The 57,671-nt window shown below is 52.7% G+C and carries 51 protein-coding genes, 1 other RNA gene, 1 pseudogene and 1 riboswitch (1 of these 54 running past the window's edge); of the genes and pseudogenes, 41 read left to right on the top strand and 12 right to left on the bottom strand.

Features of this window, described 5'->3' with window-relative positions; all coding sequences use genetic code 11:
- The 3 genes from recF to dnaA form a co-directional block, all read right to left on the bottom strand.
- On the bottom strand, window positions 1-837 hold the 5' portion of the coding sequence (gene recF, locus EDD73_RS08780) for a DNA replication/repair protein RecF (protein WP_131919408.1). The gene continues 315 nt to the left of window position 1, outside the view; the window shows 837 of its 1,152 coding nt (coding positions 1-837); it begins with the start codon at window positions 835-837; its stop codon lies beyond the left edge, outside the window.
- Window positions 838-840: 3 nt separating this feature from the next.
- Window positions 841-1,956, bottom strand: coding sequence for a DNA polymerase III subunit beta (gene dnaN / locus EDD73_RS08775; protein WP_131919407.1), 1,116 nt, complete (start codon window positions 1,954-1,956; stop codon window positions 841-843).
- Between the two features lie 224 nt (window positions 1,957-2,180).
- Entirely contained in the window at window positions 2,181-3,533 is a 1,353-nt protein-coding gene (gene dnaA / locus EDD73_RS08770; RefSeq protein ID WP_131919429.1) for a chromosomal replication initiator protein DnaA, read from the bottom strand.
- 471 nt (window positions 3,534-4,004) lie between these two features.
- Here dnaA and rpmH point away from each other — a divergent pair, with 471 nt between their 5' ends.
- The 11 genes from rpmH to EDD73_RS08715 all read left to right on the top strand — a co-directional run bounded on the left by rpmH (window position 4,005) and on the right by EDD73_RS08715 (window position 14,528).
- Window positions 4,005-4,139: a 50S ribosomal protein L34 gene (rpmH, locus tag EDD73_RS08765; RefSeq protein ID WP_131919406.1), complete on the top strand. Its 135-nt coding sequence runs from the start codon at window positions 4,005-4,007 to the stop codon at window positions 4,137-4,139.
- A gap of 162 nt (window positions 4,140-4,301) precedes the next feature.
- Entirely contained in the window at window positions 4,302-4,703 is a 402-nt protein-coding gene (gene rnpA / locus EDD73_RS08760; RefSeq protein ID WP_165876420.1) for a ribonuclease P protein component, read from the top strand.
- Window positions 4,704-4,732: 29 nt separating this feature from the next.
- Window positions 4,733-4,921, top strand: a complete 189-nt coding sequence (gene yidD, locus EDD73_RS08755; protein ID WP_243116853.1) for a membrane protein insertion efficiency factor YidD — start codon at window positions 4,733-4,735, stop codon at window positions 4,919-4,921.
- Between the two features lie 81 nt (window positions 4,922-5,002).
- Window positions 5,003-5,683: a YidC/Oxa1 family membrane protein insertase gene (locus tag EDD73_RS08750; RefSeq protein ID WP_243116849.1), complete on the top strand. Its 681-nt coding sequence runs from the start codon at window positions 5,003-5,005 to the stop codon at window positions 5,681-5,683.
- Window positions 5,680-6,690, top strand: a complete 1,011-nt coding sequence (jag, locus tag EDD73_RS15540) for an RNA-binding cell elongation regulator Jag/EloR (RefSeq protein WP_131919403.1) — start codon at window positions 5,680-5,682, stop codon at window positions 6,688-6,690. Before EDD73_RS08750 ends, jag begins: the two co-directional genes overlap by 4 nt.
- Window positions 6,691-6,807: 117 nt before the next feature.
- Window positions 6,808-8,202: a tRNA uridine-5-carboxymethylaminomethyl(34) synthesis GTPase MnmE gene (mnmE, locus tag EDD73_RS08740; RefSeq protein ID WP_131919402.1), complete on the top strand. Its 1,395-nt coding sequence runs from the start codon at window positions 6,808-6,810 to the stop codon at window positions 8,200-8,202.
- Window positions 8,203-8,226: 24 nt separating this feature from the next.
- A complete protein-coding gene (gene mnmG / locus EDD73_RS08735; RefSeq protein WP_131919401.1) occupies window positions 8,227-10,134 on the top strand; it encodes a tRNA uridine-5-carboxymethylaminomethyl(34) synthesis enzyme MnmG in 1,908 nt (635 codons plus the stop codon).
- A 14-nt stretch (window positions 10,135-10,148) separates the two neighbouring features.
- Complete coding sequence (gene rsmG, locus EDD73_RS08730; RefSeq protein WP_131919400.1) at window positions 10,149-10,940, top strand: 16S rRNA (guanine(527)-N(7))-methyltransferase RsmG; 792 nt, start codon at window positions 10,149-10,151, stop codon at window positions 10,938-10,940.
- Window positions 10,941-11,455: 515 nt separating this feature from the next.
- Window positions 11,456-12,220, top strand: coding sequence for a ParA family protein (locus EDD73_RS08725; RefSeq protein WP_131919427.1), 765 nt, complete (start codon window positions 11,456-11,458; stop codon window positions 12,218-12,220).
- A gap of 25 nt (window positions 12,221-12,245) precedes the next feature.
- Window positions 12,246-13,265: a ParB/RepB/Spo0J family partition protein gene (locus tag EDD73_RS08720; RefSeq protein WP_165876419.1), complete on the top strand. Its 1,020-nt coding sequence runs from the start codon at window positions 12,246-12,248 to the stop codon at window positions 13,263-13,265.
- Window positions 13,266-13,319: 54 nt separating this feature from the next.
- Window positions 13,320-14,528, top strand: a complete 1,209-nt coding sequence (locus EDD73_RS08715; RefSeq protein ID WP_243116848.1) for an aminotransferase class V-fold PLP-dependent enzyme — start codon at window positions 13,320-13,322, stop codon at window positions 14,526-14,528.
- Window positions 14,529-14,688: 160 nt separating this feature from the next.
- On the opposite strand, the gene larC is transcribed toward EDD73_RS08715, so the two are convergent.
- Window positions 14,689-16,062, bottom strand: a complete 1,374-nt coding sequence (larC, locus tag EDD73_RS08710) for a nickel pincer cofactor biosynthesis protein LarC (protein ID WP_131919398.1) — start codon at window positions 16,060-16,062, stop codon at window positions 14,689-14,691.
- 34 nt (window positions 16,063-16,096) lie between these two features.
- Complete coding sequence (gene larB / locus EDD73_RS08705) at window positions 16,097-16,903, bottom strand: nickel pincer cofactor biosynthesis protein LarB (RefSeq protein ID WP_131919425.1); 807 nt, start codon at window positions 16,901-16,903, stop codon at window positions 16,097-16,099.
- 277 nt (window positions 16,904-17,180) lie between these two features.
- On the opposite strand from larB, the gene EDD73_RS08700 reads away from it, so the two are divergent.
- The 3 genes from EDD73_RS08700 to EDD73_RS08690 all read left to right on the top strand — a co-directional run bounded on the left by EDD73_RS08700 (window position 17,181) and on the right by EDD73_RS08690 (window position 19,210).
- Window positions 17,181-17,684: a DUF4446 family protein gene (locus tag EDD73_RS08700; protein WP_131919397.1), complete on the top strand. Its 504-nt coding sequence runs from the start codon at window positions 17,181-17,183 to the stop codon at window positions 17,682-17,684.
- Between the two features lie 63 nt (window positions 17,685-17,747).
- Entirely contained in the window at window positions 17,748-18,779 is a 1,032-nt protein-coding gene (locus EDD73_RS08695; protein ID WP_131919396.1) for a M23 family metallopeptidase, read from the top strand.
- Window positions 18,780-18,796: 17 nt separating this feature from the next.
- On the top strand, window positions 18,797-19,210 hold the full coding sequence (locus EDD73_RS08690) for a bactofilin family protein (protein WP_131919395.1): 414 nt from the start codon (window positions 18,797-18,799) through the stop codon (window positions 19,208-19,210).
- A gap of 35 nt (window positions 19,211-19,245) precedes the next feature.
- Here the strand turns inward: EDD73_RS08690 and yyaC are convergent, their stop codons facing one another.
- Window positions 19,246-19,896 (bottom strand): spore protease YyaC, encoded by a 651-nt coding sequence (gene yyaC / locus EDD73_RS08685; protein WP_131919394.1) that lies wholly within the window; start codon window positions 19,894-19,896, stop codon window positions 19,246-19,248.
- A gap of 61 nt (window positions 19,897-19,957) precedes the next feature.
- On the opposite strand from yyaC, the gene EDD73_RS08680 reads away from it, so the two are divergent.
- The 3 genes from EDD73_RS08680 to spoIIR all read left to right on the top strand — a co-directional run bounded on the left by EDD73_RS08680 (window position 19,958) and on the right by spoIIR (window position 23,062).
- Window positions 19,958-21,094: a YkvI family membrane protein gene (locus tag EDD73_RS08680; RefSeq protein ID WP_131919393.1), complete on the top strand. Its 1,137-nt coding sequence runs from the start codon at window positions 19,958-19,960 to the stop codon at window positions 21,092-21,094.
- Window positions 21,095-21,173: 79 nt separating this feature from the next.
- Complete coding sequence (locus EDD73_RS08675; RefSeq protein WP_165876418.1) at window positions 21,174-22,337, top strand: ABC transporter substrate-binding protein; 1,164 nt, start codon at window positions 21,174-21,176, stop codon at window positions 22,335-22,337.
- 92 nt (window positions 22,338-22,429) lie between these two features.
- Complete coding sequence (gene spoIIR, locus EDD73_RS08670) at window positions 22,430-23,062, top strand: stage II sporulation protein R (protein WP_243116852.1); 633 nt, start codon at window positions 22,430-22,432, stop codon at window positions 23,060-23,062.
- Between the two features lie 43 nt (window positions 23,063-23,105).
- On the opposite strand, the gene ssrS is transcribed toward spoIIR, so the two are convergent.
- Both ssrS and tlp read right to left on the bottom strand, forming a co-directional pair.
- Window positions 23,106-23,285: non-coding RNA, 6S RNA (gene ssrS / locus EDD73_RS08665), on the bottom strand.
- Window positions 23,286-23,434: 149 nt separating this feature from the next.
- Window positions 23,435-23,743 (bottom strand): small acid-soluble spore protein Tlp, encoded by a 309-nt coding sequence (gene tlp, locus EDD73_RS08660; protein WP_131919390.1) that lies wholly within the window; start codon window positions 23,741-23,743, stop codon window positions 23,435-23,437.
- 154 nt (window positions 23,744-23,897) lie between these two features.
- A riboswitch (cobalamin riboswitch) is annotated at window positions 23,898-24,093 on the top strand.
- Window positions 24,094-24,120: 27 nt separating this feature from the next.
- Between tlp and EDD73_RS14890 the strand changes: the two genes are divergently transcribed.
- The 6 genes from EDD73_RS14890 to EDD73_RS08635 all read left to right on the top strand — a co-directional run bounded on the left by EDD73_RS14890 (window position 24,121) and on the right by EDD73_RS08635 (window position 28,682).
- Window positions 24,121-24,258: a hypothetical protein gene (locus EDD73_RS14890; protein WP_165876417.1), complete on the top strand. Its 138-nt coding sequence runs from the start codon at window positions 24,121-24,123 to the stop codon at window positions 24,256-24,258.
- A 15-nt stretch (window positions 24,259-24,273) separates the two neighbouring features.
- Window positions 24,274-24,951: an energy-coupling factor ABC transporter permease gene (locus tag EDD73_RS08655; protein WP_131919389.1), complete on the top strand. Its 678-nt coding sequence runs from the start codon at window positions 24,274-24,276 to the stop codon at window positions 24,949-24,951.
- Window positions 24,951-25,286: an energy-coupling factor ABC transporter substrate-binding protein gene (locus EDD73_RS08650; protein WP_207668851.1), complete on the top strand. Its 336-nt coding sequence runs from the start codon at window positions 24,951-24,953 to the stop codon at window positions 25,284-25,286. The genes EDD73_RS08655 and EDD73_RS08650 overlap by 1 nt, the downstream gene beginning before the upstream one ends.
- Window positions 25,283-26,026 carry a cobalt ECF transporter T component CbiQ gene (cbiQ, locus tag EDD73_RS08645; protein WP_131919388.1) on the top strand — a complete coding sequence of 248 codons (744 nt, stop codon included), beginning with the start codon at window positions 25,283-25,285 and terminating at the stop codon, window positions 26,024-26,026. The genes EDD73_RS08650 and cbiQ overlap by 4 nt, the downstream gene beginning before the upstream one ends.
- Before the next feature lie 5 nt (window positions 26,027-26,031).
- Complete coding sequence (locus EDD73_RS08640; RefSeq protein ID WP_131919387.1) at window positions 26,032-26,865, top strand: energy-coupling factor ABC transporter ATP-binding protein; 834 nt, start codon at window positions 26,032-26,034, stop codon at window positions 26,863-26,865.
- A gap of 125 nt (window positions 26,866-26,990) precedes the next feature.
- Window positions 26,991-28,682 (top strand): hypothetical protein, encoded by a 1,692-nt coding sequence (locus EDD73_RS08635; RefSeq protein WP_131919386.1) that lies wholly within the window; start codon window positions 26,991-26,993, stop codon window positions 28,680-28,682.
- A gap of 38 nt (window positions 28,683-28,720) precedes the next feature.
- Here EDD73_RS08635 and EDD73_RS08630 read toward each other — a convergent pair whose 3' ends face one another.
- Together EDD73_RS08630 and EDD73_RS08625 are read right to left on the bottom strand one after the other, a co-directional pair.
- A complete protein-coding gene (locus EDD73_RS08630) occupies window positions 28,721-30,160 on the bottom strand; it encodes an FtsZ/tubulin family protein (RefSeq protein WP_131919385.1) in 1,440 nt (479 codons plus the stop codon).
- A gap of 330 nt (window positions 30,161-30,490) precedes the next feature.
- Entirely contained in the window at window positions 30,491-32,062 is a 1,572-nt protein-coding gene (locus tag EDD73_RS08625) for an FtsZ/tubulin family protein (protein WP_165876416.1), read from the bottom strand.
- 167 nt (window positions 32,063-32,229) lie between these two features.
- On the opposite strand from EDD73_RS08625, the gene EDD73_RS08620 reads away from it, so the two are divergent.
- The 3 genes from EDD73_RS08620 to EDD73_RS08610 all read left to right on the top strand — a co-directional run bounded on the left by EDD73_RS08620 (window position 32,230) and on the right by EDD73_RS08610 (window position 34,474).
- A complete protein-coding gene (locus EDD73_RS08620; protein ID WP_131919383.1) occupies window positions 32,230-32,904 on the top strand; it encodes a DUF2284 domain-containing protein in 675 nt (224 codons plus the stop codon).
- 165 nt (window positions 32,905-33,069) lie between these two features.
- Window positions 33,070-33,870 carry a phosphosulfolactate synthase gene (gene comA, locus EDD73_RS08615; RefSeq protein WP_131919423.1) on the top strand — a complete coding sequence of 267 codons (801 nt, stop codon included), beginning with the start codon at window positions 33,070-33,072 and terminating at the stop codon, window positions 33,868-33,870.
- Window positions 33,871-34,012: 142 nt separating this feature from the next.
- On the top strand, window positions 34,013-34,474 hold the full coding sequence (locus tag EDD73_RS08610) for a DUF441 domain-containing protein (RefSeq protein WP_131919382.1): 462 nt from the start codon (window positions 34,013-34,015) through the stop codon (window positions 34,472-34,474).
- Window positions 34,475-34,535: 61 nt separating this feature from the next.
- Here EDD73_RS08610 and EDD73_RS08605 read toward each other — a convergent pair.
- Window positions 34,536-35,705 (bottom strand): annotated as a pseudogene (locus EDD73_RS08605) (MFS transporter); the annotation flags it as partial.
- A 243-nt stretch (window positions 35,706-35,948) separates the two neighbouring features.
- A complete protein-coding gene (gene acsA / locus EDD73_RS08600; RefSeq protein WP_131919381.1) occupies window positions 35,949-37,667 on the bottom strand; it encodes an acetate--CoA ligase in 1,719 nt (572 codons plus the stop codon).
- Window positions 37,668-38,159: 492 nt separating this feature from the next.
- Here acsA and EDD73_RS08595 point away from each other — a divergent pair, with 492 nt between their 5' ends.
- The 15 genes from EDD73_RS08595 to dnaB all read left to right on the top strand — a co-directional run bounded on the left by EDD73_RS08595 (window position 38,160) and on the right by dnaB (window position 57,290).
- Window positions 38,160-40,757 carry a DEAD/DEAH box helicase gene (locus EDD73_RS08595; RefSeq protein WP_131919380.1) on the top strand — a complete coding sequence of 866 codons (2,598 nt, stop codon included), beginning with the start codon at window positions 38,160-38,162 and terminating at the stop codon, window positions 40,755-40,757.
- Between the two features lie 170 nt (window positions 40,758-40,927).
- Window positions 40,928-42,331: a DnaD domain-containing protein gene (locus tag EDD73_RS08590; RefSeq protein ID WP_165876415.1), complete on the top strand. Its 1,404-nt coding sequence runs from the start codon at window positions 40,928-40,930 to the stop codon at window positions 42,329-42,331.
- 17 nt (window positions 42,332-42,348) lie between these two features.
- Window positions 42,349-43,305: an ATP-binding protein gene (locus EDD73_RS08585; protein WP_165876414.1), complete on the top strand. Its 957-nt coding sequence runs from the start codon at window positions 42,349-42,351 to the stop codon at window positions 43,303-43,305.
- Window positions 43,306-43,436: 131 nt separating this feature from the next.
- Window positions 43,437-44,174, top strand: a complete 738-nt coding sequence (locus EDD73_RS08580) for a CvpA family protein (RefSeq protein ID WP_131919377.1) — start codon at window positions 43,437-43,439, stop codon at window positions 44,172-44,174.
- 84 nt (window positions 44,175-44,258) lie between these two features.
- Complete coding sequence (locus EDD73_RS08575) at window positions 44,259-45,785, top strand: aminopeptidase (protein WP_243116846.1); 1,527 nt, start codon at window positions 44,259-44,261, stop codon at window positions 45,783-45,785.
- Between the two features lie 91 nt (window positions 45,786-45,876).
- Window positions 45,877-46,866, top strand: coding sequence for a HEAT repeat domain-containing protein (locus EDD73_RS08570; RefSeq protein WP_165876412.1), 990 nt, complete (start codon window positions 45,877-45,879; stop codon window positions 46,864-46,866).
- Window positions 46,867-46,875: 9 nt separating this feature from the next.
- A complete protein-coding gene (locus tag EDD73_RS08565; RefSeq protein ID WP_131919375.1) occupies window positions 46,876-47,796 on the top strand; it encodes a mechanosensitive ion channel family protein in 921 nt (306 codons plus the stop codon).
- Window positions 47,796-48,002: a DUF951 domain-containing protein gene (locus EDD73_RS08560; RefSeq protein WP_131919374.1), complete on the top strand. Its 207-nt coding sequence runs from the start codon at window positions 47,796-47,798 to the stop codon at window positions 48,000-48,002. The genes EDD73_RS08565 and EDD73_RS08560 overlap by 1 nt, the downstream gene beginning before the upstream one ends.
- A 557-nt stretch (window positions 48,003-48,559) precedes the next feature.
- Entirely contained in the window at window positions 48,560-49,660 is a 1,101-nt protein-coding gene (gene ychF, locus EDD73_RS08555; RefSeq protein WP_131919373.1) for a redox-regulated ATPase YchF, read from the top strand.
- 108 nt (window positions 49,661-49,768) lie between these two features.
- A complete protein-coding gene (locus EDD73_RS08550) occupies window positions 49,769-50,278 on the top strand; it encodes a single-stranded DNA-binding protein (protein ID WP_131919372.1) in 510 nt (169 codons plus the stop codon).
- 182 nt (window positions 50,279-50,460) lie between these two features.
- Window positions 50,461-51,420 (top strand): YybS family protein, encoded by a 960-nt coding sequence (locus EDD73_RS08545; RefSeq protein ID WP_131919371.1) that lies wholly within the window; start codon window positions 50,461-50,463, stop codon window positions 51,418-51,420.
- A 22-nt stretch (window positions 51,421-51,442) separates the two neighbouring features.
- Entirely contained in the window at window positions 51,443-53,425 is a 1,983-nt protein-coding gene (locus EDD73_RS08540) for a DHH family phosphoesterase (protein ID WP_131919370.1), read from the top strand.
- A 34-nt stretch (window positions 53,426-53,459) separates the two neighbouring features.
- Complete coding sequence (rplI, locus tag EDD73_RS08535) at window positions 53,460-53,906, top strand: 50S ribosomal protein L9 (RefSeq protein ID WP_131919369.1); 447 nt, start codon at window positions 53,460-53,462, stop codon at window positions 53,904-53,906.
- 91 nt (window positions 53,907-53,997) lie between these two features.
- Complete coding sequence (gene lonC / locus EDD73_RS08530; RefSeq protein ID WP_131919368.1) at window positions 53,998-55,938, top strand: Lon family ATP-dependent protease; 1,941 nt, start codon at window positions 53,998-54,000, stop codon at window positions 55,936-55,938.
- A 17-nt stretch (window positions 55,939-55,955) separates the two neighbouring features.
- Window positions 55,956-57,290, top strand: a complete 1,335-nt coding sequence (dnaB, locus tag EDD73_RS08525; protein ID WP_131919367.1) for a replicative DNA helicase — start codon at window positions 55,956-55,958, stop codon at window positions 57,288-57,290.
- Window positions 57,291-57,671: the final 381 nt, after the last annotated feature.

Below are 57,671 nucleotides of genomic sequence, written 5' to 3'. Positions count from 1 at the left end.
AAGATTCAAGTCATCACGATGGGGACCGGTCAATGTGGTTTGGCGGAGAATTTCTTCTTCACGACTCATGGCCCAGTGACGCAAAATTGCCGTCGGCCAAGCCGCACGATCGGCAGGCAAGGGCAACGATGAACCGTAGGTGATCTCCAATTCTTCTTTACCGGCACTTAGGGAGCGATAAATTTGACGAGCCTTCGGAGCTAATCGCGCCACACCGTCTAAACGACGCGCCAATAAGGTGGCGCCGCACCGTGCCATTTGCTCATCCCAAAGTTCGATGTCATGGACCTTGGCCAATTGGTTACGAATTTGTTTCAGTAATGCATTGCGCTGCGATAGCATACGCTGGTAATGAACCAATACCTGATGATAGGCCGGACTGGCTTGACTTAGTTCCCGATCAAGAAAACGCCGCCGCTGGCCTGGTGAACCTTTCACCAACGATAAGTCTTCCGGTGAAAAAACAACCGTATTCACTGTCTGGGCCAGTTCATTCATCCGTTTGAGCTTACGCCCGTTGACGCGCGCCCATTTACGCTGCTGGCCAAAAGCTAATTCCACCGTCGTCGCCGGGAGATCCGGCGAGGTAGCAGCACCGTTACCCGCCGCTGGCCTTCCTTGGGCCACAATCCGATAAAAAGCCGCTTGCCACTTCACCATTTCGGCATCTTTGGCGTCACGGTGCGATCCGGCACCGCTTAATAAGGTAACGGCTTCCAATAAATTGGTTTTTCCTTGACCATTGGGACCGACAAAAATATTAACGCCTGGCTGCAAATCAACAGCCATTTCCGCATAATTACGAAACTGTGTCAGTTCCAATCGCTGGATTTTCATGGATTATACCGTGCGCACAGGCACAATCAAATAAAGATAGCGCTCATCTTGCAGCGGACGCAAAACCCCTGGCACCAGTGTACCTGACAAATCTAAATAGACTTGATCGCCGCCGATGACCCGCAATGCTTCTTGTAGATAACGATAATTAAAGGCAATGGGGATAGGTTCACCTTGCATATCGATCCACACTTCTTCATAGATGTGGCCCACTTCCGGTGAATTGGAGCGAATTTGCAGGGAATCTTTATCCATGGACAGCTTAACGATATTCGATCCTTCTTTACCGATCGAAGCCAAGGACGCACGATCCACGGCTTCCGAAAGCGCTTTGACCGAAATGGTTATCCTCGTTTTCCACTCCCTGGGGATTACTTGTTGATACTTGGGATATTGTCCATCAATGATGCGTAAAATGACACGTAAGCGATCAGCCTCGAGCAATACTTGCGACGAAGTCATGATCATGTGCAGTTCCTGATCATCGTCATCGAGCAGTTTGGCCACATCAGATAAGGTTTTCCCGTGCAAAATCAGTTGACGGGGCTCGGCGATTTGTTGGTGAACCACTTCACCGACGAGCATCGCTAACCGATGGGTATCCGTAGCTACCCATCGCAATCCATCAGGATGAAAATCCCAGAGAACACCGGTAAACCAAGGCCGTGCTTCATCGGTCGAAGCTGCAAAAGAAACTAATCGAGTCATTTCCTTGAAATTACTGGCTTTGAGGGTCACGCGATCACCATCAAGGATGGTCGGTAATAAGGGAAACTCTTGCGGATTCATCGTATTTAAGGTGACTTCGGAGCCATGATAACGTACTTTAAGCGCTGCATGGTCACCGGCTGTGGAAAACATCACCGGAGAATCAGGCAAACGGCGCACCATTTCATTGAAAACACGAGCGTTAACCACAGTGGCACCGGATTGATTGGTCTGTACAGGAATTTTATATTCAATACCAATTTCCATGTCTGTTGCCACCAAGCGTAATACATGATCATTGGTTTCCATGTAGATACCGCTTAACACGGGGATTTGTGGTTTCGATGATACAGCTCGAATCACTGCGTTAACACCTTCAAGTAATTCCGGACGGGAACAGGTAAATTCCATCAAAATACCTCCTTGCGGGTAGGTGGATAACCGGTAAATCGGCGCCCCAAAATAAAAAAGGAGACACTACAAAGCAAATGGTGCTCCTTCTCTCTCTCTCTTTTAAAAAGATCGTCGTAGTAGTAGGGAGCGTGAATATGTGGAAAAGTAGATAAAACCCTGATGGTGTATCTGTTTGTAATGTGGATAACTTTGTTGATAACTAGGGTTATCGGGGGATAACTTTAGGATTGTTCGATTTTTTCCTTTAACAATTGAATGGTCATAGCGAGTTGAGGATTTTCAGAGATATCTTTTGATACTTTTTCATAAGCATGCATGACCGTAGTATGGTCACGGCCGCCAAATTCTTCCCCAACCTTCGGCAAGGAGATATCCATCATTTCACGGGCCAGGTACATCGCGATTTGTCGAGGAAACGCAACTTCACGGGTGCGTTTTTTTGCTTTTAAGTCTTCAATTTGCAGACCGTAATGAAGGGATACGGCTTTTTGAATGTCGATGATCGTAATCGGTTTCGTCCGTTGTGACGGCATCAGGTTACGCAGCGTTTCTTCCGCCAGTTCTACCGTCATCGGTTTACCGGCCATCGAAGCAAAAGCCATGACGCGATTTAAGGCGCCTTCGAGCTCCCGAATGTTTGATTGAATTTTATTGGCGATAAAGGCCATGATTTCATTCGGAACATCTAATTGTTCCAAAATGGTTTTTTTGCGCAAAATAGCGATCCGCGTTTCTAAATCGGGCGGATGAATATCGGTGATCAATCCCCATTCAAAGCGGCTGCGCAACCGGTCTTCCAGCGTGGGAATTTCTTTTGGCGGGCGGTCGGAGGAGATGATGATCTGTTTGGTTGATTCGTGGAGTTCGTTAAAAGTGTGGAAAAATTCTTCTTGCGTACGTTCTTTATTCGCTAAAAATTGAATATCATCGATCAATAGTACATCGATGTTGCGATAGCGGTTGCGAAACTCAACGGTTTTATCGTCACGGATCGCGTTGATCAGTTCATTGGTGAATTTTTCGGACGATACATATAAAACCCGTGCTTGCGGTCGTTGGCCGATAACGTGATGACCGATTGCTTGCATGAGATGGGTTTTCCCTAATCCCACGCCGCCATAAATAAAAAGCGGGTTATAGGCGCGGGCCGGCGCTTCGGCGACGGCCAGGGAAGCAGCATGAGCAAAGCGGTTGGAATTGCCGACCACGAAGGTATCAAAGGTATATTTCGGATTTAACGGCGGCGGTATGTAATCATCGTTTTGGATCTGTCGTCGCAGCGGATCAGCCATGATCTTGGTATCTTGGCTGGGCGAAATAAAGCGGGCCTGCACGGTCTCCCCAAGTACCGTGTTTAAGGAGTTGCGAATCAACGTGGCATAGCTTTTTTCCAGCCAATCTCGCGCCAGGTCGTTGGGCACACGAATAAAAGCCTCGCCGTTGTGAATCGAAACGAGATGGGTGTTTTTGAGCCAAGTGTCGAAACTGGCTGGGTTTAATTCCTGTTTCAAGATCTCCAGGGTTTGTTGCCAAATCCCGGTTAAAGGCGTCTGTGTCACAGGACGTACCTCCATATCCGGTTGTTTTATCATTTGTCCACTTACTATCCCCGATTTTATACAACCAAGCATCCCTGGTGCAGTCAGCATTTTTTGTACTTGATGATGAGATTTTCCCCAATCCATGGCGATTGTGATCAACAATTTCTGTGTATAACTAGAGAATGGCCATTATTGACCTGTGGTCCTTGTCGAAGGTCTGGGGATTACGTCATCAAATCATGCACGTTTCGTCCACAGCTTGTGGATGACTAACGTAAAAATCGTGGAAAAATGCGATGTCTGCTGTTGTGGATAAGGCTTATCCACAATTGTACCTTCTTGTCGAGTTATCCACAAGTACGTTTCTGTCAAAAAATTAATCGATACACCCGGATGCGTTGCTTGACTTTTGATTGCTTTTCCACCTATAATATTTCTGATTGCGACTTCATGGTCACGATGGCCTTGTGGATAGCAGAAGCAGCAATGAAGGGGGTGTTCGTTTTGAAACGTACCTATCAACCGAAAAACCGTAAGCATAAACGGGTGCACGGCTTTCTCAGCCGCATGAGTACCCCAAATGGCCGCAACGTCCTGAAGCGGCGTCGTGCGAAAGGAAGAAAAGTACTCAGTGCATAAGGCCGCTTCGGTGGCCTTCGTTTTTTTATGACTGATTATCCCTTCCGTGTAATGAAGTACATCTACGTAAGTTACACAAGCTAAGACCGGGTGATGCCTTCGTAAGATTCACTTATGTTGGCATAACTCGGCTTTTTTTCGGATATACTTGCTGTTATGGGGGTGTTTTCTTTGCTTCCCCGTACTTTCCGCTTACGTCGCAATCAAGATTTTCAAAAAGTGTACCAGCGGGGCCAATCCATTGGTGGCCGTTATGTGGTGCTCTATCGTTTGCATCATCAGGGAACGGCAATTTCCTCAAAGGTGAAAGATAAAATCGGGTTCTCTCCTGCCTTGGGACAACGTTTTGGTTTTTCTGTTTCATCCAAAGTCGGTAATGCGGTTACGCGCAATTACATTAAGCGGGTATTTCGCGCCATCTGCCGCCGTCATGCCCCGCATATTGCAAAAAATCATGATATTATTTTAATTGCGCGCCATAAAATAAAAGGAATTCATTTTGAGCAAGTCGAACAAGATATTGTTCGTCTCTTGAAAAGGGGTAAGTTATGGGTGGAGGATTGAAGAGCGTGCGAATCGTTGATGGATTGATCATGCCGATTCGTTTTTATCAACGCTATATCTCTCCCCTGCGCGGGCCTTCTTGTCGCTTTTTTCCGACATGTTCTCAATATGCCATCGATGCATTACAAAAATATGGTGTGGTCCGTGGCACGATCAAGGCGATAGGACGGATTTTGCGGTGTCATCCTTTTCATCCAGGTGGATATGACCCTGCGTAAGCATGCTTTTCCGGTCCCATAGGCTAAGGGGCAATGGCATGAAATACATAAGGGATCACGCTGAAGGAGGACTGCTCAACCTTGTGGGATCAGTTCGTTGGTGGATTTACAAAGCTCATTGAGTGGTTTTATACACTTACGGTGAGCATGGGTGTGCCAAGCTATGCGCTGGCGATTATCCTTATTACCATTGTCGTTAAGATAGCCTTATATCCCTTGACGGCAAAACAAATGAAGTCCATGCGGGCGATGGCCGAGCTGGCACCCAAACAAAAAGCATTGCAAGAGCGCTATAAGAAAGATCCGCAAAAACAACAAGAAATGATGATGGAACTCTATAAGGAGCATGGGATCAATCCACTGAGCGGTTGCTTACCCTTGCTTCTTCAGTTTCCGATTTTGATTGCTTTTTACAACGCTTTGATGCATTTGCAGTACACCGTACCGGAACATGCCGGTTTTATTTGGCTATTGAATTTATCAGATCCCGATCCGGCACACATTTTGCCGGTATTAGCGGGGGTAACCACCTATATCCAGATGAAAGTATCAACAACACCTTCATCCGGATCCAATGCCCAAGCGGAACAAACGCAAAAGTTAATGACTTATTTTATGCCCTTTATTATCGGCTACATGGCCATGAACTTTGCTGCAGGACTGGCGTTATACTGGGTGACGTTTAACACAGCCGGTATAGTCCAACAACTCTTCATCAATCGGAGCTTTAAAATCCAGAAGGGAGAGAAAGCGGCCGGATGATCCAACCTATCAGCATCGAAAAAACAGCTCGAACAGTTGAGGAAGCACTTCGTGCTGCTCTCGATGAACTTCAAGTTGAGCAAAATGATGTAGAGGTTCAAGTTATTGAAGAAGCTTCGAAAGGTTTTCTAGGTTTTATCGGCGGACGTCCTGCTCGAGTGCTTGTCACGGTAAAACCGGATGCCGTACGGGATGCAGTACGTTTTTTGCGTGATGTTTTTCAAAGGATGGACGTTACGGCGGAGATCCAGACGGAATGGCGCGATAAAAATCTGTTGATTCAGTTTGTCGGTGATGATCTGGGGATTTTGATCGGCCGTCGCGGCGATACGTTAGATGCATTGCAATATTTGACGAACTTGGTGGTCAATCGAGCATTAGATGGTCATGTGCGGATTGTCTTGGATGTGGAAAATTATCGCCAGCGCCGTGAGGAAACACTGGTGCGGTTAGCCAAGCGTTTGGCCGATAAAGCCAAGCGTACAGGCACTCGAGTTGTGTTGGAACCGATGAGTCCGCAGGAACGGCGCATCATTCATACGACATTACAAGAGGATGATCGTATTTCCACCCATTCGGAGGGGGAAGATCCTTTTCGTAAGGTTGTCATCATTCCGAAAAATCCGGCTCGTCGTATGCGCAGTAATGATTCGGATGCAATGAAAACCAATTTGAAGTCCGATCGCGGAGCAACCCGCACCGGTGGACGTAAGTCTTTTTCTGATGAAAAGATCAAAACCACCGGCGATCATCAATGGGCCAATCGCTCATCCGATCGTCACGATGGTCGCCCGGATCAAACAGAAATCGATGGCAATCAAAAGGAAGAAAAAGAATCAACTCGTCAATTTGGTAATTACGGTAATCTGCGTCCCGGAGCGAATAAACGTGATTATCGTATGCCTCGCCCATTCAGTGGGAATACCAAAATTTCACGAGGTGCTACTCCATTAAGTACGGTAGCAGCCAAGGAAAGCGATAAAGAAGAACCTCAAGATAACGATTAGTGTCATACGAATGGGTAACCATTGGGGAAATATATGAATTGATCAAAAAGCGCTTCGGCGCTTTTTTTCCTATCTACGTTTTTCTTGAGGACGTTGAAAAAGTAAGGAGTGAATGGCTTGTACAATGATACGATTGTTGCTATTGCCACTGCCTTAGGGGCCGGTGGTATCGGCATCGTTCGCATAAGTGGTCCCGATGTGCGATTGATCGTTTCACAAATTTTTCGGCCACGCTATGCAGGAACACCGGATACATGGGCAAGTCACACACTTCATCTTGGGGGGGTTATACGTCCCAGCGACGGACAAGTGATCGATGAAATTTTATTGGCATGGATGAAAGGGCCGCGAACGTATACCACGGAAGATGTGGCCGAATTTCACTGCCATGGCGGTTCAGTAGCGGTTCGGGAAGTGATGGCCCTGGTGCTGGCTTGCGGTGCTCGCCCAGCCGAGCCCGGTGAGTTTACCCGACGGGCTTTTCTTGGTGGACGGCTTGATCTGGCGCAGGCGGAAGCAGTGCTGGATGTGATCAATGCCAAGACCAAGGATGGATTAGCAGTAGCTGTTGGACAACTTCGGGGGAAGCTATCAGAACGGATTACGGCACTACGGGCTCGCCTGCTGCCAATCATGGCTCATTTGGAAGCAATGATCGATTTTCCCGAAGAAGATCTGCCTGATTTGGACATTGCCCAGACGATCACCGAATTAGCTGCGGTGCGCAAAGAATTGGTTGAGCTCATTCGCCGCGCTGATACGGGCCAGGTGTTACGGGAAGGTTGGAAAACGGTGATCGCCGGTCTTCCGAATGTGGGAAAATCAAGTTTGCTTAACGCGTTATTAAATGAACAACGAGCGATTGTTACTGATATTCCCGGCACAACCCGTGACGCGATTGAGGAGTTTATTGACTTGCAAGGAATTCCTTTGCGTTTGGTCGATACGGCCGGTTTACGTGAAACCGATGATCCGATCGAACAAATCGGCGTAGAAAAAACCCAGCAGTATCTGGCCAACTCCGATCTTGTCTTGCTGGTACTCGATGCTTCGAGACCCTTACTTCCGGAAGAAAGAAGCCTGATTGAATCCTTTGGTGAGCGGCCTATGGTCGTTTTGCTTAATAAATTTGATCTGGTTGATCATTATGACGATGAGCAGCGTCTTCGTGATCTCGTTCCGCAAGCGGATATTGTGCCTCTGTCAGCACGTACTGGTTGGGGACTCGATCAACTGGCCGAGGTGCTTCGTCGGCGGGTCTTTGCATTGAATGAAGATACGGCGATGGTGGAGCGCGATCTGTGGATCACGCGGTTACGTCATCGAGATTCGTTAGTGAAAGCACAGGATTTTCTTGCGCAAGCAGAACGCGATTTTCGTCAAGGAACGGCACCTGATTTTATCACCATCGATCTGCGTGGTGCCTGGGAGGTATTAGGCGAGATTACCGGTGAAACGGCTTCGACTGATTTGCTGGATCAGATCTTTGCTTCTTTTTGTATTGGTAAGTGACGTAGCTGGATAGGAGTTTATACGATGAATTTCAATGCGGGTAACTATGATGTGATTGTCATCGGTGCCGGTCATGCTGGTTGTGAAGCCGCCTTAGCTGCGGCCCGTATGGGTTGCCGGACCTTAATCATTACCATCAGTTGGGACAATGTCGCTTTGATGCCTTGTAATCCTTCCATTGGCGGACCGGCCAAAGGTCATTTGGTACGGGAAGTGGATGCCTTGGGTGGTGAGATGGGCAAAGCGGCTGATGCGACGGCGATTCAAATCCGTATGCTTAATACAGGCAAAGGCCCGGCAGTGCATGCGTTACGGGCGCAGGCTGATAAAAAAGCTTATCAGCGGTACATGACCGGTATCCTGGAGAATCAAGATCGCCTTGACGTCCGGCAAGGCATGGTCGAGGACATCTTGTTTGACGATCACCGTGTCACCGGTGTGCGGTTACAAACGGGCGCTGTCTTTACGGCACCGGCGGTGATCGTCACGACTGGTACCTACTTGCGTGGACGGGTGATTATCGGTGATTTGGCTTATGCCGGCGGGCCGAACGGTTATTTTCCTTCGATGGAGCTAAGTGCTTCGTTACAAAAAGCCGGTGTGAAAATGGGACGGTTCAAAACAGGCACACCGGCGCGCATTGACGGACGGACGATTGATTTTTCGAAATTGATTGAGCAACCCGGTGATGATGTCCCGTTACGGTTTTCGTTTTTATCGCCCCATCAACAACGGCGGCAGATCTCTTGCTGGTTAGCCTATACGACTAAAGAGACCCATGAGATTATCCGTAATAATCTGCATCGGTCTCCTTTGTATTCCGGTGTGATCGAAGGGACCGGTCCTCGCTATTGCCCTTCTATCGAAGATAAAGTGGTGCGCTTTGCTGATAAGGAAGCCCATCAAGTGTTTATCGAGCCTGAAGGTGACGGATCGCATGAAATGTACATTCAAGGAATGTCCACTTCATTACCGGAAGATGTGCAATTGGCAATGCTTCGTTCCATTGTGGGATTGGAAAAGGTAAAGATCATCCGACCTGCTTATGCGATTGAGTATGATTATGTTGACCCTACACAGTTGCTGCTCTCGTTGGAACATGGTCAACTTAAGGGGCTTTTTTGTGCCGGGCAAATCAACGGTACATCCGGTTATGAGGAAGCAGCGGCGCAAGGGTTGATGGCCGGTATCAATGCGGCGTTAGCGGTGACCAACCGGGAACCACTGATCCTCAAACGTTCGGAAGCCTATATCGGTGTATTGATCGATGACTTGGTGACGAAAGGTGTTATGGATCCCTACCGGATGTTGACGTCCCGCGCGGAGTACCGCTTATTGCTTCGTCAGGATAACGCCGATCAACGGTTAACGGAAATCGGCCATCGTATTGGTTTAGTTGATGAACAGCGGATGCAACGCTTACGTACAAAGTTAGCGATGATTGATGAGTTGAGAAATCGCTGGCAAAAAACAGTCGCTACATCGGCTCATCAACCGTTGAACGAACTGCTTAAAGCCAAGTCGACAGCATCCTTAACACGAGGTGTTTCACTTTTTGACTTATTGCGCCGGCCGGAGTTAACTTATGCTGAGCTGTTGCCCATTTTTCAATCGCTATACAACGCGGATGACGGCTCCGTTTCGGAGGAAATTGATCAGGAAGTGGCCGAACAAATTGAGATTATGGCGAAGTTCGAAGGATACTTGCAAAAGCAAGCCCAGCAGGTAGAGCGTTTTAATAAATTAGAAACAAAGCGCTTACCGCCTGATCTCAATTATCATGATGTGGTGGGATTATCGGCTGAGGCAAGACAAAAATTAGCGGACCGTAAACCCACTTCGATCGGACAAGCCACACGTATCTCCGGTGTTAATCCGGCTGATATCAATGTGTTGCTTGTTTATCTGGAACAACGGCGACGGCAGCGGTAAAGGAGGCTTTTGAATTGGATAAAGAAAAAGCGGCCAAAAAAACTGCTTGGACCAACGAAGAATGGACACAGTTTCATTCTGTACTTACCCAAAGCCTTGGTGCTTGGTCGTTAGCATTAACAGATCAACAAAAAGATCAAGTACAGCACTACATTCAACAGATGCTGCAAATCAATGGCGTCATGAACCTGACGGCCATCACTGATCCGGCTGGTGTAGCTGAAAAACACATCGCCGATTCATTAAGTTTGCTTACCTTACCGCTTAATAAAGCGATTAACGAATTGATCAATACCGATCAATTGTCTGTAGCCGATATGGGAACCGGTGCCGGCTTTCCGGGGTTGCCACTGGCGATCGTTCGTCCTCAATGGCACGTCAGTTTAATGGATTCCTTACAAAAACGGTGTCGCTTTCTTACGGATGTGAAGGATCAACTGGGTTTAGCGAATGTATCTGTATATAGTGGCCGTGCCGAAGAAATCGGGCAACAAGAAAAGCACCGAGCGAAATATAATCTCGTACTTTCCCGAGCTGTAGCGCGTATGTCTGTCTTAAATGAGTATTGCCTTCCCCTTCTCAAGACTGGCGGAATGTTCGTCGCTTTCAAAGGGCCAGATGGAGAAAGTGAACTTCTCGAGGCCGAACGTTCGATCGCATTGTTAGGTGCAAAATTAGTAGCCGTTCATACGTTATCGTTGCCGCTGTCGGGCGATCAACGAACGATGATTATCTTACAGAAGATCAAAACCACGCCATCGCTTTATCCCCGTAAGCCCGGTATTCCGGCCAAGCAACCTCTTTAAAAATGTTCCACGTGGAACATCAAGAAGGTCAAGGAAAGGCAATGTTCCACGTGGAACATCAAGAAAGTCAGAGAAAGGCAATGTTCCACGTGGAACATCAAGAAAGTCAGAGAAAGGCAATGTTCCACGTGGAACATCAAGAAAGTCAGGGAAAGACAATGTTCCACGTGGAACATTGATATGTAATTTTATGTACGTCTTGGTTTTTGAAATATTGGAGGAAAATTAGGCGGCGTAGAATCGTTTTTAAGGCTAGGAAAAAAAAGAGTCAAGGTGATTACCTTTGGACAGGGTGAAATCGAAATTCACCCTGTTTTTTTGCCTTTTACGGCATGGTGGGAAATTTTTAAAATCGATACTCCCTATGAGCAGGGAGGACTCTGTTTTGTCACGTTGAATTGAAAAAGTAATGATCGATTTTTTGCCAATATCGCGAAATGGTCATGTATAATCGATACTATTAAAGCGATGTACCGGAGGTACATTAAATTTTCGGAAATTAGGTGGTGATTATCATCGGACAGATTATTGCAATTGCCAATCAAAAAGGCGGGGTTGCCAAAACTACAACGGCTGTGAATCTTAGCGCATGTTTGGCCGAGGTAGGAAAAAAAGTGTTGCTAGTCGATATGGATCCGCAAGGAAACGCCTCCAGTGGCCTCGGCGTTGATAAACTATCGTTGACATGTTGCATTTACGATGTCTTAATCAATTCTGCTCCGATGCGCTCAGTGATTGTATCTACCCAAATCAAGGGATTAGATATCGCTCCATCGACGATACAATTGGCTGGGGCAGAAATCGAACTTGTTGCTGAAATCTCACGGGAATTAAAGTTAAAGCGTGCGCTGGAATCGATTGTTGATCGTTATGATTATATCATTATCGATTGTCCTCCATCGCTCGGACTATTAACTTTAAACTCACTAACAGCAGCTGACCTCTTATTAATTCCCATTCAGTGTGAATATTATGCATTGGAAGGCCTAGGACAATTGATGAATACGATCAAATTAGTTCAGCGCCATCTCAATGCGGAATTATCCATCTTAGGTGTATTGCTTACGATGTTTGACGTTCGAACCAATTTATCATCGCAAGTTTCAGAAGAGGTAAAAAAATATTTTAACGATAAGGTTTTTTCTACGGTAATTCCTCGTAACATACGTCTATCAGAAGCGCCCAGTCATGGCCAACCGATTATTCTTTATGACACTCGCTCCCGAGGTGCAGAAGTCTATCGACAATTGGCAAAGGAAGTGACTGAACGTGGCTACTAAGAGCCATCGTGGGTTAGGCAAAGGATTGCAAGCACTGATCCCTGAAGAAACAAGACCGGAGAACAAAGAAGATGATTCTAAGAAACTTCGCATTGTTCCACTGTCTTCCATTGAACCGAATCCAGATCAACCGCGTAAACATTTTGATCAAGAAGCTCTCGAAGAATTGTCCAAGTCGATTCAAGAGCATGGTATTATCCAACCCCTTGTAGTACGGCCGATTGATCAAAATCGCTTTCAGTTAGTTGTTGGCGAACGGCGTTGGCGGGCCAGTCATTTAGCAGGGCTCGAAAGTGTACCGGTAGTTGTACGTGATTGGGACGATCAAAAAACGGCAGAGATTTCGTTAATTGAAAATATTCAACGGCGCGATCTTAATCCCTTAGAAGAAGCACTGGCTTTTCGTTCTTTATTAAATGACTTTCATTTAACACAAGAACAACTTGCCGTCCGGGTAGGAAAAAGTCGTTCGTATATCACCAATTCATTACGACTGTTGCAGTTGCCCGTGAAATTACAACAATATCTTGTGGATGCTGTGCTGACCATGGGCCACGCCAAAGCGATTCTTGCACTGCAAAATCAACAAGATCAAAATGATCTGGCCGATGAAGTCATTGATAAAGGCTTAAATGTCCGTCAAACTGAAGAGTTGGTTAAATGCTGGAATCAGCCTATGCAGTCGGTTACATTGGTTCAAGAAACGCAGCAACAAGTGGCTTCTACGAACCAAGAGCCATTGGCTAATCATCAAGCGAATCTACAGCAAGTACCGGTGATACGTCACACGAAAAAAACAATTCTGTTTAGCAGCGATGAACAACCAAAGACAACGAAGGTTGATTCTGCAACCCAATCGGCATTGGAAGCGAATCCAGAAGATCATGCCGTGACTGAAATGGCCGAGCGGTTACGTTCTTGGTTAAAAACCGCCGTAAAAATCAAATCACAAGGTCAACAAGGCCATATCGAGATATCTTTTTACAGCCACGAAGATTTGCAACGAATCATCGATAGCTTAATGCTACAAGATAATCGATACTAACAAACAATGTTCCACGTGGAACATCGGTAAGGTCAAGGAAAGGCAATGTTCCACGTGGAACATCGAAGGTCAAAGAAAGGCAGTGTTCCACGTGGAACATCAGGAGAGATAGAATTGATATATTTAGATAACGCAGCTACTTCATGGCCCAAACCCAATCAAGTGTGGGATGAAATAACTCGCGTTGGTAAAACCTTTGGCGCAAACCCCGGTAGGGGGGGGCACCGCATGGGAATTGATGTGTCTCGTTTAATTTACGAGGTACGCACAAAAGTAGCGCGACTATTTCATTTCCCCAATCCATTACGCGTAGTTTTTACAAACAATGCAACAGAAGCAATTAATATATCCCTTTTTGGCTTGCTACAACCAGGTGATCACGTAATAACGACAAGTATTGAACATAATGCTATGATTCGACCACTGATGGCTTTGCGACAGACGGGCGTAGAAGTGACGTTTCTACAAGGTGATCAATATGGACGGATTCACCCTGAAGAAGTAAAGCAAGCATGCCAAAAAAACACCAAATTGCTGGCCTTCGCTCATGGCTCAAATGTCATCGGTACCGTGCAGGACGTGGAGCAATTAGCCAAGCAAGCCAAAGAACTGGGATTGTATGTAATGGTCGATGCTGCGCAAACAGCCGGACTACTACCCATCGATATGCAACGTTGGGGAATTGATCTTCTGGCATTTCCCGGTCATAAAGGTTTATATGGTCCCCAAGGGATAGGTGGTCTTTGCATCGGTGATGATCTCCATTTGAAACCGCTGGTCTATGGCGGTACGGGAAGTCAAAGCGAACGTGAAGAGCAACCCGAGCATTATCCTGATCGTCTGGAAAGCGGTACGCTGAATACGCCAGGCATCGCCGGTTTGGGGGAAGGTATCGCCTTTATCGAAAAAATCGGTATCCGTACTATGATGAAACGTGAAGAAGAACTGATTCAGCGCTTAATGGATCAGCTTAACCAAAACAAAGCGATTCGTATCTATGGACCTCCGGCAGGAGAAAACAGAACACCTGTTGTATCCATCACCATTGATGGTGTTGAAGTCAATGCGATCGGCTTTATCCTAGATCAAGTTTACCAAATTGCTGTTCGAGCCGGGTTACATTGTGCCCCGCAAGCGCACCGGCGGATTGGAACTTTACCGGAGGGGACGGTTCGCATCAGTCCCAGTTACTTTACGACCGAAGAAGAAATTGACCAAGTCGCGAAAGCATTACACGAAATCACAGCAGAAAAGCGTACCTGATACAGGTACGCTTTTCTGTGCCTTGATGACCTAATCATCTTAAAAATTTATGGCGATTGTCATCCAACCCTTTATTTTACAAAACAAATCCTTTAGAATAGAGAAATACCAAAGCTTTTCCCTTTATCTTTCCCATTCCATATCACCGCAGCATGAACGGTTAATGAGAAGATTCGCGAAGACAAAAGGCCTGATCAAAAGCATATTTGGCAGCCTGATAGATCGTCGAAAGCGGAAGTTGATGCTGCTGAGCCCGTTGAAGAACATCTTCGAATTCCGGTTGTGCCTGGAGCAACTGTTTTCCCAGCCAGCCTCGCTTAATCCGTACCGTTCCGTAATCTGTCGTGACATCAACCCAATCGCGAAGTAAATACGTACGTTGTTCTGAACGACAACGAATACCGAAGGTTGTTGACTCAGCAAACAAGCATTTTAGAAGTTGATTCCGGTCACGAGGCAGTGAGACAAGAGTCAGAACAAAACTGGGCCGTCCTTTTTTAGTTACCGACGGTTGGCATTGCACATCGAGCGCGCCTGCCTGTAATAAATGTTCCATCAGCGGGGGAAGCCATTGTGGATTGATATCATCGAGAGAAGTCGTAATCACATCAACCGTTTCCCAAGGGAGTTCACCGTCTGCGCCCGATTCCAACTCATGACCCTGGTCGTGGTTATCGCTAGCATGGCTATGATGGCGGTGATGATGATTGACTTCATGCCCGTGCCCATGACGATGCTGTTGCTGTTGTTGGCCCGGATGATCAACCAGCACCTTTTGACCGTTTGGTGGAGATTTTTTTTCAGAATGATGGAATTGGATCAAACGCAATACGTTGGGCCGATCGCCACCATCACGGCTACCGGCACCATAACCAATTCGCAGAGGCCGGATCGGCAAAGATGACGGAAGCGGTGTCCCAAGGGTCGTCGCGATTGCCGCGCCCGTCGGGGTTACCAATTCACCGTCGCCATGGCCAAAAATCACCGGAAAATCACGAACAAGTTCAGCCGTCGCCGGTGCAGGAACCGGCATTAAGCCATGAGCGCAACGAACCGTTCCGGAACCAAGCGGCAACGGTAAAAGATAAATGGTTTTGACCCCGAGATAGTGCAGGCACCAACAGGTACCAACAATGTCGATGATCGCATCAACAGCACCGACCTCATGAAAATGAACATGATCAACAGAGCAACCATGAACGTGAGCCTCGGCTTCCGCAAGCCGCTGAAAAATGTGCGATGCTTGTTCTTTGACCGGGCACGGTAAGGATGAACCATCAATGATAGCAAGCACATCTTGAAGATGACGATGCGGTTGGGGATCATCATGAAGCGTCACAGTTACCTTCGTAGCATGTAAGCCACGCAAAGAAACGGCATGGCTTTCCAGTTGATAGCCCGTAAGCCCTAAACCGGTTATCGCTTCCATGAACGATTCCCAAGGAACCCCCAGATCGATCAACGCACCAAGCCACATATCCCCGGAAAGACCCGATACAGGATCGACGAGCAAAGAAGAAATCGATGAGGTCATCAAAGGATCTCCTTACATCTGAAAATATCGGTGATTAACGCTGACGTTGGCGCATGATGGTGGCGGCCAAAGCAGCAGCGCCAAAACCGTTGTCGATATTGACAACGCCGACGCCAAGGGCACACGAATTAAGCATACCTAACAAAGCGGCGAGGCCACCGAAACTGGCGCCATAGCCGATGCTGGTGGGGACAGCAATGACCGGAACATCGACCATGCCCGCTACCACCGAAGCCAGGGCACCTTCCATCCCGGCAACAACAATAAGTACATGCGCCTGCCGTAACTGCGAACGGTGGGCAATCAGGCGATGGATACCGGCTACACCGACATCATAAATCCGGTGAACCTGACAACCCATGGCTTGCGCGGAGATCACGGCTTCTTCGGCAACAGGCAGATCGGCCGTTCCTGCCGAAAGGACGGCAATCGAAGCAGTTTCGCCCATGGACACCTTCGAGGAAGAATCATCCGAAGAAGAACCGACCGAAGAAGAACCATCCGGTGGCAGTCCTAAACTGATGATGCCTGCAACAGCATGAAATTGAGCTTCCGGAACCTGGCGGATCACCGCCGCATAGGCTTCATGACTGCAGCGCGTCGCCAAGACCAAATTACTTTTTTGGGCCAGTTGATAAAAAATCGCCGCAATCTGTTCCGGTGTTTTGCCTAAGCCAAAGATCACTTCAGGAAAGCCTTGAGTATAGGATCGCCAATGATCAACTTTCGCAAAGCCCAGATCTTCATAGGGCAATTGTCCGACTTGTTCGATCGCTTGCTCAATCGGAATTTGTTGATCCCGAACAGCTTCTAAAATCGTGCGCAACAGGGAAGAATCGATCAAGCAATATCACCATTCCTTTGAGTAAGAGTTTTCATGGCTGGGAATACTTGTTTTCAGAGGTGGAAGTAAGCAGGAGGATGTTTTTGGGAAAATTTATCAGCCAATGTGTAAGGTCGTTAATGCGATTGTAATCTACAATCATGGACAAGTCAAAAAAGTCAAAAAAGAAGCTTTATGTGGAATTGATTGATTTTTTATTAGAGATGGAGAGGAAAAAAGCAGAAATATGTTGAATAACTCCTTTTGGACACAAGAGGAGGAGGAGAATTAACGCATGCCACAATGGGTGGAGTGGATGAACCAAAACATCGTCGGTTTGTTGTTTTTATCGTATGCGTTGACGATGTTTGTCATGGTACTGTTTTTCGTAGCGTGGTTTAATATGCAAAAGGTCCGTCGTCTTTACACGGATCTTATTAAAGATGTAGAAGGAAAAAATATTGAAGAGTTGCTCCGGGCCCATGGTGAAAATAATCAGCGGATTATTGAACGAGTCAATGAGTTAGAAAGAGACACGGCTACATTAAAGGCCATCAGTGAGTTAACGGTTCGACATGTGGCGGTCATTCGTTTTAATGCTTTTGAAAATGTTGGATCTGATCAAAGCTTTGCCTTGGCGATGCTGGATCACAAAGGCGATGGTGTCGTGATCAGCAGTTTGTATGGACGTGAATTATCGCAAGTCTATGCTAAGCCGATTCGCGCCGGCCGCTCGAGTTATTTGCTTTCGAAAGAAGAAGAAGAAGCGATCCAAAAAGCATGGGCCATTAACGCTTAAGATAGATTTTCTCTCTAACAGAGGACTCAATAGCTACGGGTGCCGAGACAATCAGGAGGGTAGGTGACACCCATTTCTACGGAATCCAAGCAACGTGGTGCACGAGCAAAGGAGCGTAAAGGGGCCTTTACGATCATGATCGTGCCTGACAACGGGGAAAAAATGTGGAGCTTGAAATTGTCACCGGATCAGTTGCGTTATGGATTTATCGGACTCAGTGGATTCGCATGCTTACTATTGATTGCCGCTCTTGTTTTTGTTTTTACCGTGGGTAACACCGAAGAATTGATGCGATTACGCATCGTTAATGAAGAGCAAAAACAGCAGATTGAAGCGATTCAATATTTAACAACATCGGTTCAAGAACGTGTGCATCGTGTGCATGAAATGGATAACACCATTCGACGTATGGTCGGATTGGAGGAAGATAAAAACCCGGTTGTTCCTCTTGGTAATATTGGTGAAAGTGCTATTGCCGAAGAAATACCTGGCGCTGAAACGGAACCAGCAGCCGGTTATGTACCGTCACGTTCGACGGGGTTTACACGCAGTGTAAGCGCCATTATCCCATCAACCTCCAATGAAGAGATGGATTTTGAATCGGTCAAGCACACATTACAGGAATTAAATCATCAACTGGAAAACCAGCAAGAGGGTTTGGGCAAACTGGCCAAAGAAGTAGAATTGCGGCTTGATTATCTTTCGGCCGTACCTTCTTCCGCGCCGGTACGCGGTGAGATCTCATCATCATTTGGCTATCGTCAATCACCATTTGGCACCAAAAAAGAATTTCACTCCGGTTTGGATATCGCAGCAGATTATGGAACACCGGTCCGATCAGCGGCCAAAGGAAAGATTATTTTTGTCGGTTGGAAGCCGGGGTTAGGCAAGACCGTCGAGGTGGAACATGGCTATGGCTTTACCACAGCCTATTGTCATTTGTCAGCGACGTCGGTACGCGTCGGGGATGTTGTGGAACGAGCAGATATGATCGGCAAAGTCGGTAATAGTGGGCGAAGTACAGGCCCCCATCTCCACTTTATGATCTATAAAAAAGGTAATCTACAAGATCCCCAACGTTATATGCTCCACTGATAAAAGGAGGATAAAGGATGTTTGGTCGTAGTAAATCGGCAAAAGACAGCAAAGGCATTATGGAGCCTGTCAGTACGGTCATCGGCAAAGAGTCGAATTTTATCGGTACGTTACGTGCTGCGGGATCTGTCCGTATTGACGGTCAGTTTAGCGGAGAAATTCTTGGTTCCAGTGATGTCATCGTCGGTGAAACCGGCCGCGTAGAAGCAACGATTGATGGCCGCAATATCCTCATTGCCGGAACCGTGCAAGGGAATATCGAGGCCACCGGGCGACTGGAAATTTCATCAACCGGTAAGCTTTTTGGGGATTTGACGGCTGCTGCGTTGGTGATTGATGAAGGTGCGTTGTTTCACGGTACTTCCAAAACGGAAAAACCAATGCGGGCCAAGGACACTTATGCGGATGCCGAAGAGGTAGCGATGACTTGATCGGGATCCCGGTGACCGGATCCCGGCGACAGCGCTCAAGGCGACAGCGGTTCCAGTGTCGACAGGGCAGTGAGGGGATGGGGGATCAGTGGTAGACGGCGTGCGGCACGATAGTAGCCGTACATAATGCCGCGGCTGATTAGCTCCGCCAATTGCATGACGATCGATAAGCGGGTATTTTGCAATACCATAAATTCCATAAAGCCACCGACATTGACGATGCCGGTGATATGTAGATCTCCTATGCTTGGGAGGTCTTTTTTTACGCCTGCGCCCGGGCGGAGACCGCCGAGGCCGATCGTCGCATGCCCTACTTGATCAGCACCGCCTAGGGAAGCGTCAACCGCGATGATCAGCCCATCGGGATGAGCTGCTTGAATGGCTCGATAGCGTTCTTCTAAATTAGTGGCGTGTATGGGATCGTGAACTGTGCCGTAGATATGATAGTAGGCAGAGGCTAAGGGTTGCAACTGCGTTCCGACCAGGGGTCCTAAAGAATCTCCTGTCGAGCGGTCCGTACCGATGCAGATAATCACACGGGGTCGTTGGAGGGTCGGATCGAGAAGCAGCAGTAACTCCGCTAAGGCATCGCCAAGGGCAAAGGCATTCCGGTTTTCCGATGTATTAAAATAATGCTTTTGTCCAGCCAGTAAGTGGGACCAGGTTGTATCGGGATAGATATTCATGAAGGTACCCCTTTCAGCAAGGTTCTACTGTCATTCTTGCCGAGGTGAAGGGGAAATAAACGTGGAGGTGATTGGCGTAATGAAAATGCGCTGGCAGTTGCAAGTGGCTTCGGTTTATGTCGGGGCAGTGTTAGGAGCCGGTTTTGCCTCCGGTCAGGAGATCTTACAGTTTTTCGTTCGCTATGGTTGGGAAGGCCTGCAGGCATCCTGGCTGTCCATGGTACTTTTTGTGTTGATGGGGCCGGCCATCTTGTGGGTTTGCTATTGCCAGGGCATCAGCCGCTATCCCGATCTGCTGACGCTTTTGTTCGGCAAACGGGGCGGTCAGTTGATGGATGTGATAACCGGTTTGGCGCTGATGGTCGGCGTGGTGGTGATGCTTTCTGGAACCGGCGCCCTGGTGGCACAGCAATGGGACTGGCCGATGTGGAGCGGCGTACTCGTGACCGGATGCTGTTTGCTTCTTGCCTTATGGTCCGGATTGCGCGGGCTCGTTTGGGTCAATACACTGCTTGTTCCTGTAAAGGCGATCATTTGTGTAACGGTGGCGCTGGCTGTGGTCTACTGGCTGCCCGACATTGGCTCAGGAAACCAAGAAGTACTTGAAGGCTATGGCCTGGCCGCTGTTTGGAACAATCCGGAAAGCACAAGCGGTAACGGCCCCATCGGATTATTGCCGCCGTCACCGTACTTGGCGGCTTTTTTATATGTCTCCTTTAATATCGCCATGTCCTTTGTTGTGCTTGTCGCGCTCAGTCCCGCTGTTACCTTACAAGGAGGCTATGGCGGTGCCGGATGGGGCGGTGCCGTACTGGGCATTGTTGTGTATTTGTTGACCTTCGCCATGTTGCCTTATTGGCCGGTCATCGAAATCTATCCCGTACCGATGCTGCATTTGGCAGGGGCGTTAGGGACCTGGATCGGTGAGCTTTACGCTTTTTTGCTTTGGTTAGCCATGTTCACGGCGGCCTTAAGCAATGCCTTTGGTGTGGCGCAGCGGTTGGCCGGTCAGGAGGAAGGACGGAAATATCAATGGGCGCTGGTGGCGGCCGTGGTGGGCAGCATGCCTTTTGCGCTGTTGCCCTTTGCCAGCTTGGTCGCCAATGTGTATCCACTGTTTGGTTACATGGGCATCCCGTTGTTGGTGGCGATTTTGGGACGCGCCCTTTGGGAGGGGGGGCATCGCTGGCGCAGGTAACTGCGATTACCATATATTGCATAAAAACAAAAGCCGGGACATACCTTCCAAGTGAATGAAACGGGTGGAGGGATGGCCTATGCTATATGTGTCCCGGCGTACGATCGTCGGGATCATTGTGATCCTGATTTTGATGATCGCCTTGGCGGTGCGTTCGTCGCAGTTGCTCGTTGGTTTTATGGAGCAGCAGCCGAGCGGGCCGCCCTATTATCTGGGAATCGCTATGGAGTTAAGCGGGGCCGTCGGTACGTGGGGACAAGCGGCCAGCAAAGGAGTGCAATTGGCTGTCGATGAATGTAACGATCGCGGCGGTATTGGCGGTCGGCCGGTACAGACTTTCACCGGTGATGCCAGTGATGTAACGGCGCTGCAAGGATTGGTAACGGAAGTCCAAAAAAAAGCAGCTGTGGCCGTGATTGGTCCGGTCACACCGTCCAAAGCGGAGGTGCTCGCTAAAGCCGCCTTGCCGTTGCCGGTGGTCAGCTTGGCCACCCATCCATCGATTCCTTCGCTGGGCTCGAACATTTTTCAAGGCAGCTATGATGATCGCCAACTTGGTGCCGGTGCTGCCGCATTTGCTTTAAAAAAGCTGGGCACGAAAGCCGTCATCGTCATTGAAGACAAAAGCGCCTATGCACAGTCGCTGGCCCAGGCGTTTCGCGCAGCCTATGAATCATCCGGTGGCAAGGTGATTCGCTTATTACCCTATAAGCGGGGCCAGCAGGATTTTTCGTGGGCCATTGGACAAGCCATGACCACCGACCCGGATGTGATTTATTTACCGGGATATGCCAAAGAAGCGCGGGCCTTTCTGCGGGAAGCACGGCAGAAAGGGTGCACCATTCCGGTCATTGGCGGTGACAGTATGGAAATGGTAGGCAAGGAGTTGTTGGCTGGCGATGGCGGACAGACCGATTGGCGGCTTTTTTATACGACGCCCAATGTGCTCTTAGCGGCTATTCCCGAAAGTGAACGCTTTGCCCGTGACTATCAACAGCGTTACGGCGAAGAAGCGCAGCCCATGGCCCTGTGGGCCTATGATGCTACCTGCACGGTGCTGGAAGCATTGCGCGTAGCGGTACAAGCCGGTGATGCTACGCAAATCGATCGCTATTTGGCCGGTGGTCAAGGAATGCAAGTGGCTGGTGGTCAATTGATCATCGATAACGGCCATTGGGCGCGGCGACCTTTGGTCGTGATGCAAGTGGACCGCACAGCTAAGATGATCGAAATCATGCCATAATTTACAAAAAAGCAACGGAGACGGTTTAAGGCATTTCTCCATGGGTAACAATAACAGATGGAAACATCATTCTGAAGGAGGTCAGAAACTTGATGGTACGAGTTTCTCCCGCCTTCCGGTCCGTAGCCCTCTTTAGTCTCTTGTTGCTTTTTTGTTCCGGTGTTGCTCTTTTTTTACCTCACTTGGAGGTACGCACCGAACAACCGTTGCCCTTATTACGTCTTCATGTGGTGGCACCCTCCGATGATGCTGCCGATCAGGCCCTAAAGTTGAAGGTGCGCGATGCGATTCTGGCACTGCTTGATCCGCAGATGGCCGAGTGCTCATCGATGGAAGCATCGCGGGAAAAAGTGATGGCCGCCCTGCCGGACATTCAGCGTGTCGCCGAAGCGCAAATCCGCGCCGAAGGGTATACCTATACGGTGCAACCGGAAATCGGACGTTTTTTCTTTCCGAAAAAAGTGTATGGAACGTTGACGGCCCCCGCCGGTGAGTATGACGCACTGCGTGTCGTGATCGGTTCCGGACAAGGCGCCAACTGGTGGTGTGTATTGTACCCGCCGCTTTGCCTCAGTGATCGCACCGGCGTAGCCGTGACATCCGGGTTGCCAGAAGCACCGTTACCACCGGTCGCCCCGGCGGTGGATGGAGCCAGTGCCCCGCACGGTGAAGGCCGCTGGGAAGTTCGCTCGAAAGTCTGGGAGTTAATGACCGCCGCTCCGTAAAACGCAAAAACCCTAGCCTAAAAGGCTAGGGTTTTTTTATTATGTAGGTCCCACGTGGCCGTCATCGCAACGTTTTCCAACCTGTATTTGTAACAGGTGGGCACCTCGTCAATTGAGCTTTGTCGTCCTGTCGAAGCAGGCTGGACAGCACTCAATGAAACCGGTTCCCGAATTCAAACTATCGATTGAAAACATTAGGCGATCACGCACCCCGCAGGGGATGCCGGTGGTTACCGACACAACGTATTATACGCGAAGAAATAAAAAAAGTAAGTATTGATTTTTTGGAAATTGTTCAAAGTGAGGAGGACGCCGTTTTTTACCGATGGCGGCGCCCCCGTCGAAGAGCATGTTTCCTGGGTTGAGGCGGGACTAGGGACGATCTTGTTGACTCGCGTGCTGATTGGCACCGTCATCGGCGATTTGGTTGGCAATATCGCTGGAGGTCATGTCATGGGCCTCGGCTTGGTAACGGGCTTCGTCTTTGATCTCCGCGCGCAGCCCATCGAGGGCGTCCTTGCGGCGTTCGTTTTTGGCTTTGAGGTTGTTGAGATCCTGGGCGGACATTTGATCGCCATGGGCTTTGATTTGATCTTCTGCATTATGAAATGCTTCCATGGTATGGTCGATGATGCTTTGGATGTTTTCGACGTTGTCTGCGCGATTATCAGGTTTAGCCATAATTTTCATCCCCCTGTGTATATTACTGCTTTTAGTTTGGAGTGGTAAGTCAAGGATTATGCATGCAAGAGATAAAATGGTTGAAACATTCGGATGACGTTGTCAAGGTGAACCTTGAATGCTATCATTAAGCAGAGTCACAAAAGAAGGGTCACAAAAGAATTAAGTCAAAGGTGTCGACGTTCGCGCTGCGTTCGTCGGTGAAAAGGGAACGAGGTGCAAATCCCCGGCAGCCCATGTTACTGTGATGGAAGACGACCTCATCAAGATCCCACTGGGCCTAGGCCTGGGAAGGGGATGAGGAAGGATGACGCCAGAGCCAGGAGACCTGCCTTTGACAGACAAGTGCCACTTTCGTGGGAAAGGAGGGTTTTTTTTTGTTCGATTTATTCGATGACCAAAAGAAGAAAGACCAATTCCGGGTGGGGTCATTGCCAGGTGAACCTCAAGAGTCCAAAGACAACCAATGGTATGGGCCGCAGTGGAAGCAAGCACTGTCGGCACCAATGACGTAAAGGGGGGATCCTGCGATGCATATTATGGAAGGTTTTTTACCGGCGACCCATGCCATTGCCTGGACGATGGTGTCAGCACCCTTTGTTGTGCACGGTGTGCGTTCCATCAAAAAAAAGGTCGACGAGCATCCGGAAGCGAAGATGCTGCTTGGTGTAGCCGGGGCGTTTTCCTTTGTGATTTCGGCGCTGAAATTGCCGTCGGTGACCGGCAGTTCTTCGCACTTGACCGGCACCGGTTTGGGTGCTGTGCTTTTTGGACCAACGGCGATGACTGTGTTGGGTACGATCGTGCTTTTGTTTCAAGCCTTACTGTTGGCGCACGGTGGCTTGACGACGCTCGGGGCCAATGTCTTTGCCATGGCCATCGTGGGGCCCTTTGTAGCCTACGGGATTTATCGCTTGGGGCAGCAAAGGCAGTGGCCTTTGGCGCTATCGGTATTTATGGCGGCCGCGCTGGGTGATTTGGCCACCTATATCACGACGTCAGTGCAATTGGCCTTGGCTTTCCCCGATCCAACGTCAGGCATCATCGGCTCTTTGGCTAAGTTTGCTACCGTTTTTGCTGTGACGCAAGTACCACTGGCGATCATCGAAGGGTTGATCACCGTAGTGATCGTCAATGTGCTGACCAAGTATAGTGCGCGGGAATTGGCAGCCCTGAAAGTGCTGCTGCGCCTGGAGGTGAAGGCGTAGTGGGAAAACGCAATGGCTTGCTGTTGATGTTGGCACTGCTTTTGGTACTGATACCGTTGGGGATCGATTTTGATGATAACGGACACGAGCCTTTTGCCGGTGCTGATGCCCAAGCAGAAGGTGTGATTCAGGATTTGGCACCGGACTATCAACCTTGGTTTACATCGTTTTGGGAGCCGCCGGGCGGCGAGATGGAATCACTGCTCTTTGCTGTGCAGGCAGCCCTGGGTGCCGGTTTTATCGGTTTTTATCTGGGCCGCAGTTATGAACGGAAGCACACCGAAGCGGCGAAGGAGCAAAAGGCTTCACCGTCTCTGGGCGCTTCTTCACGATGATGCTGGCTATCGATCACTGGGCCTGGGCCAATGCTTGGCGCGATCGGTCGCCGGCGCTTAAAACGGGAGTGACATTGGCGGCGCTGGCCATGGCTGTTTTCAGTCCTTGGCCGGCGGTGCCTGTGATGATCGGGCTGGCAACCGCACTGGCTGTCACGTACGGCGCTAAGATTCCGGCCAAGGTCTTTTGGCGAATCTGGCTGGTACCGGCGGCTTTTTTGCTGGTCGGTACAGTGACCGTTGCTTTTTCGCTCAGTACCGCTGTACCTGATGGCTCAGTTCCGACAGAAGGGGTATGGGGCCTTCCGTGGGCTCCTTCGTTGCAGTTGGGTCCGCTTTATCTGACGGTGACGCCGCAGGGGATGGAACAAGCCCTGACGTTGTTGGCACGGGCGATGGGTGCCACCGCCGTGAGCTTGGCCTTGATGTTGACAACGCCCATGGTCGATGTATTGATGCTCTTGCGATCGTGGCGGATGCCGCCGCTGGTACTGGATCTGATGCTGCTGGTGTACCGGTTTATTTTTGTGCTGTTTGAAACCACAGAGTCCATGTACCGTTCGCAGGAAGCGCGCCTTGGTTATGCATCATGGCGGTACGGTCGCCGCTCGGTAGGGATCTTGGCGGCGAATTTGTTGCTACGCTCTTTTTTACGGGCGCAAGCGCTCTATGTCGCTTTAGCGGCGCGAGGTTATCACGATGAACTGCGGGTGTTGCCACGCCGGCGAAGTGCGGGGTGAATGGGATGTTGACGTTACGAGATGTACATTTTGCCTATGCCGACGGCACACCGGCGCTGCAGGGTGTGTCCCTGGACATCCCCCGTGGTGGGAAAACGGCTATCGTCGGTGCCAATGGTGCCGGCAAGTCGACGCTGTTTTTGACACTGAATGGCACGCTACGGCCCAGTCAGGGAGAAATCAAGCTTGACGGTCGCCTCATGACCTATGGCCGACGCGATCTTGAACAGTGGCGACGCCAGGTCGGACTGGTTTTTCAGGATCCTGATGTGCAGTTGTTTTCGGCGTCGGTGGAGCAAGACATCTCCTTTGGCCCGCTGAATATGGGCTTGACCGAAGACGAAGTGCGCCGGCGCGTCGAGGAAGCGTTGATCGCTACCGGTACGGAGCCACTTCGTAACCGGCCGGTGCACGCGCTCAGCTATGGTCAAAAAAAACGCGTTTCCATTGCCGGCGTCTATGCCATGCAGCCCGATGTGATGGTGCTCGATGAGCCGCTGGCGTGGCTTGATCCGGCCGGCCAGCAGGAGATTTTGGCCCTGTTGGCGCAATTGCACCGGGCGGGAACGACGCTGGTGATGGCGGTCCATCAGATGGATGTGGTTGCCGATTGGGCCGATATGGTGATCGTCTTGCAAGCCGGTCAGGTCATTTATCAAGGGGCTCCGCAGGGGGTACTGGCGCAGCAGGAGCGATTGCTTTCCGTGGGGTTAACACCCCCTTGGCCGGTGCAGGTTTTTCATGATCTGCGTCTTGCCGGTCTGCCGCTGGAAGGGGAACCGCCGCTGACGCGCGCTGCCTTAACCGAACAGATCGTCCGGGCTTGGCCCAAAAAATAAAAAGCGCTATCTGCGAAAGATGGCGCTTTTTGCGTTGATGGCGTAGAATCTCCAGGACGGCTTTGATAAAATTAAACAGAAATATCTTTGGCATAAGAAAATACAGGATGTAGAAGGGTGTGTTCATGAAGAAGCGGGATTTTAAGAAGCGAAACGTGGACAGACGAAATGCTGAGCGGCGAAGCTTGGAACAGCAGAATCCGGACCGTCAGGATGGGGCGCGTCCAAGTTCAGAGCGGTCAGGTTCGGGGCAGCAGGACTTTGGGCGGCCGAGCGCGGCGCCGCGAAGCTTTGAGCGGCAAGGTTTTGGGCGACGGCAAGGTTCGCGGCGACGAGGTGCCGATCGTTTTGGCCGGCCGGTGCGGCGCGGTTTGGGCCATTTTTTCTTCCTGGCTTTGCGATGGGCCACCCTTACGTTGGTACTGTTTTTGATCATCGTCGCTACTTGGGCCCAACCGATTGCTCCCGATGATTCCGAGGTCGCTGCGGTGAAAAAAGAAGCAACCGGCCTTTGGCAGGTTGGTGACGAAGTGCCGCCGGAACTGTTTACCCAAGGAGCGTCACTGAGCGCCGGATCGACCTTAGAAACGGTCCCGGGACAGTCACTGTTTCTTTCGCAAGTACCGGTAAAGCCACAAAAGCCAGGAATCTTGACGCGTGTGGATAATGTGATTTCCAAATCAGGAGACCTGCGGGTACTTTATGCTCATTACAATGCACTGGCTGACTATGGAAAGGAAGTTAAAAATATTTCGGCCCAGATGGGTCTTGTTTTTGTCAACAATACCCGTCGAACCGTTGATGTGTACTATAAGCGGTTGGGCAAGGGTGTCAATCGGCTCTCCGACGGAACACGGTTGTATCTGGAAGATATGAAGCCACTGACACCGGGAGAAACCATACCGGAGTTTACGGGAAGCCAACTGGGCAATATTGTGATGAGCCATTTTCTCAAGCCGGCGCCGGAGGAAAAATTATGGGGGACGATGAATCCCGGCGGTCGGGTCTGGCTGTATGAACAGACCGGTCCGCAAGGATGGGCCATCATCATGGGCGATTTTGTCTTTCGCGATCGACAAACCGGTGAAGTATTGACGCTGGATCGCCTCAAAGCGGGCGAACAGATTGGCATACGCAGCTTTATCGCCCGTTCCAATACGGACTTGGAGCAGTTTTTTACGCAGATGACAACACCGTCGGCGGTGTTGACGTCTGATCAAAGTACGTACCATCAGCGCGGTTTGATCACCGAAGGCATTACACGGAAAAAGTCCTTTACCTACAATGCCGCCAATGACGGTGTGCAGACGATCACCATCGGCAGTGCCTTCGATGCACAGCGCGATGATCCGGCGAAGCCCAATTATGATCCGACGAAATTCAGCAATGATGCGATGCAAGGAGCGGACGCCTACGGTTTTATCCTGAAAAATCAAGCGAAGCCGCGCAAAACCGAAAACAATGGAGCCTATGGTGCCATCTATGAATTTACCCTGACCATGGAGGGGCCAACGGCCCTGGCGATCCAAGGAAGTGTGGCGCCTGCCGATAACCCGAAAATCGCCGATGTGGATATTTACAATCAATTTATTACGGCCTCTTGCGATGAAGGAGAGGAAAATATCCGCACCGTGCGGATTAGCGATCCGAAGTATATGGAATATTATCGCAATCCCGATAAACTGCGTCCGGTGGGATCTGGAAAAGTGCTTTATGTTTTCCCTGATGAAGGCACCCAGACGCATGTGATCCGCATCGGACTGGCGCCAAACTCGCAAGGTCCTTGGAAACTGGCGCTGGTTCCGCTCAAACGGTAATGAAAAAGAGCCGCCGAAGGTTTCGGCGGCTCTTTTGATTATTCCATCATTCTTGATTTTTTATTGATCAGCAGTTCGGCAAAGGGATTCGGCCGTGATGGGGTGGGGTACACGGGCGGCTCGATGGGTTGATACACCATCGGTTGCGTTTCCGGTTTGGACATAAAGGGAGAGTTGTTTGCCGGGAAAGTAGAAAAAGGTGAAACGGCAGGGCCGTTGGCCGGGAATCCGGCAAAGGGAGCAACATGGCGCGGTGCCGAAGCACCACCAGTATGTTCGATGCGGGTCATGGCACGGCGATTCAGGAGTGCTTCCTGTTCAGTGCGCATGGCTTCATGTTCGACCTTGAGATATTGTCCTCGTTCGGGAAGCGTATTGAGGCTCATGATCGAGTAGATGAGCATGTGATTTTTGCTGTCCCACATGGTATAGCCTTGTTGTAAACAAGCCCGCAAACCGGGGAACTGAGTTTTCAGTTCGTCACTGACGACTTCCAAGCTGTTAACGTTGGCCACACGGCTGTTTTCCGGCACCATCAAGCAAACAGCGCCGGCAATCACACCGGTTTCAAAGTCAAAGCCGGAGGCCAGGACATTGCCGCCGACGACGGTGCTGAGCACTTCATTTTTTAATTGATGATCGCCAAAGGTGGCATCCGCGCGCACCAGTTGCTTGGCAAAGGTGACGCTGCCGCCGGAAAAAAGCACTTTGCGGAAATCTTCCGGGTCAAAGTTAACGTCACTGGCACCGGTAGGAATCACATTTAATTCATGCAGGATGTGGGCCAATTTGGTGTTGGCATAGGTCATCCAATCCATGCCGTCAGGAACTTGGCCTGCCGCCTTATCGACCAGATAGTCTTGATAGACTTTTTCGTTATCCACAATGATGAGGGATTTGAGCGGACGATCCGGTTCCGGTCCCAGCAGATCGTTATAGATCGGTGCCAGTGCGTCCAACGCATTGCCCAATTCTTCCAGATTGCCGCGACGCGGTAAGGTAAGAATGGCACCGATGGGTTTTTGGGTGTAGGCAGCCCAGGTGATCAGCTCACCGATACCACCCGTTCCCGTACCGCCGCCGAGACTGGCGGCTAACCAGATCGCTTGCGAACTGGCGCTGACGGCATTGATTTTTTCCCAGACGCGATCTTTGTTTCGTGCGTCGTTCAGTGCTTGGTATCCCTTGTAGGGGCTGTGGCCGCAGCCGTTTTCGTAGCCAATGAGCCCCAAGCGATGGTTTTCGGGAATGTGATTGAGGGCCGTCAGATCACCGAGATAGCTGTTGATCGCCAAGGTCGGATAGACCGGTTGATTGTTGCGATTTCTGATGTTGGCAAAGGCGTCGGCAATCTTACCACCGCCTGCACCCAGTCCGATGACAGTCCAGGGAAGGGCAATCTGGGTGGATTGCTGAGCAAAAGACTGCAATTGAACCGGTAGGAGGCTTACATGGTCGTTCCCAGCGCGGAAGGTCATGGTGTAGGCTCCTTTCGTGATGTGCTAGACATACGTACGTAGGGGTCTCTCTTTTGGTGGGTACTTCAGGGTGCTTACGAGGCAAACGATGCGAGCAAGCATCCTTTGATCGTATCTTCAATATCGACAAAAGAGCCTTTACATAGCTTGGATCACCAAAAGTTCGGGAAGATCAACTCTTATTATAACGATTGCCTATTTTGATGTCTAGAAAGAAAAAAGCTGTCGTCATTGGCGGTTGCATCATTGGTTACACCGATACGGTAGAATAAAAGCAAGAGAGACATAATTGCCTCTCTTGGGTTGATGAAATCATTGGGGTTATTGCTTTTATTGGGGATATTTGTTTTTATGGTGTTGTTGTTTTTGCTTCTTCGGTAATAAATCATTGAAAGAGCCATTGTTGTTGGGCGCCAGGGAAGCGAGAGATTCTTTGGCTTGCTGAGTCGTTGCGTTGACCAGCGGTGAAGGCGCCGGTGATTTCCGTCCAGGCCAGGTAAGTTGTTCTTCGAGCGCTTCGTCCTCAGCGGACGTAGGGCTTTTCCATGCGGGCCACGCGGGCTCATTACGCGGTTGCGCAGCCGGTGTCAGCGGTGTTGGCGACGACGGCGATATGGCAAAGGGCGATGTGGACGGTCCCGATGCCGAAAAGCCGGTAAAGGTGGAAACATGGCGCGGTGCCGAGGCCCCGCCGCGATGTTCGATGCGGCTGGAAGCGCGCCGGGCATAAAGCGCTTCTTGCTCCGCTTTTAAGGCTTTATGCTCTTCTTTGAGGTGCTGCGCCCGTTCAGGCAAGGCGGTAAGACTCATGAGCGTATAGACGAGCATTTGGTTTTTCTGTTCCCACGTGGTGTAGCCTTGCTGCAGGCCGGCCCGTAAGCCTGGAAACTTGGCTTTTAGTTCATCGCTGATCACTTCCAGGCTGTTCACGGTGGCTACGCGGCTGCCTTCGGGAATGATCAAACATACGGCACCGGCGATCACACCGGTTTCATCGTCAAAACCACGGGAGAGCATACCGCCGTCGACGACGGTGCGCAGCACTTCTTCTTTTAAGTCTTGTTCGGAAAAGGTGGGCACTGTTCGTATCAGATGCTTGGCAAAAGTGATACTGCCGCTGGAGAAAAGCACTTTGCGAAAATCTTCGGGGTCGAAGTTAACATCACTGGCACTGGTAGGGAGCACGTTTAATTCGTGGAGGGTATGGGCCAGTTTGGTATTGGCGTAGGTCATCCAATCTATGCCTTCCGGTACGAGGTGGGCTTGTTTATCGCGCAGATAGTCCTGGTAGATCTTCTCGTTGTCCACGATGATCAGCGATTTGAGCGGACGATCCGCTTCAGGGCCGAGTAAATCGTTATAGATGGGTGCTAAGGCGTCCAGGGCGTTGCTGAGCTCTTCCAGATTACCTTTGCGCGGCAAGGTGAGAATGGCACCGACCGGTTTTTGGGTGTAGGCGGCCCAGCCGATCAGTTCGCTGATCCCGCCGGTGCCGGTGTTGCCGCCAAGGCTGGCCGTTACCCAGATCGCTTGCGCATTGGTGCTGATGCTGTTGATTTTTTCCCAGACGCGATCTTTATTGCGCAGGTCGCAAAGGGCTTGATAGCCTTTGTAGGGGCTTTGTCCACAACCGGCTTCATAGCCGATCAGGTTGAGCCGTTGGTCATCGGGAACATGCTTGAGCGCTTTGAGATCACCGAGATAGCTGTTGATCGCCAGCGTAGGATAGAACGATTGCTGGTTTTGGTTTTTGATGCTGGCAAATGTATCGGCGATTTTACCACCGCCTGCGCCTAAGCCAATGACGGCCCAGGAGATAGCGATCTGCGATGATGGATGGGCAAAATCAGCGAGCTGCAGGGGCGAGAAACCGGCGGGGGGGTGCTCAGCGCGGAAGGTCATGGTGAAGCTCCTTTCGTGGATGCGTTCCATGCGTTTTTAATCAATTTTCCCGCAGAATAGGGGAGCCTATACCTTGGGTAGGGCGAAATCGAACGATGAATCATCTGTGGATGGAACGGGATGAAGTTGTCGATGCTACCGGTACAAAGTAGCAGAAAGGATTACCTGTGGAAGAGCAACGTTTTTGGATTGCCTATGCACCGGCGAACCATGTGTATCCGATCGAGATCGGTATCAAAAAAGTAGCCTACGATGACGTTCGCTATGAGCCGGAGCTTATCCGGGGACTTTGTCTGAAGCACTGTAAAAATTTTGGTTTATCGGGAAAGTGTCCGCCTAAGGCACCTTTATTTCCTGACCTGGCCGATCCCGGCGATGAGTTGGTTTTCATCTATGCCACGTTTTACCCGCAGTTCAAAACGGTGGCTGTGCAGCGCTGTCGTCAGATCTATGTGCATTGGCGATCGCAAGATCAGATTTTGACGGCGCTTTTGCATCAACTGGGAAGCAAGCTTGGTGAACAATTTCCGGGCTGGGTACTTGGTGCCGGCCATTGTCGCCGCTGCGACCGGAAAAAGTGCACCGTAACGACCGATCCCGGCACGTGTGCCCATCCACAACAACGCACCTTTTCTATGGAAGCGACGGGAATTAATGTAGTGAGTATGGTTCAAGAACATTTCGGCATCACACTGCGCTGGTACAAGCGTGACGCATCCTTCGATCTGCCCATGACCAAATGCGGGTTATTGATCAGTAAGGCCGATCTGGACCTTGCGGATGTTTTCAAGGTCGTAACGCATCATTACCAACTGATTGAGGAGCCAAACCACCCGACGTAAGGTCCCCAAAGAAAATACCGTAATGTAAGCTTAAACCGCAACCGGGATGGACGCTCGTCGTTCGATCCCGGTTGCTTTTTTCGTGGGGATGAAAGCTAGCATGTTGGGGTGTAAGGGGCCATAGGATGTAAAATCATTGATTTGATCAGGAGGGCGATCGGCGTGATGGTCGATTATGTAGGCTGGCCGCCGGTGGCTTGTTGGCCGCTGGGGCACCGGTTGATCAAGCCTAGAACGCAGGGCATGACGATGGTCTTTGACAAGGGGATCGGCTTATCGGCCTTTCGGGATCTGTTGGAGATGGCAGGCGCCTTTATCGATTGGATTAAACTGGGCTTTGCGTCAGCGGCGCTTTATCCCAGTTGGGTGGTGCAGCAAAAGGTATGGGTGGCCCGGATGTACGGTGTGGAAGTCTATGCCGGGGGGACCTTAGGTGAATTGGCCATCAGTCAAGGCAAAATGGATGAGCTGATGACGGCGCTTTGGCAACGGGACATCCGCTGGTTGGAGATTTCCGACGGGACCATTGAACTGGCGGTCAGCGATCGTCGGCGGTGGATCGTGAAAGCGCGGGAACGGGGTTTTCAGGTAATTACCGAGGTCGGTAAAAAAAACCCGGCGAAGGCGCCTCCCATCCAGGTGTTGGTCGCCCAGGCGAATGCCGATCTGACGGCAGGCGCATCCTATGTGATTGTGGAGGGGCGAGAGTCTGGCAAAGGCGTCAATTTATTTGACCAGCATGGGCGACTGCGCATGGATGATTTGGAGGTGATGGTCAGCGGCATTACCGATCCGGCCAAGCTGATCTGGGAAGCACCGCTCAAACCGCAGCAGTGCCTGTTGATTGAACGCATGGGGCCGAATGTCAATTTCGGTAATATCCAGCCCGAGGAAGTGTTCCCCTTGGAAGCGCTGCGCTGTGGATTGCGTTCCGATACCTTCGCAATGGCGCTGCAGCGAAAGTAACGAATGGGTAATTATGGAATAGGATAAACCGAAACCGGAGAAAGCCGGTTTTCACGCAAGTGAGACAGACCCATGTTGGATGTTGCTAAAGAAAAAGCGTGCACGGCGGCCCCGGGAGCTGCCGTGCAGGAAGGGGTTTCGTATGCACGGGGGGACGGTGCTTCTGGCGTTGGTGGTGCTCTTGGGCATCGTGGCGCGCTCGCCGTTGACGTCGGTCGGCGCGGCGGCGATCTTACTGTTGCAATTGATGAGTGGACAAACCTGGCTGAATTGGATTGAGCATCGCGGTGTTGAGATCGGCTTGCTGTTTTTGACGTTGGCCATGTTGGCACCGTTTGCGACGGGCAAAATTGCCGGCGCCGATGTGCTGGCAGCGATGAAATCCTGGCCGGGAATCATCGCTTTGACCGGCGGCGTGATCGCCACCCATCTGAACAAGCAAGGCATTGAACTGTTGTCCGGTGATCCGCAATTGATCATTGGGATGATCGTCGGTTCGCTGCTGGGGATTGTTTTCTTTGGAGGGATACCCGTTGGGCCGTTGATGGCGGGTGGCTTAACCGCGCTTTTTTTGCAGCTCTATTCCTGGCTGACGCGAGGATAGGTGCCAGCGGGCGATCTTCGGGGAAAAAGGCCGACGGCATACTTGATGCCGATGATGGGCCGGGAGCCGGGTCGCTTTGCTGCTCCGATGTCGGCTTGGGCGGTTGGATGAATTTCCAGGCGAGAAAGAGGGTCACCAGGCCCAGGGCGGACCAGGGTGCATAGAGCGCCCAGGGGCCGCCTTTTTCGAGCAAGTTGAAGACCGGTGGTCCGAAAGCGACGCCGAGAAAACGAACACCGCCGTAGAACGAAGTGATGGCACCGCGTTTGGCTTCCGGTGCGCTGGTGGTGACAACGTTGTTGAGCACCGGGAGCGTCAGTCCCACGCCGACGCCAAGGAGCGCAAGGAGGCCCAGCACCCAAGGGATGCTTTGCAGCAGGGCCGAGAGGAGCAGGGCACCGGAAAAGAGGCCAAGGCCGATCAGCAGCAGCGGTTTGGTCCAGTCCGGTTTTTTCTGAAAAAGAAAGCCGCTGCCAAAAGCAACGCTGGCGGAAGCGAGGACCGGGATCGATAATACAAGGCCTTTACGTACGCCGGTCAGATTATAGGTGGCTTCCAGGGCATCGGAAAGGTAACTGAGCACACCAAAAAGGGTAAACAGCAGAAGCATACCGCCCAGAAAGCTCGTCAGCAGGGGACCGGCTTTTTCTTTGAGAAGCTGAAAAATGCCCGAAAAGTAGGTACCGATGCTTTGCTTTTTGTCCGCTTCTGGAACCGGTGGTTCTTTGACAAGAAAAGCAACGGCAAGGGCAACGGGAATGGCCAACGCGGCGTAGACGAAAAAAAGTGCCCACCAGATCCATAAAACGAGCAGCGAGCCCAGGATGGGGCTAAGCACTTTGCCCAGTCCGTTGGTGGCTTCCAAGATACCGAGCGCTTTGGTTCGTTGGCTGCTTTTAAACAGATCGCCGGCCAGCGCCATCGCTAAAGGCGCTGTACCGGCAGCAGCGATGCCTTGAATGACGCGGCCGATCAGCATGATCGTGTAGGAATTGTTAAAAAGAAGGGGCGCAAGGCCGGAGATCAGACCGCCTACGCCGTAGACAAGCAATGCCGGGACAACGATTTTTTTGCGCATGACCCGATCGGAAAGAAAGCCGAGAAAGGGAATGGTCAGGCCGGCCGGAATCGAGAAAAAGGTGATGAGCAGGCCCGTTTGCATGGCGGTGATGCCCATGGCCTCGCGAATCTGCGGAAAGGCCGGGATGAGCATCGAGTTGCCCAGAACCATGATCAGGGGAACACCGGCGAGGGCGGCCAAGGTACCTGTAGAAGGTTTCGGGGAAGACGCCGTGGGAGCGGTGGCAGCTTCGGGCATGATGGGTTCACCTCAGTTTTCTAAAATGACGATGTCGATATGCTTTGTTCATTTTGTCCAAAATCGCCCCGCCATGTGATGGAAGTTATTGGTCAAAAAAAGAGGCACCGTGATCAAACACGGTGCCTCGGGCTGACAAGAGTCAGTCGCTGTTGATTAGTCTTCCAGGGTGGAGAGATCGCCCGTGGGAAGGCCCAGTTCCCAGGCCTTGAGCACACGGCGCATAATTTTACCGGAGCGGGTTTTGGGCAGCTTGTCACGCACTTCGATTTCACGAGGCGCAGCATGGGCCGCGAGACCGGTTTTGACGAATTGAACGATTTCGTCACGGAGTTCATCGGTCCAGGTGTAGCCTTCACGCAGGGCGATAAAGGCTTTGATCACTTCGCCGCGGACCGGGTCGGGCTTGCCAATGACGCCGGCTTCGGCGATGGCGGGATGTTCAACCAAGCGCGATTCCACTTCAAAGGGGCCGACGCGCTCACCGGAAGTATTGATCACGTCATCCACACGGCCTTGGAACCAGAAGTAGCCTTCTTCGTCCATGTAGGCCGAGTCACCGGAGACGTACCAGCCTTCCAGGCGGAAGTAGTCTTCATAGCGTTTGGGGTTATTCCAGATCTGGCGCATCATCGACGGCCAACCGGCGCGAATCGCCAGGTTACCCATCTGCAGAGGCGGCAGCTCGTTGCCTTTGTCATCGACGATGGCTGCATGAATACCGGGGAACGGTTTGCCCATGGAGCCCGGTTTGATCGGCATGCAAGGATAGTTGGAAATCACTTGTCCACCGGTCTCGGTCATCCACCAGTTGTCATGAATGCGAACGTTGAAGACCCGTTCGCCCCAGCGAACAACTTCCGGGTTCAAGGGCTCACCGACGGAGAGAATATGGCGCAAGTTGGACAGATCATGCTCAGCGATGATGTCGTCGCCCGCGCTCATCAGCATGCGGAAAGCCGTCGGTGCGCTGTACCAGATGGTCACTTTTTTGTCTTGCAGGGTTTTGTACCAGTCCCGGGGCGAGAAGCGTCCGCCGCGGATGACCGAAGAAACACCGTGCAGATACGGCGCCCAGACGCCGTAGGAGATACCGGTAACCCAGCCGGGGTCGGCCGTACACCAGTAGATGTCGTCGGCTTGGAAGTCAAGGACCCATTTGCCGGTTTGATAGTGCTGAATCATGCCGTTGTGGACATGCAGTACGCCTTTGGGCTTGCCGGTGGAACCGGACGTGTACAGCAGCAGCATGGGATCTTCGCGGTCAACCCAGACGGTGTCAAAGCTTGTGGAGGCTTCGGCCATTTCGGCGCGCCAGTCAATCTCACCTTCACCGAGTTCCCCTTGAGGATCGACGATAAAGATATGTTTCAAATGAGGCAATTCTTCTTTGGGAATGCGATTGCGTAATGCCGGCGTGGTAATGATCGCAATGGCCTCAGCATCGGCCAGGCGATCTTTGACGGCACCTTCCATGAAGGCTTCAAACAGGGGGCCGGCAATGCCACCGGATTTGATAATGCCCAGGAAGGACGCATAAAGCTCAGGACTCCGTGGCATGAAGATAAAGACGCGTTCCCCTTTGCCAATGCCGTATTTCTTCAGGACGTTGGCAAACTGGTTGGAACGCTCCATCATCTGACGGTACGTAACCTCTTCACTGCGCTTGGGATCGGAGTAATAGAGGCAGACTTTATCGCCAAGGCCTTTTTCAAGGACATTGCGATCAACGGCTTCATAAGCGATGTTGACCTTACCGGTGGTGTACCAGGAAAATTCTTTCTCCACGTCTTCCCACCGGAAGTTGGCACAGGCTTCTTCATAGGATGTCATGTTGTGGTTTCCGGGAATGGGTTGAATGACTTCACCATGCATGATCGGGGTTCCTCCTTACTCCGCAAGCTTTTTGGAATATTCAGAATACGCTGAGCGCCCCCTTATTGTAGCAAATCGTTGCCAATCCGTCACCCCTATTTTGAATTTTTTATTGATAAATTTTAAAATTCTCTTTGTTAATAGTGTGGCTGAAAAAGAGTAACATCCACCGGGAAAAACCACAGTTTTTCAACAAATTATGCGGAACCGTGGATAAGTCTGTGGATAAGCCCCCTTTTCTGTGGATTAAACGGTTGATAACTTCTTAGTAAGCTGAGGATTTCTTTTTGGGGTCGACAGCCCATGAATGCAGGGAGAGTTTCGCGATCGGATGGAAAGGGCGTCGAAGGGGCAGGATTCTTTTGTAAGTAACACGAAGTAGAGCACGAATGGGCTTTTTTATGGAAATATCGGTTTGGTGAAGAAGAGGATGCAGGGATAAGCTATCACCAGAAGGAGCGTTGTCCCTGATCGATAAGGAGGATCGTCGGCATGTCAAAATCAAAACCACTGTCCATTTCCTTGAAGCATAAGCGGTCGGAACCGCCGGGAACGACGGGGCGAGGTAAAGCGGAGCGAGGACGGAGTAAAACCGGCGGCGGTCCCCCAGGGGAGCGCACCCGGCGGCGGCCCGTGGCAGAAGCGGAGGTATTTTCCGGTCCCGGTTCGCTGGTGACGGCCTTACCAACCGATCTGAAGGCCTTTCAGCGAACCTTGCGTTTTGATAAAGTCGCCAAGCCACCGGTCGTTCATGAAAATAACCCGGAATGGAAGGGCTTTCGGCTCGATGATTTTCAGGTCGAAGCGATTGGTTGTTTGGATGCGGGCAAGGATTGTCTGGTGGCAGCCCATACCGGTAACGGCAAAACGTTGATCGCCGATTATCTTGTCGATCGGGCCATGCGGGAAGGCCGGCGGGTTTTTTATACGGCACCGATCAAAGCCTTGTCCAATCAAAAGTTTCGTGATTACTGCCACGCCTTTGGGGAAGCCAATGTGGGACTGTTAACGGGCGATCATCAGATCAATCGTTATGCGCCGATTCTGGTGATGACCACCGAGATTTTTCGCAATATGTTAATTGAAAAGGATATTCCCGGTGAGTTATCCCATGTGGTTTTTGATGAGATCCACTATTTAAATGATCCGGAGCGCGGCGCCGTCTGGGAAGAATGTTTGATCCTGATGCCGCCCCAGGTGCGCCTCTTAGGCTTGTCGGCGACGGTCCCGAACATTGTGGAGATTGCCGATTGGCTGGGGTTGGTCCATGAACGGGACGTGCCGGTGGTGACCTTTTTGCAGCGCCATGTGCCGTTGGCTCATTTTTATTACCAGCGCCAAATGGGGCTCGGTACGGCGCGGCAAGCGATCAAAGTATGGTCCGACGCCATGGAACCGCCGAAAGATTTCAAGGAGCAAACGGAACGGGCGAAGGCCTTTCCCGCCTACGGTCAGGGCCGGCAGCCGGCGGTGCCGCCCACAAGCCATCGCCAGTTGGTGGCCTGCTTGGCATCGATGGAACTGTTGCCGGCGATTTATTTTTTGTTTTCCCGCAATGGCTGTGAGCAAGCGGCCATGGACTGGCAGGGCCATACGTTTTTAGATGAAGCGGAAACGGCCGAAGCGGAACTGATTATCGCCGAGGTGGAAGCGCGGCTGGGTGCCGGTTTGCAAGCGACGCAGATGTGGCCGCGCATGCGCCGGATGCTCCTGACCGGCGTCGCTTATCATCATGCCGGTTTGCCGCCCGTCGTCAAGCAAGCCGTCGAGGAAGTTTTTGGTCGCGGCCGGGTTCGGGTTCTCTATGCTACGGAAACCTTTGCCGTTGGGATCAATTATCCGGTCAAAACAGTTTGTATGGATACGACGACGAAGTTTGACGGATCCCGTTTCCGCGTTATGACGGGAACAGAGTATCATCAGATGGCCGGCCGGGCCGGTCGCCGGGGGATGGACCGGCAAGGTTTGGTGATCGTGCGGGCCGATTACCAGCATTTCAGTGAGGAGCGCTTTCCTGATTGGACGAAGCGGTATCCCGAACCGATCCGCTCGCGCTTTGCCCTTTCCTTTAATTCCGTTGTTAACTTGGCGGCCCATCACAGCGATGAGCAAGTCGATAAGATCTTAACGCACAATTTCAAAGCCTATCAGGAGATGGTCGCCATCCGGCAAGCGCAGTCGCGCATGGCCGAACTGCAGCAGACGCCAATTCTGGCCCGTTGCCATTTTACTGGACTCGACGCTTGCCCCGTCGAGCGAAAGGGCCTGGAAAAGGAATTGCAACGAACGGAACAGCGGCTCAAAACCTGGGGGCAGCACAAGTCGATCGGTCCGCGGGTGCGCGAAAAGATCGAAAGTGCCAAGCTGCGCAAAGCGGAATTACAAAAACTGCTGGGCGGCTTGCCGCGGATCAAGTGCGATCGCCAGAGCCGGGTGCTCTGCGCCGAACGGGTCAAAAAAACGGCCAGCTTTGTGCAGGCCTATCAAGCGGCCGAAGAAAAAAAGCTGCTGGCGGAAGGGCGCATCGATGAGATCCGGGCGTCCTATAATCGCATGGTGGACTATCTGACGGAACACAAGTATCTTGATGAAGCAAGCCAGCAACTCCCTCGGGGGATGGTGCTCGGGAAGCTGCATGTGGAAGAACTGTTGGTGACGGAATGGATCTTTGAGGGGCTTTTGCATGAAGTCAGTGACGGCGAACTGGCGGCACTGATCGGCGGTGTGGTCTTGGAAGACGGTCGCTTTGACCCCCATATTGCCTCGGCGGCCAAAGCCCTGGGTGATTGGGTTCTTCGGGCGCGGGAACTTTTTTTCCAGCTTCGTGACCGTGTGCCCGACGATTTGCCGCAGCCTCATTTTCGCATCGAAGGATGCTGGTTCTTAAAGACACTCGTCGAAGCCCGCGATTTTACCCACTTCCTGGCGCTTTCAGGGATGGCCGAAGGCGATGCCATCGCGCTGGCCCGGCGTTGTATGGATGTGTTGCGGCAGTTGGCCCGTGCGGTGGAAGGCGATGAAGGCCTGCAAAAGAAAATTCGCCGTGCCGCCGAACTGGTGGCGCGACCGGAGGTTGTGGCCGGCTTGTAGTAAATTGTCGAAAAAAATCCGTCCTGTCGCGATGGAGGGTGCCTTGGCGACGGTGAAGGAATTGAACGCTTCTTGTGTCGCCAAAAAACCTTTGCTCCTCCCGGTAGCATTGCTTACAATAGAGTGTACGATTGATGGGCGTAAGCGTCAGCCGAGGGGGGAAGTTAAGGATGATGGCTCACTGGCTGCAGCAGCTATGGCGGACAAGGGCGTTGCATCTACATAATTTGCTTTATCATTCCAGCGATCAACTTCAATTGAGTACGGACATGGTGCAAGAGTTGTTGATCATTGAGGAACGGGCCTACAGTGCCGGCGAGTTAGGCATCCCGGTGGCAACGTTGCCGCAGGCGCTGGCCGATTCGATTGTCCGGCTGCAAAAGATGGATTTACTGGCAGTGCAGTACCGGGAAGATCGCATCGTGGTGACCTTTGAGCCCTTGTTTGCCCAACTGGTGCCGGCGGAGGCAAGTTGTTCGTTAACGCAACTGGCGCAGATGTATGAAGAGGTGCAGGCGGAAACGCGGCGCTTGGATGGACTGCGTAAAACGCAAGTGCTGGAACGAATGGAACTGGACGAAGAGCGCAAGTTGTTGCGCCAAGAACGGGCCCAACTGACGGCGTTAGAGACGGAGCTACGGGAGCGCTACGGGCGGGAACGGCAGGAGGCCGATGAAGAGCGGCGCGTGTTGCGGGAAGAGCGGGAGCGCCTGGCCTTACTGGACGATGAACTGCGGGCTGAGCGCCATGCCTTGCTGGCCGACCGAGCGGCATTGCAAACGGAGCAGCAGGCCGTGAATGAAGAACGGCGGAATTTGCTGGCCCTTCGCCAGGAGTTGGAGAAGATCCGGGCATCGCTGACGGAAGTATCGGCGGGCCATCGTGATGGAAACGCGGCCACCGCCATGCACCAGGCGCCGGCGGGCGATGATGACAAGCTGCGCATCGCTGCCTTTTTGCAGCAGCTACGGGGACAAGCCGTCAGTGACGGGGAAATTCGGGAGATTCAAAAGATGCAGGCCACCTATCGCTGGCCCCTCGATTTTGTGTTGCTTTTTTTAGAAGAAGCGATTGGCCACGGCTGTCAAGCGGTAGCCGAATACCGCCGGCAGGCCAATCTGGTGGCGCAGCGAGGGTTGGTGACGCGCGAACAGGTGCGCACTTTTTTTCAGCAGCGTTCCCATCTGGATGAGCGCATTTCCGAAGTCTGGGCGACCCTGGGCAGTTCCTTTAAGATCAATGATGTGTTCCTGGATATGTATACAAAGTGGTCCAAGACCTGGGGGTTTGCCCATGATGTGATTTTATGTGCTTGCCGGGAGACCTACCGGGGAGCGGCCAACCCCAATTTGAACTATGCCGATGCGATTTTGCAGCGTTGGAAGGCGGCGGGCGTACGGACTGTTGAGGAAGGCGAACGCGAGATTGAGCGCTTTAAGCTGCAGCGCAGTCGCCCGCGCGGTGGCCGTGGGGCCGGCAAGACGCCGTCGCCCAACGGGCCCTTGGCTGGTACGAATGTGGTGCCGCAAACGGACGATGAAGCGCAGGCCTATGAACGCTTTAAGTTTATTTAAGGATGGGGGACGAAGGGATGGCAGACCGGGACACGAAGCGACTGCAAAAGCAAGCCGAGCGTGACCGGCGTGTGGCTGATTTGCATCGGCGTTTTCCGGCGCTGGCCGATCTGGACCGGGCGATCCGGCAAGCCGGGATTCGGTTGGTGCAAGGTGCATTGCGCCGTTTGACACCGGATGAGGTGGCGGCGTTGACGGAGGAACGGTCCACCCTTTTTGCGCAAAAACGGGCGCTGCTCCGGGAATATGGGATTGATGAGCAGGTCTATGCGGTGCGTTGGGATTGTGCGCGCTGCCAGGATCGCGGCTGGACGGACTTTGGCGTCAAGTGTGCTTGCTTGGTGCAGGAGGAAATTGATGGGGCCTTTGCTCGATCGGGCTTGACCGATGAAATGCGCCGGCAGACCTTTGGGTCCTTTGATTTGAACTGGTATACGATGCAGCCCGGCGGCGTACGGTTGGCCGAAAAAATGGAGCGGGTACGAGCGATTTGCCAGCAGTTTGCCCATGATATTGTCCACGGTGGCCCCGTCAAGAACTTGCTTTTTTACGGCCCCGTCGGTACCGGAAAAACCCATCTGTCCAGTGCCATTGCCAATGTGTTGGTGGCAGAGCGCAAATCGGTCGTTTACGGGACGATTTCGCAAGTGATCAGCACGATTTATGAAGCCAAATTTGATTTTCAAAATAAAGGCCGGCAGCCGGAAGTGCTGGCGGCGCTGCGCAAGGCCGATCTGGTGATCATCGATGATCTGGGCACGGAAAATACGACCGAATCGGTCGTCACAGAACTGTTTGAACTGGTCAATGATCGGGTGCGTTTTGGCAAACCGTTGTTGATTTCGACGAATCTGGCGTTGCCGCAACTGCCGGGGCGCTATAGTTTGCGCACGATGGACCGGCTGTTGACGCAGTCGATCTGCGTCGAGTTTGAAGGCTCCAGCGTTCGGGAGTTACGTTTTGCCCGTCGTTAGGTTAGCTGTAGGCATGCTGTGGAGCATGCTTTTTTTATGGGGACGCCGGACAAAGCAAAAGTTTTGCTGCAGTCATAGTTGAATTTCAGCCCACCGGTAGTAAAATAAAAGGGAAAAACTGGGGGGTTGGGATGATGAATGCACTCGACGGAGTAATCTTGGCGGCCCTGGGTTTGGCTTTTTATTATGGGTACCGCCGAGGATTTTTGACGTTGGTCATTGGTGCCGGAGCCTATGGATTGGGTTTTTTTGTGGCCACCGGGTTCTATAAGGTCGTAGCGGCGGGGCTCGATGGTTGGATCGGTGCGGTGCCGTGGCTGCGTGGTTATTTGGTGCAGCGCTTAGCCTTACCGATGGCCACGGCGAAGGTGCAACCGGAGATGGTGGCCGGGCTGAATCTGGAGCGCATCTTTCATGAAGGGATGCTGCAAGGGATTGCGCTGCCGCTTTTTTTTCGTCAGGAGATGGCCAAGCAATTATCGACATGGACGGGAGCGGCCCTGGCGTCCATGACCAACCTGGGGGAGATGGTGGCTGATTATGTGGCCCATTCGCTTTGGCATGTCTTGGTGTTTGGGTTGCTTTGGCTCTTCGTGGCCTTATCAGCCAAAGTGGCGGCGCGGTTGTGGATGCGCTGGCGCGGTGACGGGTTTTTGGGCATGGCCGATCGTACGCTCGGTGCGCTGCTGATCGGCGGGTCGGCGGGGGTGGCGCTGATGCTGCTGGTGACGTGGTTTTACGGGTCACCGGGCACATCACCGCTGCGCTTGGAATCGGAGCCGCTGCGGGTTGGCTCACTGCTTTTCCCGTACCTGATGGACATGCGTCAAGAACTGGTCGCTTGGTTCGGTGGATTTACCTTTCGTTGATCTTCCGGCCGTTTGGGTTACAATGAAGAGGTACGTTTGGTTTGCCGGTTCCGGCAGCGGTATGGTAAGAAAGGGGCAGTTCTGATGGTGATAAATGGATGGATGGCTCAGGACCCCGGCGGCGATGATCGCACAGACGTTGCGGTCGCGGCGTCGCCGGCAAAAGCGCAGCAACGGGAGGACCGGGAAGAGTCCCCCTTACTCTATAAGCCCAAGCATGTGTGGGAGCAGATCGATGATGATCAAAAAAAGCAGGCCATGGCCTTTGCCGAGGGGTATAAGCAGTTCCTCACCGAAGTCAAAACCGAGCGAGAAGGTGTGGTCTGGGCGGTGACGCGGGCACGCTCACTGGGTTACGTACCCTTTGTGCCGGAGCAGGCCGGCAGCTTGCGCCCCGGTGATAAGGTATTTTGGATCAACCGGGACAAAGGGGTTATGCTGGCCCATATCGGTCAGCGTCCCTTGGACGACGGGATTTTGCTGGTCGGAGCCCATCTCGATGCGCCGCGGATCGATCTCAAACCCAATCCGCTCTACCAAGATGAGCAGATGGCGTTGTTTAAGACTCATTATTACGGCGGCATAAAAAAGTACCAGTGGCTGGCGTTGCCACTGGCGCTGCATGGCGTCACGGTGCGCGGTGACGGTGTTCGCTGCCCCGTCGTGGTTGGCGAGGCTCCGGAAGACCCGGTGTTTATGATCACCGATCTGCTGCCGCACTTAGCCAAGGATCAGATGGAAAAAAAGCTGACGGAAGCGGTGCAGGGCGAGGGCTTAAATGTGCTTGTCGGCGGCTTGCCGTCACCGCACAGCGATAAAAAATCCCGTGACGACGGTGCCTGCAAGCTGGCCGTACTGGAGTGGTTGGCGGCCCGCTATGGCATGAAGGAAGAAGATTTTCTTTCTTCCGAGTGGCAGGTCGTACCGGCCGGTCCGGCCCGCGATGTGGGTTTTGATCGTGCTTTTGTCGGGGGCTACGGTCAAGATGACCGCAGTTGCTGCTATACGGCGGCGGAAGCGCTGTTTGCGCTGGAACAGGTCGATCGGACGGCGGTGGTGCTGCTCGTCGATAAAGAAGAAACGGGCTCTGACGGGAATACAGGCATGCGGTCCCGGTTTATGGAACATGCCCTGGCCGAATTGGTTTATGGGCTGCAGCAAGGCGGCGCCTTGCCGCCGGAATTAGCCTGGCGCCGCTGCTTGGCCCGTTCGCGGGCGCTTTCGGCCGATGTGACCGTCGGTCTTGATCCCAATTTTGAAAGTGTTCTTGATCAGCGTAACGCCGCACGCCTCGGCTATGGCTTGGCCATCGCTAAATATACGGGCAGCCGGGGCAAGTACGGCACGTCCGATGCCAATGCCGAGTTTGTCGGCGAAGTGCGGCAGATTTTGAACCGGGAAAAAGTGTGCTGGCAAAGCGGGGAACTGGGTAAGGTTGATCAAGGCGGCGGCGGTACGATTGCGCAGTTTCTGGCCGTCTATGGCATGGAGGTCCTCGACTGCGGCGTACCCTTGTTAAGCATGCATGCACCGTGGGAACTGGCCCACAAGGCCGATTTGTATATGGCCTATCGCGGCTATGGCGCCTTTATGGCGTCTCGCTTGCCCTAGACACGCGGGGCAGAATCGGTTTGGTTTGTAAAGGAAAGGATTTAGGTTGCAATGAGTACGGATGCGGGGCAATGATTGGTTGGAAACCGTGATGGCAGATATCAAAGGTTGGTGGCACCGGGTCTGGCGAAAAAAGCAGCCCACCTGCGACATTGCCGATCCGGCGGCGTTGGTGGCGTCTTTTTTGAACGGGTTGTTGCGGGGCATCGCACCGGATCGTGAACGCTTGATGGCGATTCTATACCAGCCGCTGGCCGACCGAAGTCGCTGGTGGCTGGCGGCGGTGCGTAAGCTGGCCGCCGATGAAGGCAAGCTGACGGCGGCGCAAGGGGACAGCGCCTGGCGCCTGGCGCGAATTTTATTTTTGCCGAGCTACTGGCAAGCGATCTTGAAGGGCCCCCATCCGGAGCTGAAGGAAGAGTTACTGGAGGTCTGGGGGCTCATGGCTGTGCCCGACGTGGCACCGCTGCTACGAACGGCCGTCATGGACCGGGTGCCGACGGTGGGGTTGGTGGCGGCCATGGACTATGCGCGCTGGCCGGGGCCGGAAGTGACGGCCTTTTTCTTGGAATTGCTGCTCGCCGAAGGGGGTCCGTGGCTGGACCGATCGGGACGGGCGCTGGCGCTGCGGCGGCAGACGGAAGGTATCGATATTTGGCTGGGCCTTTTGCAATTGGCCCGTGACGAGCGGGAAAATGTGCGTGCCCGCGCTTGGGCCGTCGTAACGTCCTTTGGGCCGCTGGCCGAAGCGGAAGAAGCGACTGTCGGTGCCGCTGTGGATGACGGATTGATGGAAGCGTTGCAGGACCCGTCGGTGCCGGTGCGTATCCGGGCCTTGGAAGCGCTGGGGAGCGTCGCCCGTCCTTCCCTGGTCAGGCAGGCCGTCGCTCAATTAAGCAACGGTGACGGTCGGATCCGGGTCGAAGCGGTGCGCGCCCTGGGCCGCCTGGCCCTGCTCAATTTGTTGGCACCGGAAGATCGGCAACTGGCTTATGCCGGTGTGGCCGCTTGTTTGCATGATGACGATTATCGGGTGGTGGGCCATGCGCAACAGGTATTGCCTTATTTGGTGGAAGGGTAGGGTGTTGTCATGACCGGTTGGTTAGCCGAGTGGGTTCGGAGTTGGGTCGTAGCTGCAGGTATGCCGGAGATGGCCGGGCTGGCGGCGGCGATGGTGGCCGGTGCGGTGCAGGTTCTGGTCATCGTTGTGCTGGCCTGGCTGGTGCTGCGCTTTGGCACGATGGCCATCGGGCAACTTTTTCAACAATATGGCGGGAAAGGCTTACTCGATGAGCGCCGGGCGGCCACCTTGGATTCACTCTTACGAAGTGTGCTTTTTTATACGGTTTTTTTGTTTGCCGGGATTGTGATTTTGGATACCGTCTTCGGTCTGCAAACGGGGGCGCTGTTGGCCGGTGCCGGGGCGCTTGGCGTGGCTGTCGGTCTGGGCGGGCAAAGCCTGGTCAAGGACATTATTGCCGGCTTTTTTATCATCTTTGAGGATCAATATGCCGTCGGTGATTTTGTTACGCTCGGCAAATATACAGGCATTGTGGAAGCCATTGGCCTGCGGGTGACGAAGATCCGCGATATGAACGGCGAACTGCATATCATACCGAACGGCTTGGTCAAAGAAGTGACCAACAAAAGTCGCGGGACAATGTTGGTCACGGCTGATGTGCCCATTCCCTACGAAGAGAATGTGGACCGGGTGATTGCGTTGATGACCGAAGCGGCGCAGGAACTGGCGCTGGCCATGGAAGATGTGATTCGCGAAGGGCCGAATGTGCTGGGCGTCGCTCGTTTGGGCGCTACGGAGATGGTCATTCGGGTGACGGCCAAAGCGGTGCCGCTGGAACACTGGAAAGTGGAGCGGGCTATGCTCCGGCACTTTCGGCTGGCCTTGGATCGTGCCGGCATTAACGTTCCCTATCCCCGTCAAGTGATGGTGCCTTATGGCGATACAGGAGGGGCTGTGGAAGCTGTCGTAGCGAAGGAGGAAGGACGATAGTGGCTTTTTATGCGGTAGGCGATCAGGTACGCCTGCGCAAGACGCACCCTTGTGGCTCAACCGATTGGGAAGTGTTGCGTGTGGGCATGGACTTTCGCATTCGCTGCTTGCGCTGCCAGCACTTAGTGATGCTGCCGCGAGTCAAGTTTGAAAAGGCGGTCAAGGCGTTGCTGGTGCCGGCGCCGGGTGTGGAACGCCCGGAATAGACAACGGCAGCCGGTAGAAACAAAAAAGTGCTAACGACCTTCAGGATGACCTGAGTCGTTAGCACTTTTTTTGATTTACGTGGGCATGGGCAGGGCAATACTGGTAACAGTACGTTCGGGGAGGGGGATGACCGATGAAAAACCGCCGTCACGAATTGATGTGCTTGTTGATGCAAGTCGCTGCCGAATTGCGCTGGGAACGTGCCGAAGCCAAGCATAAAGAACAGCACCGTAAGCCTTAAGCGTACCTAAAGCGCCAAGCGTTGCCCAAAGGCGCAAGCGGTGCCTTTGGTTACCGGCAGGGATCTTGTTCACGGCCAAAGCCGCCAAAAAGAAAAAAGCCAACGATGCCAATGACGATGAGCACAAGGAGCAAATGGTTGCCGGAGAAGAGGTACGGTTGGTCGTTCATCAGTGCACCTCCTTAACGGTCGATGGCATAATCAGTGCTTCAGCATATGCCAAGATCAAGGGGGCGGTGCGCTTTTGCTTGCATTCGCGGCGTCCTTTGCATAAACTGATACGGTAATGCAGATAAAATCAGGAGTTGATAGGGCATGCCGGTACAGGCAGGGATCGTCGGATTACCCAATGTGGGCAAATCGACGTTGTTTAATGCGATCACGAAGGCCGGGGCGGAAGCGGCCAATTATCCTTTTTGCACGATTGAGCCCAATGTGGGGATGGTGGAAGTGCCGGATCGGCGGATGGACAAGCTGGCCGAAATGGTCAAGCCCAATCGGACCGTGCCGGCGGTCGTTCGTTTTGTCGATATTGCCGGTCTTGTGCGCGGTGCATCGAAAGGCGAAGGGCTGGGCAACAAGTTTCTCAGCCATATCCGTGAAGTCGACGCGATCATTCATGTGGTGCGCTGCTTTGAAGATCCCGACGTGACCCATGTCGATGGACAAGTCGGACCGAGCCGTGACATTGACACGATTGAACTGGAATTGATTCTGGCCGATCTGGAGGCTGTCGAGCGCCGGATGGATCGGGTGCAGAAGATGCTCAAATCGCAAGACAAAGCGGCCCTGGCGGAGATGGCCGTATTGAAAAAGCTCAAAGCCGGCTTTGAAGATACGCAGCCGGTGCGGTCGATGGAATGGTCGCCGGAAGAAGCGGAAATCGTCAAGTCGCTTTTTTTAATCACCGCCAAGCCGGTGCTGTATGTGGCCAATGTGGATGAAGCCGATGTGGCGGCGCCCGATAATGCCCGGGTGCAGGAAGTGCGCGAACGGGCCAAGCGGGAAGGAGCCGGCGTCGTCGTTATCTGCGCCAAGATTGAAGCGGAGATTGCCGAACTGACCGATGACGAAGAGCGGCGCATGTTCCTGGAGGAATTGGGCCTGGAAGAGTCCGGTCTGGATCGGTTGGTCCGTGAGACCTACACGTTACTGGGGTTGATTACCTATTTTACGGCCGGCGTACAAGAAGTGCGGGCCTGGACGATCCTGCAGGGAACGAAGGCACCCCAAGCGGCCGGTGTCATCCATACGGACTTTGAACGCGGCTTTATTCGCGCCGAAGTGACCGGTTATGACGATTTGATCGCCGCCGGCAGCCAAGTAGCGGCGCGGGAAAAAGGTGTACAGCGCCTGGAAGGCAAAGAGTATGTCATGCGTGACGGCGATGTGGTTCATTTCCGCTTTAATGTCTAACCGGCAGTGGTCAGGGCGTTTTTTTGGAAATTGTGGAAGCGATGCTTGTCCGATTCTGTCTAGTTGTGATAAAATGGAATTAACCGAATGTTGGGGGAGGTTGTGCAGGTGTTAAACCGTGTGATTCTCATCGGCCGGTTAGGTCAAGATCCGGAGTTGCGCCACACAAGCGGCAATATTCCTGTGTGCACGTTTAATATCGCGGTGGATCGACCGATGTCCGCGGCGCAGCGACAAGCCGGCGCTGAAAAGGTGACTGATTGGTTTCGGATCGTCGTTTGGCGGGAACAGGCGACCAATTGTGCCCAGTACCTGGCGAAAGGCCGGCTGGTCGCGGTGGACGGCCGTCTGCAAACGCAGTCCTGGACCGATCAGCAGGGACAAAAGCGAACCGGCATTGAAATTGTTGCCGATACCGTGCGTTTTCTGGAGCGTGGTGATGCGCCGGCGGCCGCACCGGCAGCGGCCGGCTATGGTGGCGGCATGAGCTATAACCGGGGACCGGCGCCGGATTACGGCAATGAAAGCGCCTTTGGCAATGAAATTCGTTTTCCCGATCAACGTCCGGCAGCAAGCCGTCCGGCACCGCCGATGACCGATGATGATCTGCCCTTTTAGCTTTCCGGGATAGACAGGGTCCGATTGAACATAAGTTGATATAGGTTGGAGATCCAAAAGGGGGAGCACGGTGGGCTCTCCTTTTTGCCTATTGTCGATTTTATGGTGAATTTTGTTTTTATTTTGATTGGGGAAAGCTAAGGGTCTCCGTGGCTGGGTTGATAAGAAAGGGTGTGTCCTTGATGGCGACGCGTGAAATGGTTGAGGCGGCTTTTTTGGCATCCTTGACGGCGATGCTGGCGCTGGTCGGGGTTTATGTTTTGCCGCTGTCGGTGATAGCGAATTTGGTTTGGACGATCCCGATCGTGCTTTGTGTGGTGCGCAACGGTTGGCGCTACGGTGTCATGTCCCTGGCAGTGGCAACGCTGTTGATCGGCTTATTGACGAATCTGCCCTTGGCGCTGCTGTTGTTGTTGCAGTTTGGTGGGTTGGGGCTTTGGTATGGCGTGGCTTTTCGCCGCATGTGGCCGGCATGGCAGATTTGGCTGCCCGGCTCGGTGATTGCGGCCCTTTCGGTGGTGGCGGCGGTCGGGTTGGGGGCGTGGCTTTCCGGCGTTTCGCTGGAGGCGTTGCAAGGGCAGATGCAAGCAGCGATGGAAGCGTCGCTGGCCATGTACCGTGATTCCGGTGCGCTGGCAAGCAGCGGTTTGACGGAAGCGCAACTGCGTGAACAGTTGCAAGCGATGCTGAAGTTGTTGCAATTGTTGCTGCCGAGCTTTATTCTGATTTATGGAAGCGTAACGGCCGCATCGACCTTTTTGCTGACGCGGGCCGTGCTGCGCCGCTTGCCGCTGCCGGTGCCGCCGCTGGCTCCCTTTGCGGAATGGCGCTTGCCGTGGCCGTTTATTTGGTTGGTCATCGCCGGTTTGGCCGGCAATCTGGCCGGTGAGTACTGGTCGGTGGAGTGGCTCAGGGTGATCGGCCTCAATCTTTTGTATGTAGCCTATCCGTTGATTTTTGTGTTGGGTTTGTCGGTATTGACGTTCTTTTTTCGGCGCATCGAGTTTTCCCCGGTGTTGCTGGGCCTGGGTGTATTCTTGGCGGTGGCCTTCCTGGGCCAGTTTGTGATCATTTTTATCGGTACCATCGGTTTGATGGACATGATTTTTGATTATCGGCAGCGGGTGAACCGGGACGCTTGACGGACGCAAGGGGGGCGGCGCGATGACGGTCGATTCTTTGTGGCGGCGATTGCTTGTGCACGGACTGGCCGTGGTGGTGGTGGCAGCAGTCATTGGCTGGTTAGCCGGGGTGCATCCGGTGGCGGCGGCCATTGGCGCAGCGTTACTGGTCGTGGGGGCAGGCTTAGCACTGGCCAAACAGGAAGCCTGGCCGGTGGCAGCGGCCGTAAAGGTGATCCAATCGGAGGAGCCGGTCGAGCGACGTGCTGATTTGCTGGGGCATTTACCGCTGAGTTTAGTGTACCTCGATAATTCCGGTTTGATTGTCTGGCATAATGAAGAGTTTGCTCGCTTGATCGGCCGGGATGGGGAATCGCTGCGCGGCAAGATTCGTAGCTATTTGCCGGAACTGCATTTTCGCAAGCAGTCCGGCTTTCGGGAACTGTTGTCATCCCGCCTGATCATTGGCGAACGGCGCTTAAAGGTGTCCTTGCGCGTCGGTCCGCAAAAAGATCGGCGGTTGCTTTGTATTGATGATGTGACCGATTTTGAGCAGCGCACGGCCCGTGAAGAAGGGCCGGTCATGGGCATCTGCACGATCGATAACTTTGTCGATACGCTGGCACCGCTGGATGAGGGGCAGAAAACAGCGGTATTGGCTGATGTGGATAAAGTCTTGGGTGAGTGGGCGCTCAGCGTCGAAGGCTACCTACGCAAACTGACGGAGGATCGCTACTTGCTTTTGCTCAGCGGGGCGGGGTTGCGCCTTTGCCAGGTGCAGAACTTTGCTATTTTGGATCGGATTCGTGCGATTCGCCAGGAAAACAAGCTGCCGATTACGTTGAGCATTGGCTTGGGTGTCGGTGAAGAGTCCATGGTCGATCTGGGACGGATGGCGCGGACGGCATTGGAACTGGCGCTGGGGCGCGGTGGCGATCAAGTGGTGGTCAAGTCGGCTGAACGGGTGCTTTTTTACGGCGGTAATACAGAAGCATTGGAAAAACGTACCCGTGTCCGGGCCCGCGTCGTCGCCAAGACGTTGAAGGCGTTAGTGGGAGCGGCGTCGAATGTACTGATCATGGGCCATGAAAATGCCGACCTCGACACGGCCGGCTCGGCCTTGGGGCTGGCCCGGGCGGTGATGCGCTTGGGCAAGCCGGTGCGCATTTTTCTCGATCAGCGCGGCGGCGGCCTGGATCGCTTGCTGCCCCATGTGCGCCAGGATGCGGAGCTGGCCGGTGCCATGATTGCCGGTCCCGAGGCGTTGGAAGCAGCCGATCAAGGTACACTGTTGATCGTGGTGGATACCCATAAACCGTCCATGCTGCCGGAACGACGGCTCCTGGCCAAGGTGGGGAAGATTGTGATCATCGATCATCATCGCCGCGGCGAGGAGTTTATTGAGCCCCATGAACTGGTGTATCTCGAATCCTATGCGTCATCAACGTGCGAACTGGTCGCCGAGATCTTACAGTATCTCGACGAAGAGGTGGAATTGGGCCGGGTGGCGGCATCGGCGCTTTTGGCCGGCATTACTGTCGATACAAAGCACTTTGTGTTTATGACCGGTGCGCGGACCTTTGAAGCGGCGTCCTATTTGCGTCGTTCCGGCGCCGATCCGCAACTGGTCCAGGATATTTTACGAGATCCCCTGGATACGGTGGTGCGCCGGGCGGCGATTGTCAAAAATGCCGAACTGCTTTATGGACGGATTGCCCTGGGTATGCAGCGGGAATTTTTACCGCGGGGACCGGTCATTGCCGCGCAGGCCGCCGATTCGCTGCTGGAAGTGGAGGGCGTCAAAGCGTCCTTTGTCCTGCGGGCGCTTTCGCCGGGGACAGCCATTTCGGCGCGGTCCCAAGGGGAGATCAATGTGCATGCGATTATGGAGCGCCTAGGCGGCGGCGGTCACTTGACGATTGCCGGCGCACAGTTGCCCGATGTGGAGCCCGATACGGCGCGGATGCGCTTGATTGCGGCCATCGATGCCTACCTGGCCGATGGTGGCACGGAACGCCGTGAATAGACGATTATGAATAAATTGAAGGAGGATACGAATTATGAAAGTTATTTTGCAAGCCGATGTCAAAGGGAAAGGGAAAAAAGGTGATGTGGTTAACGTCGCTGAAGGGTACGCCAATAATTTCCTCTTCCCCCGTCACCTGGCCATCGAAGCCAACGCGGAAAATATGAAGAATCTTGAACGCATGAAAGCGCTGGAAGAGAAGAAAAAAGCCGATGAACTGGCCGAAGCCAAAGTCCTCGGTGCCAAACTGAAGGAAATTGCCGTGCGGGTTCCGGCCAAAGGCGGCGAAGGCGGCCGTTTGTTTGGCGCGGTGACCAACAAAGAAATCGCCGAAGTGGTCGAGAAGCAGTATGGCCTGAAAATCGATAAGCGCAAATATGAGTTAAAACAACCGATCAAAGCAGCCGGCGTTTATACGTTAACTGTTAAAATTCACCCTGCTGTGGCGGTGGATCTTAAAGTCGAGGTTGTTGTCGAATAACTATGTTGATATACAGGGCTTGCTGACGCCGGAGGTGAGTGCAGGAAGCGATGGGTGTGCGGGGCGTGCCCGGAAGGAGTAGAAAAATCAAATGAAAAAGTGGATGGAGTCATTGGCCCGGGGGCGATTGTTGCGTCCGGAGCGTTCGGGGGCGGAAGAAGACGCGCTAATGCGCCAGGTTGATGCGCTCTTTGGGATTCTTTCCGAAATGTACGGTGCTGATAAATTGGTGCTGCGGGCCAGTAAGCTGGAAATATTGCCGATGATGCGTTCGTCCAAGCTGGAGGAACGTGTTTTGGCATTGCAAAAATTAGTCTATCAGGATCCGGGCAACCGAGCTGTGCCGATGCGCCACGAAGTGGCCGACATCCTTCATGAAGTCGAAGAAGAACTGGCCAATGTCCTGGCGCGGCGCATGGTGGAGGACAAGGTAGAAAAGCTGGTCGCCGATAAAATGCAGGAGCGCCATGAAGAGTACATGCAAGAGATTCGCGCGCAAGTATTAAAGGATTCCTCCGGCCCGGAGAATGCCCAAACACTGAAACGATTGGCTCTGCTGGAAAAGATGGGCACAGTTTCATTGGCCCGTTCCGCCATGGAAGTGCTTCGCCCGCAGCGTTTGGGTGAGGTGATCGGCCAAGAGCGAGCGGTGAAGGCCATGCTGGCCAAACTGGCATCGCCCTATCCGCAGCATATTCTTTGTTACGGACCGCCGGGCGTCGGAAAGACAACGGCGGCACGTTTGTCTTTTCAAGCGGCCAAAGAGCGCGGCGTTTCGGCGTTTACTAAGGGTGCGCCCTTTGTCGAAGTCGATGGGACAACCTTGCGCTGGGATCCGCGAGAAGTGACCAATCCGCTCCTCGGTTCTGTTCATGATCCCATCTATCAAGGGGCGCGCCGCGATCTGGCCGATACGGGGATTCCCGAGCCGAAACTCGGTTTGGTCAGCGATGCCCATGGCGGTGTTTTGTTTATCGATGAGATCGGTGAGATGGATCCGATGCTCTTAAATAAACTGCTCAAGGTGCTTGAGGACAAGAAGGTTTCCTTTGAATCGGCCTATTATGATGCTCATGACGGCAATGTGCCGCAGTGGATCAAAAAGATCTTTGAAGAAGGGGCACCGGCCGATTTTATTCTCGTGGGAGCGACGACGCGTGATCCCGGCGAGATCAACCCGGCGCTGCGGTCCCGTTGTGCCGAAGTATTTTTTGAGCCCTTAACGCCGGTGGATGTCATGGCCATCGTGGAACATGCGGCGGAGCGTTTACATGTGCAGTTAGAGCCCGGTGTGGCCGGCTTGATTGCCGAATACACCATTGAAGGGCGCAAGGCGGTCAACTTGCTTTCCGATGCCTATGGCCTTTGCTTGTTTCAAGGGGTTCAGGAGGGAGCACCGGTGCAAGTGCGCCGCGATCACTTGCTGGAAGTGTTGCAGACGGCACGGCTCAGTCCCTATGTCACGAAAAAAGCGGTTCACAAAGGCGAAGTGGGCCGCGTGTTTGGCTTAGGGGTCATCGGCTTTGTGGGATCGGTCCTGGAGATTGAGGCGGTTGCCTTCCCGGTGTCCGGTGAGGGCAAGGGCAACGTACGGTTTAATGACACGGCCGGTTCGATGGCCAAAGACTCGGTGTTTAACGCATCGTCGGTGTTCCGCTTGTTATCGGGTCAAGAGCTGTCGAGCTATGATGTCCATGTCAACGTCATCGGTGGCGGCAATATTGACGGGCCGTCGGCCGGGGCTGCCATCTTTTTGGCCATGTACTCGGCGGTGCTGGACGTGCCGCTGTTACAGGATGTGGCGGTCACCGGTGAAGTGTCGCTGCGCGGCCAGATGAAAGCCGTCGGCGGCATTTTTGAGAAGATCTTTGGTGCCCGGCAAGCGGGCATTCGCCGGGTGATTATCCCGAAGGAAAATACCAAGGATGTACCGGCAGGATTGACCGGAATTGAAGTGATTCCGGTAGAAACAGTAGCGGAGGCGCTCGCGTTAATTCAAGTGCCTTCGGCGGCGGTGGCGGACGCGTCGTAAGCGGGAGACGGTTTTTTATGAGCAATTTGTTTGATCGGTTGCCGCCGCAGAATGTGGAGGCAGAGCAGTCCGTGCTGGGTTCGATGCTTCTCGATGCCGAAGCGGTGAACCGGGCCATGGAACTTTTAAAGCCGGAGGATTTTTATAAAGAGGCCCATCAATTGATTTTTCGTCATCTGGTGGCCTTATCGCAACGAAACCAACCGATTGATCTGGTGACTGTCACCGAAGCGCTGCGCCAGTCCAGTGATCTGGAGCGGGTCGGCAGCATTCCCTACTTGATTGAACTGGGCAATGTGGTGCCGACATCGGCCAATGTGGAGCATTACGCCAAGATTGTGGCGGAAAAATCGCTGCTCCGTCAGATCATCAGTACAGCGACGCGGATCACGCAAAAAGGCTATGCCGGTGAGGAAGAAGTGGACCGGCTGCTCGATGAAGCGGAGCAGGCCTTCTTAGCGATTGCCCAGCGGCAAGCGCGCGATGGTGTGGTGGTTTTGCGGGATGTCCTCGTGCAGACGCTGGATCATATCGAGAAACTTTATAACCGCCGGGGCGATGTGACGGGGGTGGCCACGCACTACCGTGATCTGGATCGCATGACGGCCGGTCTGCAGCCGTCCGATCTGATCATCGTAGCGGCCCGCCCGGCCATGGGCAAAACGGCCTTTTGCCTGAACATCGCCCAGAATGCGGCGGTCCATGATAAAACGACGGTGGCCCTGTTCAGCCTGGAAATGTCCCGGGAACAGTTGGTCCAGCGGATGCTTTCGTCGGAAGCGCTCATCGATCAACAGCGACTACGTACCGGGGCACTGACCGAGCAGGATTGGGACGCCTTGACGCGAGCGATCACACCGCTTTCCGAGGCGCCCATCTACATCGACGATACGGCCGGGATTACAGTGATGGAAATGCGGGCCAAGTGCCGCCGGTTGAAGCTGGAAAAAAATCTAGGTTTGGTGGTCATCGATTACCTGCAGTTGATGCAGGGCAGTGGCGGCAAGCGCTCGGAAAACCGGCAACAAGAGATCTCCGATATCTCCCGTTCGCTTAAGGCACTGGCGCGGGAACTGCATGTGCCGGTGGTGGCCCTTTCGCAGTTGTCCCGTTCCGTGGAGCAAACGACCGATAAAAAGCCCAACTTAAGTCACTTGCGGGAATCGGGCGCTTTGGAGCAGGACGCTGATGTGGTCATGTTTATTTACCGGGAAGATTATTATTTTCCGGAGACGGAAAATAAGGGCATTGCGGAGATCATTGTGGCCAAGCACCGGAACGGCCCGGTGGGTTCGGTGGAACTGGGTTTTTTGCGGGAGTACACCAAGTTTCTCAACCGGGAATATGCCTAAGGGCCATGGCTGTGCTTGCGCCTGTGGAAAACCTTCAAGTTGCCTGATTGACAACCTTGGAGGGGCAATGCTATACTGATGTCCATCAAAGGGGAGTAGCTCTACATAGCAAGGTCGTCAGTACGGGGTGACCCCGGCCTTGTTAGCAGTGAACCTGTGAGCAAGACCTTTGCCGTAACGGCAGAGGTCTTTTTTATTTTCCTCAAAAGTAACCTTGTATAGAGTTGGGTTACAGCGGGAAAATAAGAACCTCGGCCGTTAGAACAAGGTGGGGCTTGCTTGTTACTAGAGTCCGTCTAGGAACCTAATGAAAATAAGCATGGTATTCGTTGAAACTGTGTTTTTTCCAAATTAATCAAGAAAGTAGCCACAAAACGCACC

Source organism: Heliophilum fasciatum (assembly GCF_004341395.1).
Lineage (GTDB): Bacteria > Bacillota > Desulfitobacteriia > Heliobacteriales > Heliobacteriaceae > Heliophilum > Heliophilum fasciatum.
Note: the sequence above shows the minus strand (reverse complement) of the source record. Positions and strands in the feature narration are given on the sequence as shown.

Excerpts from the sequence above, each read along its gene's own strand:
- EDD73_RS08545 (WP_131919371.1), top strand. The coding sequence starts at position 50,461 with ATGGCGACGCGTGAAATGGTTGAGGCGGCTTTTTTGGCATCCTTGACG.
- rplI (WP_131919369.1), top strand. The coding sequence starts at position 53,460 with ATGAAAGTTATTTTGCAAGCCGATGTCAAAGGGAAAGGGAAAAAAGGT.
- EDD73_RS08635 (WP_131919386.1), top strand. The coding sequence starts at position 26,991 with ATGAAGAAGCGGGATTTTAAGAAGCGAAACGTGGACAGACGAAATGCT.
- dnaN (WP_131919407.1), bottom strand. The coding sequence starts at position 1,956 with ATGGAATTTACCTGTTCCCGTCCGGAATTACTTGAAGGTGTTAACGCA.
- EDD73_RS08700 (WP_131919397.1), top strand. The coding sequence starts at position 17,181 with ATGCCACAATGGGTGGAGTGGATGAACCAAAACATCGTCGGTTTGTTG.
- EDD73_RS08655 (WP_131919389.1), top strand. The coding sequence starts at position 24,274 with ATGCATATTATGGAAGGTTTTTTACCGGCGACCCATGCCATTGCCTGG.
- jag (WP_131919403.1), top strand. The coding sequence starts at position 5,680 with ATGATCCAACCTATCAGCATCGAAAAAACAGCTCGAACAGTTGAGGAA.
- lonC (WP_131919368.1), top strand. The coding sequence starts at position 53,998 with ATGAAAAAGTGGATGGAGTCATTGGCCCGGGGGCGATTGTTGCGTCCG.
- EDD73_RS08640 (WP_131919387.1), top strand. The coding sequence starts at position 26,032 with ATGTTGACGTTACGAGATGTACATTTTGCCTATGCCGACGGCACACCG.
- EDD73_RS08565 (WP_131919375.1), top strand. The coding sequence starts at position 46,876 with ATGACCGGTTGGTTAGCCGAGTGGGTTCGGAGTTGGGTCGTAGCTGCA.
- dnaB (WP_131919367.1), top strand. The coding sequence starts at position 55,956 with ATGAGCAATTTGTTTGATCGGTTGCCGCCGCAGAATGTGGAGGCAGAG.
- spoIIR (WP_243116852.1), top strand. The coding sequence starts at position 22,430 with ATGGTACGAGTTTCTCCCGCCTTCCGGTCCGTAGCCCTCTTTAGTCTC.
- EDD73_RS08585 (WP_165876414.1), top strand. The coding sequence starts at position 42,349 with ATGGCAGACCGGGACACGAAGCGACTGCAAAAGCAAGCCGAGCGTGAC.
- dnaA (WP_131919429.1), bottom strand. The coding sequence starts at position 3,533 with ATGGAGGTACGTCCTGTGACACAGACGCCTTTAACCGGGATTTGGCAA.
- comA (WP_131919423.1), top strand. The coding sequence starts at position 33,070 with ATGGTCGATTATGTAGGCTGGCCGCCGGTGGCTTGTTGGCCGCTGGGG.
- EDD73_RS08610 (WP_131919382.1), top strand. The coding sequence starts at position 34,013 with ATGCACGGGGGGACGGTGCTTCTGGCGTTGGTGGTGCTCTTGGGCATC.
- EDD73_RS08590 (WP_165876415.1), top strand. The coding sequence starts at position 40,928 with ATGATGGCTCACTGGCTGCAGCAGCTATGGCGGACAAGGGCGTTGCAT.
- EDD73_RS08595 (WP_131919380.1), top strand. The coding sequence starts at position 38,160 with ATGTCAAAATCAAAACCACTGTCCATTTCCTTGAAGCATAAGCGGTCG.
- EDD73_RS08625 (WP_165876416.1), bottom strand. The coding sequence starts at position 32,062 with ATGACCTTCCGCGCTGAGCACCCCCCCGCCGGTTTCTCGCCCCTGCAG.
- mnmG (WP_131919401.1), top strand. The coding sequence starts at position 8,227 with ATGAATTTCAATGCGGGTAACTATGATGTGATTGTCATCGGTGCCGGT.
- EDD73_RS08540 (WP_131919370.1), top strand. The coding sequence starts at position 51,443 with ATGACGGTCGATTCTTTGTGGCGGCGATTGCTTGTGCACGGACTGGCC.
- acsA (WP_131919381.1), bottom strand. The coding sequence starts at position 37,667 with ATGCATGGTGAAGTCATTCAACCCATTCCCGGAAACCACAACATGACA.
- EDD73_RS08580 (WP_131919377.1), top strand. The coding sequence starts at position 43,437 with ATGATGAATGCACTCGACGGAGTAATCTTGGCGGCCCTGGGTTTGGCT.
- EDD73_RS08675 (WP_165876418.1), top strand. The coding sequence starts at position 21,174 with ATGCTATATGTGTCCCGGCGTACGATCGTCGGGATCATTGTGATCCTG.
- yidD (WP_243116853.1), top strand. The coding sequence starts at position 4,733 with ATGCCGATTCGTTTTTATCAACGCTATATCTCTCCCCTGCGCGGGCCT.
- EDD73_RS08575 (WP_243116846.1), top strand. The coding sequence starts at position 44,259 with ATGGTGATAAATGGATGGATGGCTCAGGACCCCGGCGGCGATGATCGC.
- larC (WP_131919398.1), bottom strand. The coding sequence starts at position 16,062 with ATGACCTCATCGATTTCTTCTTTGCTCGTCGATCCTGTATCGGGTCTT.
- yyaC (WP_131919394.1), bottom strand. The coding sequence starts at position 19,896 with ATGAATATCTATCCCGATACAACCTGGTCCCACTTACTGGCTGGACAA.
- EDD73_RS08690 (WP_131919395.1), top strand. The coding sequence starts at position 18,797 with ATGTTTGGTCGTAGTAAATCGGCAAAAGACAGCAAAGGCATTATGGAG.
- EDD73_RS08570 (WP_165876412.1), top strand. The coding sequence starts at position 45,877 with ATGGCAGATATCAAAGGTTGGTGGCACCGGGTCTGGCGAAAAAAGCAG.
- cbiQ (WP_131919388.1), top strand. The coding sequence starts at position 25,283 with ATGATGCTGGCTATCGATCACTGGGCCTGGGCCAATGCTTGGCGCGAT.
- ychF (WP_131919373.1), top strand. The coding sequence starts at position 48,560 with ATGCCGGTACAGGCAGGGATCGTCGGATTACCCAATGTGGGCAAATCG.
- EDD73_RS08630 (WP_131919385.1), bottom strand. The coding sequence starts at position 30,160 with ATGACCTTCCGCGCTGGGAACGACCATGTAAGCCTCCTACCGGTTCAA.
- tlp (WP_131919390.1), bottom strand. The coding sequence starts at position 23,743 with ATGGCTAAACCTGATAATCGCGCAGACAACGTCGAAAACATCCAAAGC.